Annotated in this window: 35 protein-coding genes and 1 pseudogene (1 of these 36 cut by a window edge); 9 read left to right on the top strand and 27 right to left on the bottom strand. The window is 35.3% G+C overall.

The features are described 5' to 3' along the window. Window positions 1-435 precede the first annotated feature (435 nt). The 7 genes from ODZ84_RS22995 to ODZ84_RS22965 all read right to left on the bottom strand — a co-directional run bounded on the left by ODZ84_RS22995 (window position 436) and on the right by ODZ84_RS22965 (window position 8,491). Window positions 436-762, bottom strand: coding sequence for a helix-turn-helix domain-containing protein (locus tag ODZ84_RS22995; protein ID WP_266174885.1), 327 nt, complete (start codon window positions 760-762; stop codon window positions 436-438). Window positions 763-1,079: 317 nt separating this feature from the next. Continuing rightward, window positions 1,080-2,252, bottom strand: coding sequence for an NUMOD4 domain-containing protein (locus ODZ84_RS22990; RefSeq protein WP_266174883.1), 1,173 nt, complete (start codon window positions 2,250-2,252; stop codon window positions 1,080-1,082). 720 nt (window positions 2,253-2,972) lie between these two features. Then, window positions 2,973-3,518 (bottom strand): peptidoglycan-binding protein LysM, encoded by a 546-nt coding sequence (locus ODZ84_RS22985; RefSeq protein ID WP_266174882.1) that lies wholly within the window; start codon window positions 3,516-3,518, stop codon window positions 2,973-2,975. A 507-nt stretch (window positions 3,519-4,025) separates the two neighbouring features. Beyond that, window positions 4,026-4,565 carry a hypothetical protein gene (locus ODZ84_RS22980; protein ID WP_266174880.1) on the bottom strand — a complete coding sequence of 180 codons (540 nt, stop codon included), beginning with the start codon at window positions 4,563-4,565 and terminating at the stop codon, window positions 4,026-4,028. A gap of 2 nt (window positions 4,566-4,567) precedes the next feature. Then, window positions 4,568-6,382, bottom strand: coding sequence for an Ig-like domain-containing protein (locus ODZ84_RS22975; RefSeq protein ID WP_266174879.1), 1,815 nt, complete (start codon window positions 6,380-6,382; stop codon window positions 4,568-4,570). Window positions 6,383-6,676: 294 nt separating this feature from the next. Continuing rightward, the gene (locus ODZ84_RS22970; protein WP_266174878.1) at window positions 6,677-6,898 is read right to left on the bottom strand and encodes a hypothetical protein; all 222 of its coding nucleotides are present in this window, start codon (window positions 6,896-6,898) and stop codon (window positions 6,677-6,679) included. Between the two features lie 406 nt (window positions 6,899-7,304). Beyond that, window positions 7,305-8,491, bottom strand: a protein-coding gene (locus ODZ84_RS22965; RefSeq protein ID WP_408612365.1) for an IS3 family transposase whose coding sequence is annotated in 2 segments (ribosomal slippage) — window positions 7,305-8,239 and window positions 8,239-8,491 — 1,188 coding nt in all. Because the reading frame shifts where the segments join, the coding sequence is not laid out codon by codon here. A 538-nt stretch (window positions 8,492-9,029) separates the two neighbouring features. On the opposite strand from ODZ84_RS22965, the gene ODZ84_RS22960 reads away from it, so the two are divergent. From ODZ84_RS22960 to ODZ84_RS22950, 3 genes are read left to right on the top strand one after another with little or no spacing between them, the layout of a single operon-like run. Further along, a complete protein-coding gene (locus ODZ84_RS22960) occupies window positions 9,030-10,016 on the top strand; it encodes a cell wall anchor protein (protein ID WP_266174877.1) in 987 nt (328 codons plus the stop codon). 2 nt (window positions 10,017-10,018) lie between these two features. Further along, the gene (locus tag ODZ84_RS22955) at window positions 10,019-10,501 is read left to right on the top strand and encodes a hypothetical protein (RefSeq protein WP_266174875.1); all 483 of its coding nucleotides are present in this window, start codon (window positions 10,019-10,021) and stop codon (window positions 10,499-10,501) included. Between the two features lie 32 nt (window positions 10,502-10,533). Next, window positions 10,534-17,106: an RHS repeat-associated core domain-containing protein gene (locus ODZ84_RS22950; RefSeq protein ID WP_266174874.1), complete on the top strand. Its 6,573-nt coding sequence runs from the start codon at window positions 10,534-10,536 to the stop codon at window positions 17,104-17,106. Window positions 17,107-17,816: 710 nt separating this feature from the next. On the opposite strand, the gene ODZ84_RS22945 is transcribed toward ODZ84_RS22950, so the two are convergent. Next, window positions 17,817-18,938 (bottom strand): exodeoxyribonuclease VII large subunit, encoded by a 1,122-nt coding sequence (locus tag ODZ84_RS22945; RefSeq protein WP_266174872.1) that lies wholly within the window; start codon window positions 18,936-18,938, stop codon window positions 17,817-17,819. A 127-nt stretch (window positions 18,939-19,065) separates the two neighbouring features. Here ODZ84_RS22945 and ODZ84_RS22940 point away from each other — a divergent pair. Continuing rightward, window positions 19,066-20,177 (top strand): IS3 family transposase gene (locus ODZ84_RS22940; protein ID WP_266174871.1). Its coding sequence is split into 2 segments (ribosomal slippage): window positions 19,066-19,321 and window positions 19,321-20,177, totalling 1,113 coding nucleotides; the frame shifts between segments, so codons are not numbered across the junction. A gap of 421 nt (window positions 20,178-20,598) precedes the next feature. On the opposite strand, the gene ODZ84_RS22935 is transcribed toward ODZ84_RS22940, so the two are convergent. Further along, window positions 20,599-20,925 carry a helix-turn-helix domain-containing protein gene (locus tag ODZ84_RS22935; protein ID WP_266174870.1) on the bottom strand — a complete coding sequence of 109 codons (327 nt, stop codon included), beginning with the start codon at window positions 20,923-20,925 and terminating at the stop codon, window positions 20,599-20,601. A 476-nt stretch (window positions 20,926-21,401) separates the two neighbouring features. Here ODZ84_RS22935 and ODZ84_RS22930 point away from each other — a divergent pair, with 476 nt between their 5' ends. Next, window positions 21,402-21,893, top strand: a complete 492-nt coding sequence (locus ODZ84_RS22930; RefSeq protein ID WP_266174869.1) for a T9SS type A sorting domain-containing protein — start codon at window positions 21,402-21,404, stop codon at window positions 21,891-21,893. Then, on the top strand, window positions 21,890-24,139 hold the full coding sequence (locus tag ODZ84_RS22925; RefSeq protein ID WP_266174868.1) for a carbohydrate-binding domain-containing protein: 2,250 nt from the start codon (window positions 21,890-21,892) through the stop codon (window positions 24,137-24,139). The genes ODZ84_RS22930 and ODZ84_RS22925 overlap by 4 nt, the downstream gene beginning before the upstream one ends. Before the next feature lie 95 nt (window positions 24,140-24,234). Here ODZ84_RS22925 and ODZ84_RS22920 read toward each other — a convergent pair whose 3' ends face one another. The 9 genes from ODZ84_RS22920 to ODZ84_RS22880 form a co-directional block, all read right to left on the bottom strand. Further along, window positions 24,235-24,735: a hypothetical protein gene (locus tag ODZ84_RS22920; protein ID WP_266174865.1), complete on the bottom strand. Its 501-nt coding sequence runs from the start codon at window positions 24,733-24,735 to the stop codon at window positions 24,235-24,237. Between the two features lie 111 nt (window positions 24,736-24,846). Then, entirely contained in the window at window positions 24,847-25,110 is a 264-nt protein-coding gene (locus ODZ84_RS22915) for a hypothetical protein (protein ID WP_266174864.1), read from the bottom strand. Between the two features lie 13 nt (window positions 25,111-25,123). Then, window positions 25,124-25,768, bottom strand: a complete 645-nt coding sequence (locus ODZ84_RS22910) for a pirin family protein (protein WP_266174863.1) — start codon at window positions 25,766-25,768, stop codon at window positions 25,124-25,126. Window positions 25,769-25,862: 94 nt separating this feature from the next. Continuing rightward, entirely contained in the window at window positions 25,863-26,591 is a 729-nt protein-coding gene (locus ODZ84_RS22905; protein WP_266174862.1) for a dioxygenase family protein, read from the bottom strand. Window positions 26,592-26,996: 405 nt separating this feature from the next. Further along, on the bottom strand, window positions 26,997-27,674 hold the full coding sequence (locus tag ODZ84_RS22900) for a LytR/AlgR family response regulator transcription factor (RefSeq protein WP_266174861.1): 678 nt from the start codon (window positions 27,672-27,674) through the stop codon (window positions 26,997-26,999). Then, window positions 27,675-28,778: a sensor histidine kinase gene (locus ODZ84_RS22895; protein WP_266174860.1), complete on the bottom strand. Its 1,104-nt coding sequence runs from the start codon at window positions 28,776-28,778 to the stop codon at window positions 27,675-27,677. It lies immediately after the preceding gene. An 828-nt stretch (window positions 28,779-29,606) separates the two neighbouring features. Next, window positions 29,607-30,152: a peptidoglycan-binding protein LysM gene (locus tag ODZ84_RS22890; protein ID WP_266174858.1), complete on the bottom strand. Its 546-nt coding sequence runs from the start codon at window positions 30,150-30,152 to the stop codon at window positions 29,607-29,609. Window positions 30,153-31,075: 923 nt separating this feature from the next. After that, entirely contained in the window at window positions 31,076-31,462 is a 387-nt protein-coding gene (locus ODZ84_RS22885; RefSeq protein ID WP_266174857.1) for a response regulator, read from the bottom strand. A 337-nt stretch (window positions 31,463-31,799) separates the two neighbouring features. Continuing rightward, a complete protein-coding gene (locus tag ODZ84_RS22880; protein ID WP_266174855.1) occupies window positions 31,800-32,144 on the bottom strand; it encodes an ATP-binding protein in 345 nt (114 codons plus the stop codon). A gap of 161 nt (window positions 32,145-32,305) precedes the next feature. Between ODZ84_RS22880 and ODZ84_RS22875 the strand changes: the two genes are divergently transcribed. Further along, window positions 32,306-32,716 carry a hypothetical protein gene (locus ODZ84_RS22875; RefSeq protein WP_266174854.1) on the top strand — a complete coding sequence of 137 codons (411 nt, stop codon included), beginning with the start codon at window positions 32,306-32,308 and terminating at the stop codon, window positions 32,714-32,716. A gap of 1,035 nt (window positions 32,717-33,751) precedes the next feature. Here ODZ84_RS22875 and ODZ84_RS22870 read toward each other — a convergent pair. Further along, window positions 33,752-34,375 carry a hypothetical protein gene (locus tag ODZ84_RS22870; protein WP_266174853.1) on the bottom strand — a complete coding sequence of 208 codons (624 nt, stop codon included), beginning with the start codon at window positions 34,373-34,375 and terminating at the stop codon, window positions 33,752-33,754. Window positions 34,376-34,731: 356 nt separating this feature from the next. Continuing rightward, entirely contained in the window at window positions 34,732-35,031 is a 300-nt protein-coding gene (locus ODZ84_RS22865) for a lipocalin family protein (protein WP_266177431.1), read from the bottom strand. Window positions 35,032-35,374: 343 nt separating this feature from the next. On the opposite strand from ODZ84_RS22865, the gene ODZ84_RS22860 reads away from it, so the two are divergent. Continuing rightward, entirely contained in the window at window positions 35,375-35,857 is a 483-nt protein-coding gene (locus tag ODZ84_RS22860) for a hypothetical protein (RefSeq protein WP_266174852.1), read from the top strand. Between the two features lie 456 nt (window positions 35,858-36,313). Here ODZ84_RS22860 and ODZ84_RS23340 read toward each other — a convergent pair whose 3' ends face one another. Further along, window positions 36,314-37,894, bottom strand: coding sequence for an ATP-binding protein (locus tag ODZ84_RS23340; RefSeq protein ID WP_323136822.1), 1,581 nt, complete (start codon window positions 37,892-37,894; stop codon window positions 36,314-36,316). Window positions 37,895-38,635: 741 nt separating this feature from the next. Between ODZ84_RS23340 and ODZ84_RS22845 the strand changes: the two genes are divergently transcribed. Beyond that, window positions 38,636-38,857, top strand: a complete 222-nt coding sequence (locus ODZ84_RS22845; RefSeq protein ID WP_266174850.1) for a hypothetical protein — start codon at window positions 38,636-38,638, stop codon at window positions 38,855-38,857. Window positions 38,858-38,946: 89 nt separating this feature from the next. Here the strand turns inward: ODZ84_RS22845 and ODZ84_RS22840 are convergent. The 6 genes and pseudogenes from ODZ84_RS22840 to ODZ84_RS22815 all read right to left on the bottom strand — a co-directional run. After that, window positions 38,947-40,120: pseudogene (locus ODZ84_RS22840) on the bottom strand (IS3 family transposase). Between the two features lie 310 nt (window positions 40,121-40,430). Beyond that, window positions 40,431-40,793 carry a hypothetical protein gene (locus ODZ84_RS22835; RefSeq protein ID WP_266174849.1) on the bottom strand — a complete coding sequence of 121 codons (363 nt, stop codon included), beginning with the start codon at window positions 40,791-40,793 and terminating at the stop codon, window positions 40,431-40,433. Window positions 40,794-40,858: 65 nt separating this feature from the next. Next, complete coding sequence (locus ODZ84_RS22830; protein WP_266174847.1) at window positions 40,859-41,440, bottom strand: hypothetical protein; 582 nt, start codon at window positions 41,438-41,440, stop codon at window positions 40,859-40,861. A 937-nt stretch (window positions 41,441-42,377) separates the two neighbouring features. After that, window positions 42,378-43,223, bottom strand: a complete 846-nt coding sequence (locus ODZ84_RS22825) for a CheR family methyltransferase (RefSeq protein WP_266174845.1) — start codon at window positions 43,221-43,223, stop codon at window positions 42,378-42,380. Then, window positions 43,224-43,637 (bottom strand): response regulator, encoded by a 414-nt coding sequence (locus ODZ84_RS22820; protein ID WP_266174843.1) that lies wholly within the window; start codon window positions 43,635-43,637, stop codon window positions 43,224-43,226. A 57-nt stretch (window positions 43,638-43,694) separates the two neighbouring features. Further along, a protein-coding gene (locus ODZ84_RS22815; RefSeq protein ID WP_266174841.1) for a response regulator crosses the window boundary here: on the bottom strand, window positions 43,695-44,592 show its 3' portion. 2,726 nt of this gene lie beyond the right edge of the window; only the last 898 of its 3,624 coding nucleotides appear in the window; its start codon lies beyond the right edge, outside the window — the gene reads right to left on this strand; it ends in the stop codon at window positions 43,695-43,697.

The raw sequence follows: 44,592 nt of genomic DNA, 5'->3' as shown, positions 1-44,592 counted from the left end.
GTAATATAATAGAATTATGCATCATTCTATTGTAAGGTTGGAAATAAAAATGAAAATATAATTTCTTTGCATTATGGAATTCCTCATCAAATATGGTATAAGGAAAAAGCCAAATAAAGAAATTGATAACACTGCCTAACTGATGAAGTTATTTTCTGTGTATGCTACTATATAAAAATGATATTTTTAAAGCATCTTTTCTAATTAGAATAAAGAATGTAAATTTCTAATTCTATTGGATCTTTGCTTAATGCTTTTGTATAAGGGAGGGTATTTTCTAGTTTAGTAACACTAATTTCCTAATGTTTTTTTGCAGCAAATAATTAATATTTTTTTTAAGCATATTTAAAAGTTAATAATTATTTTAATGATAAATAAATATATAAATTTCATCTCATTAAAGGAATACTGCTCCGAGAACTTTACAACTAATGTTTATTCAACTTCATATCCAAAATCTTTATGCCATTTTTGAATTGTGGTGCGACTTAATCCATATATCTTTGCCGTAAATCTTTTAGATAAATTGTGTTTCTTTTGGTATTGCAGTATTTTGATAATTGTTTCTTTATTGTAACTTCTAAGCTTATGATTATTAATGCTGTCTTCACCCTGGGGACCAAATATCAATTCATTAAATTTTAGTACCTTTTCAGCTGTAGTCAAATCAGAAATCAGGGATTTAATTTTTTTATCTTTTAATTTTTCAGGCTGCTTTTCTAGAAGCAAATCATAATATATCTTAGTATAATTTGGCCGCATAATTATCTTTGTAAAATTAATTTGTAGTAATCATAAATCTTGAAAAATCTAGATTATAAATCATTCAGCTTGTATTACGAATATTTTTAATCGAAACTTCTTAAATTTCATCTTTTTCATAATGTTTTACAAACTAAATGAAATAAATTTAATTCGCCTGAAAAAAAAGAGAAGTTTACCATTCCCTTTTATTATATTTACCACAGATTAATTACTATATATTCAATATTTAGTAATATTTTTTTTCATCATTTGTGTTTTTAATCTCCAGCTACAAGCTGGAGATTTTCCTTTTCTAAACAATCATTAAAAGCCACTTATTCATCCGGTAATTCTGGATGAGTTAAAGAATAAATTGTAATAAGCGAGAGCTTTAAAGGGTCTATATCCCATTTTGGCTCGTTTAAATTCTTGATGACAAGACTTCTGTCATTAAGATCAAATTCCTGCACAAAACAATAATACATTAAACGGGAGATTGACATATTAACATTACGGCCGTTTTTTCTGAGATTTACACTTAGATGCGGATTTTTACTTATAGAATTTACCATTCTGAGAGGCATCATTTTTTCTCTTGCAAAGATTTTACTCCTGGTGACATGCACCCATCCACTTCTGCGTTTAACCCTTCCTTTATTAGAGATGATATACTGCCCTTCGAAATCCGGTATTTCTTTCCATAGCTCTTCCGGAAGGTTTAAAAGGGATAAATTGACGCAGGCAGGCGGATGGTTTTGGTCAATATCAGGTTTGCCTAATTTTTCCCATAAGGAAACATTAAGAGTTTCTTTACTGCCTAAAGCTTTATTTTTTTTGGTTGTCAAAAAATCATTTTCCTGAGGTATATAATCATCGGGAAACCACCGAAAACCTCCTGCCGTAAAACTAATCTTCTTCAACACAGAGAATATACCACCCGGACTGGTTCCTGAAGCTTTACTGGCAGCAACAATACTTTTAAAATTAGAAATATGTTCACCATACACGGTATATTGGCTAACCGCCTGCTTAGCTTGACTGGCCCTTTTTTTACGAAATTTTTTAAGGTGTATTTCACTAATGGAAAGCAGTTCCAAATTATTATAGTTCAGATGAAGAGAATTAGTATCACGATAAGAAATGGCTATATGCTGATCATCCATGCTAAATTTCTCAATAAAATAATAATAAACAAGGCGAGCAACCGATCGTCGAAACTTCTTTCCTTCAAGGGAAAATCCACAAAACACATGATAAAAAGTGCGCTGGAGATAACGGTTAAAATATTTTACAAAACTCAATTTGATAATTCTCTCCCCATCCTTACGATATCCCCCATTGGCCATTGGAGTTAGCCGCTCCAGACTTTTCACCCTTCCCATATTAGAGATGGCATAGTTTTCAAGATCCTCGATTATTTTCCATTCTTCACCCGGAAGATCATCCAGATTAGTATTATATAAGACATTTTTCACGTACTGGTCTTCCAATTCTAGAGGTAGTTGCATCACTTGAGAAATTTTGTTGTGAAATATCGTTTTTTGCGATTTAATTCTATTTCCAGTTAATTAATCTTTTCGTTACCTAAATTTTAACTTAACTCCTTATCATAGGTAGTAAAAAAGCTGGACAAATTTATAAGTTTTCGAAGAATGCGTGACAGCAAATAAAGAAAAATAACTTATGGATACGACAGGTTACTATAACTGCATTAAAGTAATCTCAAACCTCTTTTAAAAATTGACACATAAGAGGAAAGGTCCAGAAAAGCAAAAAAAGACCTGAAATAATTTTTCCTGCTATTATTTGAATGTACTGAGTGTATGTTAATTTGTTTTATTATATTTATGATGAATTAATTACTATGTATTTATTCTTAGTAATAAATTATTTTTCATCATTTGTATTAAGCTCCAGTTTTCAGCTGGAGCTTTTATTTTCTAAATAACCAGATATATTTAAAAGAATAATTAGGAAGACAATGGTTTTTTGAGATTTAATAACTTTAAAAAATATATAAGACAGCTTAATAAATTTACGGAATGTTTGGGGTGCTGTATTAATTAGATTTAAATGTCCAAAACATAGATTCTACCTTACAGCTGATAGATACTTATTCCCGGATTTGAATTTTATTTATATCGGTATCAATACATACAAAATCAAAGGCCTCCTGTAGGAAGCCTTCGATACACCAAATCACAAAATATTAATATGAAAAAATTCACTTATAAAGCTGTTGCCGTATAAGTTACTGTTTGAGTATACGTTCCGGCCGGTTTTCCTAAAATATCAGAAGATGATGATTTCGCCGCTGGAATGGTATAGTCCAGATTCAGGGTCAAGGCGCTTCCAAGAGGAGCATTGGCTACTAAAGTCTGATCTGTTGCCGATAAAACTACAGCACTTTTTGTTCCACCCATAGTTCCTGCAGCTGCTGAAGCTTTGATGGTTAAAACATCTACCGGGATCAGGTTGGTTCCGTTCACGAAGCTCGCACCGCCTGCTTTTACCTTTACATTAAAATTCTTTGTTGAGGTTACTTTCAGGGCGTTGGCCTGGGCCACTGTTTTCTCCGAATTATAATCCGCAGCAGTAGCATAGTTAAAGGCAACAGCACCGGCAATGGCAGTACTTCCCGCATCAATAGAGATGACATCATTCAGCGTGATGCTTACCGTAGTGGTTGCGGTAGTATTCTGAGCCTGAACATTATTAGTTCCCAGTATGAATGCTCCGATACTTAAGGCTGCGATGGCGATTTGTTTTATCATGACAGTAGTATTTAATTTTTATTTTTGTTTAATTGTTCTCTCTTGAACATGACAAATCTACGGCGGCGATAAAATTTTCTCTGTAGTGGAAAATGGAAGTTCATGTAGTAAAATAACTACACGGAGTCATAATAGAAAGCCTTCATGACTTTCTAAGTGTTGAAGGCTTGTTTATTGTATAAACTTGTTTCAATATTAAGTTCTATAATTAAAGTAAAATCAGTTTTTAAGATTTAAATAGTGTCAGTTCTTAGACTACTTGATTTAAAGTCTAAATTTTTGATTGATCACAGGATTATAGAATAAAACATTCGCATTTTCTGTCTGTATTTTATTTTCATTTTCGAATTTCATTTCGGGTCCTATTAAAATGAATTGGCTCCTATCCTACAAATATTGAAGTCAGGTAATTCACGCGAAGAAGGACTCGTGGATACGCTGAATTGTAAGTGCACTCGAAAGAGCGTCAACCAAATAGTCTTTATATATTAATTAATGCCTGTAATATTACTTCCAATAATTCCAGTTGACACCATCATAAACAGCGATTGAATTGCTTACAGTATCGTAGCATATCATTCCCGGATAAGGTTTTTGTACAGACAAATGAGGATTTTTAATATGAGGCAGTACAAGCGCTTTATCTGGTGATTCAAAAATCAAAACACCTTTCGCAGAGCTTGATCCCGACCCAATGATTACACCGTCACCTACTTCACTTCCTGTCATAGGCACCATACCACTGCTGCTTCCTTCATCCGACATATCTTTCCACAAGTTATTTTCATAAAATTTGTTTTTCCCGCTCTGTCTGTCAAAAACAAATGTTCCGTTTTGTGAATTTGCTGCAGACGGCATGGAATTTACTGCAGGTAAAATAAGACCTTTGGTATTTATGGTTTCAATATCAGTAAGCTGATTGCTGGCGGTATTACCGGAAAATTCCAGTAATGAGCCGCTTCCTGAAAGACTGGTTTTGCCAATTGCAACCTGTGCATGAGCTATTGCTAAAAGTAGAATAAATGGTAAAGTAATTGCTTTTTTCATTATTAGTTAGATTCGTTACAGGTTCTCTTAATGCAATTCCAGACTGAACCATTATATAATTTTATACATTGAGAAGCTATATCATAGACAATCATACCTTTTTTAGGATCAGGCACAACTGATGAATTTAAAACTCGGCTGATAACCATCCCTTTATCGGTAGAATTCAAAGCAATAAAACCATTGGGTATACCGCCTTGAGAGATATCTGGTCCTTCAGGCCAGTTTCTATAACGTTCAGACAATGTCGATATGCCCAGTTTCGTGTATGAAGCAGGATTACCGCCAGCCCCAGGTTTGTAACAGTAGTTAACATCAATATTAATATTTGCGGTATTGCTGATCAGTCCTGCGTTATCTTTAATGGTATACTGGATCGTTGTGGCTGTATTGTAGAAATTTGTCGCTGGAGTAAAAGTCAGAATTCCAAAATCATCAACTTTCCAGTTGCCTTGACTGCTAATATCAAAACCTTTTACGTTTCCACCGCTGCTGATTCTGTTAATAGAATTAGTGGGAGCAATAAGATTTATACTTGCAGGAATTAAAACGCCTCCATCAAAATCATTGTCATTTGCTATTAAGTTAAATGTCTTCAGATTATTTTTAGGTGCTGAAAAAGTATCATTTGCCGCAACGGGTGGTCGGTTTATTCCAAAATTATTACCTTGCGAAGATCCTGTAGAAAGTACAGCAGATATTATATTAGAAGTTGTTCCAACGCGATTTCCAACAACAGAAAAACCTGCTGGAACAGTCATTTCGATAGTATATGGTCCTGGAAAAGTATTGGTATTGATATTATCAAAGAAATAAAATCCATTGCTGTTGGTAACAGTATTTTTTACAAATGTTCCGTTACTGCGCAAAGTCATTGATATACCATTATATCCAATACCGTCGGGAGTACCGGCGTTATTATCATTAAAAACAGAACCGTTGAAACTTGCCGCAAATGTAATAGACTGTTCATTATAGGCTCCGATAAATGCTAAATCTGATGAACCGGAAAATGTCTGAATTAGCTGAACTGCCTGAGAATAGTTTGTAGAATTAATGCCAAATTCGGACCAGTCAGCCGCCAGTACACGGATAACTCTAGTACAGGAACTTGAAGTACTCGCACTGTATGTAGGAGGATTTGTATTTGCATGATAAAATTTCCAACACGCACTTCCAATAACAGGAACTGTACTGAAAGAAACTACGTACTGCGTCCCTACAGTCTGACCCGATTGATTCACAAACCTAAAAGTATCAGGTAATGTAGTATCATTGATTGTACCTACCTGCGTAAAAATTAAATCAGGAACATTATCACCGATCGATGAAGGTACAATTCCTAAAGTATTCAAGCTTATGCTGGATCCTGAGGTTATATTAAATAACGCTGTTCCTAAGTCGAGCCCCTGAATTCCATCTGAAAGATATTGCACCAGATTATTATTCACAGGAAGAGGCGAGACATTACCCGCTCCGCCATATAATTGGCCAACCCCAATATAAGTCTCACTATTAGGGGTAGGTATTGTATATACAGGCAATGCTATATAACTTCCTGCAGTATAAGACACTCCTTTGTTGGTTAGTAATGCATTATTAACACCAGTACTAAATGTTTTTTCGGGTAATGGGCCTGTTCCGTCAGGATCCCAGGTAAAGGCAAGTAGGTTATGACTGTTGTCGGGCTTTATAGTCGCGCTCATACTACTGTTCCAGTATCCTGCATAATCAGAATAGATTCGTGACACTGGTTTTTGAGCAAATGAGAATGAGGAAATGATCAATCCGATCAAAACTAAGAGGTACTTCTTCATGAAAATTAGTTTCGCCGGCAAATTTAGTGTAATAGTTTAATGAATTGATAATAAACAATGGTAATTTCCCCAAATATGAATGATATCATAAACAGAAATATTTAACAAAAAAAAAAATTTTTTGTTAAATATTATTCAGCTAAAAACTGGTACTACAATTAAAATACTGTAATAATAAACCCTTTTATCTTTATTCCAAAGAAACAAAATAGCGAAAGCCAAAATTTTCAGACTGCTTTCTGAAAGCAATCATAATATACCTCAATAAGTAGTTTGTCTGCTCATTATTGTCCATCACATAGCCTCTCCATTTTTAAAAGAACAAGATTCATTAATTTTTCCGTTTGCAAAATAATCTACATAGGCCGGCATCCTTTCCAGAAAAGGTATATCCACCACCGTTGCCATCACAGGACTTCTCCACGAAACGACTGCTGATGCTCTTACCTGTAAGAAAAACAAGTCTATCTCCGGAAACATCAATAGTATCATCATCATTAAACGATCTTCCGTCAAAATTTACCCTTGAAAAAGGATTATTGGCTACACAAGTATAAGGACTGGTCGGATAAACTGCTTCGATAACTGATAGCCGATTTAAACCGAACGCACATGGTCACTTTGACTTAAAATGGTGGTCAATATGACTTGTAATCTACATTTATACATCTGGATAATAATAATAATAATAATAATCAAATCTAAAAAACAGTTGAATTAAATTTTCAAATTGTATCATTTATATTCATCCACTTAACCATTAATGAGCTATTTTATACTTTATATAAATTTTAAATAGTGGAATAAGAATGATTTATTAAAGAATTTTTTTTTAATATTATCAATTGAGTTATTTCTATTTTAATAAAATAAATATCTAATTAGCAACATTTTATATAAGCATGGTGTAATCTCACCCATCTTAAGTACACTTAAAAGTAGAGCTTTTAGTTAATAATTTATTGTTGTCGTTGTTAAAATTTTGTTGGAATGTGGGAAACTCGTTGGCCTTAGTTTGGGTTAGTTTTCCATATTTCAATAAAAAATCCCTCGGCGTGAGGTATTGCAATGATTTGTGAGGCCGCTCATTATTATACATCCACATCCAAATTTCCGAATAATGTCTCATCTGACTGATGTTCTCAAATAAATAAACATCTAAGAATTCTGTCCGAAAAGTTCTGTTGAATCTTTCTACCAAAGAGTTTTGCGTTGGTTTTCCAGGCTGAATATAATGAAGCGCGACTTCATTTTTATTGCACCAGTCTTTTAGTTTTTCAGCAATAAACTCTGGACCATTGTCAACTCTTATCGTTTCAGGTTTCCCACGCCAGTCGATTAGTTGTTCCAGCTCAGAAACAACTCTTGCTGATGGTAAACTGGTGTCGATGGTAATATTCAAAATTTCTCTGTTAAAATCATCAATGATATTAAGGCTTCTAACGCTTTTACCATTCTCCAGAGTATCGTGCATAAAATCCATACTCCACGTTACGTTAGGATAAACAGGACGAAGCAAAGGCTCTTTCACCCTTGCCGGAAGCCGTTTCTTTCGTTTACTTCTTAGATTCAGTTTCATCGATTTGTAAATCCTGTAAACCCGTTTGTGATTCCACCCGAAACCCAAATTTCTCAAACGGTGGTGCATTGTCCAAAATCCCCAGGTCTGATGCTGTTCTGCGAGCAAAATCAACTCCTCCCGAATCTTATCATCCTCATTATTTTTCTTTCTTTTATAATAAAATACCGAACTGTTTATGATAAAAAGTCTACACGCATTCCGAATGCTTATTCCGTGTTCCGATCCGGAATAAACGACCAGTTCCCGCTTCTCGGAAGGTGTTAAAGCTTTTTTGCAATCACATCTTTCATTACCACGTTTTCCAGCGTAAGTTCAGCCACGATCTTTTTATATTGTGAGAGTTCCTTTTCCAATTCCTTCATTTTAGAGAGTTGCTGCACATCCAAACCACCATATTTACTCTTCCATTTGTAAAATGTCGGCTGGCTGATCCCGTGTTCACGGCAAATCTCATTCACGGTTCTTCCTTGATTTTGTTCAGCTAAAATCTTAATAATCTGAACTTCTGAAAATTTACTGTTTTTCATAGTATTCCAAATTTAAAAACTATATTTTTAAATGATACTGTTTTTGGGGAAGATTACAATGGCTTTTAAGTTAAATGTCGTAATTTATAAATAGGGACAATAACTATTTTAGCATTTCGAAGTTAAGTGATAAGTTTGAACCCAATATTCAACATTAACATTTATCATTAAATACTGCCATGTGCATAATCGGAAATGATAGAAGGTAATCATTCAATCTAATCAGAAATTAACTTATGCTTTTACATTTTAGATAAATGCATTGAGAAAGTTATATATAATTTTTATCAAGTAGAACATTAACGAATAAAGTACATATATTGTAATAATTACCTCTTATTGTGATATTTATCCATCATCCATCCTCTAAACAAATCGACAATACTTGTTGCCTTTGAAGTTAACCTTCTCCAATCAGATCTAATACTATTAAAGTAATAGTAACAAATTCAAAATAATATTTGATGTACATAGAATTATTTTTATTCGTACGATCCTTTTTTAAATATAAATAATATAATAATTAAATAATAAAGAAATGAAAAGAACTCTATTATTGGCAGGATTTATCTTAAGCCCAATGGTATTCTCACAAGTGTTAAGTACTCAAACAAGAAACGATGCCGGAGCTCCAACTACAGCAAGCGGTTTTTATGAAGCTAATGTACCGGTTAATTATCCGGCAGGAGCATCTGATTGGTGGCATTTATTAGATGTTAGGCATTCTAATGCAAATAATAATTTCGGGATGCAATTTGCGGGAAGTTTTTTTAACCAGGACCTGTATTTTAGAAAAACTAATAATAATGCATCTCAACCATGGATGAGAGCGGTTTTGGAAGATCCTTCTGGGAATGTGAAAATCGGAAAAAATGATGCCTCCAATTCTGAAGCCAGTTTGAGAGTATTTAAATCTGACGGAACCTATGTTGAAATTGCTAATTCATTGGGAACGTTTCAAATAGCAAGATCTGTATGTAATGATTGCTGGGCAACCGGTGCACGTACAGGAGATACAATATTCAGGACTTTAGCTACCGGATCAGGAGGCTCCCAAAATTTATTATTTTCAATTCCTAATAATGGGAATGACGGGGGTTCTTATGTTGGTTTCGAAGATAATCATAATGGAGTGTGGGCCAAATTTTTCAACAATGCAACTGCAAGATTTAATGGGAAAATATTTGTTAAAGAAGTGGAAGTTAAAGCTAATGTTTGGGCTGATTACGTTTTTAATAAAGATTACAAATTAGACTCATTAGAAGAAGTTGAAAAGCACATTGCAGAGAAGGGGCATCTGCCAAATATGCCATCAGCATCTGAAGTAATTGTAAAAGGAATAAATGTCGCAGAAATGGATGCAAAACTTATGGAAAAGATCGAAGAATTAACTCTATACTCTATTCAACAGAATAAAAGAATTAAAAAACTGGAAGCTGAAAATGAATCTTTAAAAATCAAATCAGCAGAGTTTGAAGAATTAAAAATCAAAGTCAGTCAATTCATTTCTGAGCAAAATAAATAACCATGAAAAGAAAAATACTATCGCTTTCTTCTTTATTGATCGGTTTCTTAGGCTTTTCCCAGACAGAAGTCTATTTTAAATATGACGAAGCCGGAAACCAGAGATACCGAGGAACGAATTCAGCCGGCAGACAGGCTCCTGAAGAAATTAAAGAAGTAAAAAAAACAGAAGAAATAAAAGCTATAGCTTCTGTACAGCAAAGCCCTGTCATGGATGAAAAGGCTTTTTTCAAACAAATCAGATTATATCCTGTTCCTGTTAATGATTACCTGACCATCGACTGGACAGAGGAAGTAGATGGGCTTATCGAATCCGTTTCATTATACCAGCACAGCACGTTGCACTGGAAGTTCCAACAGCAGAACATCCCTGGGCTTAACAAAAAAGTAAAAATTAACATGACCGGTTATGATTGGGGTGTTTATGTGGTTCGCTTTACTTTAAAAGACGGCAGAGTGTTGAGTAAAAACATAACTAAGAGATAAAACTTTAACTAATAATGATTAACAAAATGAAAATGAGATTATTTTCATCATTTATACTGTCCTTGTGTGCAGTCATGGGCTTTTCGCAGACCATCCTTTACCAAGCAGAAAACAGCTCTCGCACAGTTCAGGATCCGCAGGCAGTGGTATTAGCGCAGGGATTCAAGGCATCAGGGAGTGTTTCAAATCCTTTTGTAGGTAAGATTGGTCCTGCTACGGAAAACCCGGGAGGAGGGCCGACAGATTCTAATGCAGGAGTGAATAATCCATCAGGGACAAATGCTCCTTCAGGACAAAGCTTTTATGATACCAAAGGGAGTCTTGGGGTTACCGGATCAGGGCAGTTACAATATACTTTATCAGTTGCCCTCCCTCCTGGCGTGAAGAGCGTCGCTCCTCAAATTGATCTTGCTTATACCAGTGGTTCAGGAAATGGAATTGCTGGGTACGGTTGGAATCTTTCAGGAATTACAGCGATTACAAGAATGGGGAAATCTGTAGAGGTCGATGGAGAAGCTAAAGGGCTGCAGCTGGATTATTCTGATTATTATAGTTTCAACGGACAAAGATTGATTTTAAAGTCGGGAGAATATGGAAAGGACGCTGAATATATTACGGCAAGATATTCCAATATGAAAATTAAATCAATTGGAACAGCGCAAGGGTCTACCTCCCAGCCAATGTATTTTCAGGTAACCTTTGAAGACGGTTCACAGGCTTGGTATGGGGATATTCAGTCTGATAATCCGCAATTAAATACGTTTAATGGTAGGACTTCGCTTGAATATAATCTCGTAAAATGGAAAGATGCCCAAGGAAACTACATCAGTTATTCTTATGAATATACTACTGGACAGATGCAGGAATCTGTGAGTAGAATATCTTCTGTACAATGGGGAGGAAATGAAGCGTTAAATAAACCTCATTTCAACAGAATAGATTTCAACTATACAGATAGAAATCTGGTTGAAGAATCTTACGTTGCCGGATATAAATTCGTTCAGAATAAACTTTTAACTGATATAACTGTAAAATCTAATGGTAATCCTTATAGAAAGTATATTATTGACTATGTGCAAAATGGCACGAATTATAAATTTGTAAATAAAATTACCGAATATAATTCTCAGGGAGAGGCTGCTAATCCCGTAGTATTTACCTATCCGAATTTAGTTCCGGCGAGTGTAGATTATTATGGTGTTTTGCCATATAATAGTGACTCTTTTGAAAATGTCAGGCTTACCGGCGACTTTAACGGGGATTCTTATCTAGACTTTGTCATGAGTAACGGTGTCGTAAAGCTTGGTGCTTTCAATGATGCTTATCAGGATGTCTCTACAGGTAAAGTTTTTAATGCTGAAGCCAAAATAGTGAATGTCCTGCTGGATGAAGACGGGCAGGTGTATAACGGAAACGGGATTGTTCAGTATGAAAGCGGTAAAGTAGTAGGTTATATTTTTAGAAACAATGGTTTTGTTAAGGTTTTTGAAAAAGCTCTCTCTCAGACACCCTGTACTTCATGTAATGTAAGCCTTAATGAAGGTGACATCAACGGAGATGGGATATCTGATGTTTTTATCACTTTGTCACCCCAATCCGGATTTGGTATTGTGGATAAATATATTGTAGATCTGAAAAATTCAAGTATTCCTGTTTCCACATACAGTGTACTTCGTGGATTTAACGAAAGTGATTATCCTAACCAAAGATATCTTGATGTTGATGGTGACGGAAAAATAGATATCATAGATGTTTCTAATACAGCTTATACCGTGTTTGAGTTTGTCAAGACATCTCCTACGCAATATGTGAAAAAAATCAAGTATTCCGGTAATCTGGCAGAGACAAAAGATTCGGATTACCCTGTGCTTTTCGGAGATTTTAATGGTGATGGGAATTTAGATTTCACCATTCCTGTGACAGCGAATCAGGGTGCTGATAACTGGAGGTTTTACATGGGAATGGAAAACGGTTTCCAGAACGTTTTAAAACAAAATTTTCTTAAATATAGAAAGCCTACGCAGCCATCAAATCTATCTCTGATTGATCATCACTTCTACTCCATTTCAGATATCAACAAAGACGGGAAGTCGGATATTGTTTTTATTCATTCTAAAAATAAGGTTGGTGCTGTAAATAACAGCGGAAATGCACTTTGGAGGAGCTTGCAATATGACGTAAATACATTACAGGCTAATGGAGGAACAGATTTTATTCCAGGCTTGAGTTCTGCAAGCCCGTCATACTCTGTGGGAGGTGGAGAATATGGATTATTTCAGCCTATGACAAATCCGATTAAATCTAATAATAATTACTATGATATCTTTGTTTTTAAAAATACCAGGGTACATAAGTATAAAGCACAGACTTCTTTAGCTGAATTATCAAGAGTTAAATCAATTACTCAGGCTGGGATTACAACAATAATTGATTACAAAGAATTGAATCCGGATATAAATCCGTCTTTTTATGCTAAAGTTAAAAAGGAATATTATCCGTATTTTTCATTAATCCGTGCAGATAATTCCTATGCTGTATCTCAGTTGCTACAAGGAAATAGAAAGCAAGATTTCAGATATAGAGGAATGACAACCCATATGCAGGGAAGAGGAGTCATAGGGTATCATCAAACTGCTCGTTCTTCCTGGTATGCAGAGGGATATGAAAATACGAAAATATGGTCTGGGATAGAGATCAATCCTTTTTTGGATGCGGCTCCTGAGAAAGAATGGTCAATAAAAACAAATGATGAAAGCAAAATTTTTCCGGCAGATATCTCAGTAAATAATACACAGCTACTTTCTTTTAAATCTACTGTTCATCAAAAAGATCAATTGATAAACGGAAGTTTAGTTACTACTGTAACTGATGCGGACAAGCCAAAAGTAGTAACAGTAATTATTCCTAAGAGTACTGTTGAAAAGAACTTTCTGACAGGAACAGTGACAACGGGTACTATAACCTATGGGGATTATTATCTTCCGATTCAAAGTACTTCTAATGTAAATAATGGATATGGAACCGCTAATTCTACATTTGAATATGTTCATAATCCATCAGGTACCGGTGCAGATTATTACATAGGTCGTCCAAAGTCTAAAACAGATATAGTACAGGCTTACGGAGATACAAAATCAGCGAAAAAAGAATACACCTATGAAAATAATCTTTTAAAGACCTTAAAAAATTGGAATAGGATTAATTCAGAATATCTACAGGAAACATATTTTTATGACGATTTTGGAAATGTTATTCAGGAAGTCACTTCAAATAATGTAGATAGTCAAATCCATACAGCTTTTTCGGAATATGATACAAAAGGGAGGTTTGTTTTAAAATCAATAGATAATTTAGGTTTAGAAACCAATATTGAATATAATGATTTTGGGCAAATAAAGAAGACAACGGATCCATCCGGTAATTCTAAAATCAATACATATGATATTTGGGGTAAACTGATCTCTGTTAAAAGTAATTTATCAGGCACTACCAAATATCAGTATGAAAAAGATAATTCTTCAAATATTATCTCCACACAATATCATCCTGACGGTAATATTACCAAAATATATACCAATAGATTAGGACAAGAATTTAAAGTATCCACAAAATCTTTTGGCCAGGGACAATTTGTTTCAAAAGAAATTCAGTACGATTTATTGGGAAGAAAGATTAATGAAAGTGAATCGTATTTTGAAGGCCAGGCAGCAACTCAATGGAATACTATAAATTATGATGATTCTATTTATCCTGCAAAAGTAACCGCAACTTCATCTAGTGGTAAGCAGATAGAAACAATTGTTTCCGGACTTACAACAACTGTTAAAGAACTTAACGGGTACAATAGGATAACATCAAAAACCTCGGATGCTTTAGGAAATATGATTTCCTCTGCTGATAAGGGGGGTACAATCCTGTTCTCATACAATGCCGCAGGCGAGCAAATTAGAGCTCAGTATGCTGAAAATATTGTGACGACCAAGTACGATGCCTGGGGAAGAAAATCGGAATTGAACGATCCGTCTAATGGTCTGTATAAATATGAATATGATATATTTGGGCAGCCTAAAAAAATTATAAGCCCGAAAGGAACCAAAGAATATATCTATAATAATTTAGGAAAACTTATTACGCAAAAAGAAATATCTACTTCGGATGCAGGTCTGGCAACCAATAAGATAATTTCCTATACGTACGATAACAAAGGAAGGATAATATCTAAAGGTGGGACATCCAAAGGAAAAGCATATAGCTCAAATATTTCTTACGATTCTCAAGGAAGATTATTATCTGCTTCTGAAAGTAGTAATGGTAAATTTTTTATTCAAAAGGGAATTACTTATGATGATAAGGGAAGAGTTATTTCTTATGAAAAACAGCTCTTCTCCTCAGGAATGTTAACGAAAATACAGATTGAAAACATCTATGATGCATGGAATGGCGAATTATATCAGGTAAAAGACAAAGTAACAGGGAGAATCCTTTGGGAACTTCAGGAAACTAATGCAAAAGGTAAAATCGTAAGATCTAAGTTAGGATCAGCAAATGTTACTAATACCTATGATAACAACGGTTTCTTAACGAATGTCAATCATTCATCAGCAGTAAAGCCTGGCATTTTACAACTTTCCTACTCTTTTGATGCTATAAAGAATGAACTAAAAAGTAGAACAACAGGCGGGGATTTCAATATTGTAGAATCATTTGATTACGATGATAATAACCGTTTGGTAAACTGGACAAATCCGGTAACAGGGGTTAAGCCTTCGTTAAACAGAAACGTTTATGATATAAAAGGTAGGATCATTGAAAACGATCAGGTAGGAACTATGAAGTACGAAAATTCTGCCAAGATTTATCAGCCTACAGGCATGACTCTGAATGCAACAGGAACTCAGAATTATAACAATGATTTAATACAGAACATTACTTATAATGAAAACAATGATCCTGTATTCATCGATGGAATGAAAGGGGATGTCGCATTCCAGTACGGGCTTACCGCCATGAGACAGAGAGTGACCTATGGTGGAAACTTTACAGATGATACTGATGGTAAATTTACCAAATATTATAACGAAGACGGAAGTTTTGAAGTACAGGTAAACAATACTACAGGAAAAGAAAAACATATTCTTTATATTGGAGGAAGCCCATATGAAAGTAATATCGTATTTTTAAGAAACTTTGACGAGGCCAACGGATCTTATAAATTCTTACATAAAGATTATATCGGAAGCATATTAGCTATCAGTGATGAATCAGGAAACAAACTTGAGCAAAGGCACTTTGATGCGTGGGGTAATTTTACCCATTTGCAGATAGGGAACGGAGCGATAATTACAGATAAGAATACTATTGATAATACTGCATTATTATTAGACAGAGGATATACCAGTCACGAACATTTTACAGAAGTAGGAATTATCCACATGAACGGAAGATTGTACGATCCACTTTTGAGAAGATTCTTAAATGCAGATGAAAACATTCAGGAGCCATTTAATACCCAAAACTATAATAAGTATGGTTATGTGCTAAATAATCCATTGATATTTAGTGATCCTACAGGAGAATTTTTCTTTTTAGCACCGGTAATTGCTTGGGTGGTGGTAAATGCTGCTGCAATTGGTACAGGAGCATTAATAGGAGCGGCATTAAGTGTAGCGATGTATACGATCCAGGCCACGATAAATAACAATTGGACCTTAGGTGGATTTGCCAAAGCTATTGTAACAGGAGCTGTGACCGGAGCTGTCTCCGCTGGAGCAGGGCAGATATTCAGTGCCGGAACTTTTATAGCCACAGTCGGAAACGGAGCTGTTTCAGGTGCTGCAAGTGGTGGTGTGATGGCTTTGATCAACGGAGATAACTTTTTAAAAGGATTAGTAAAAGGGGCGGTAATTGGCGGAGCTGTAGCTGCGGTAAGTTATACAGTTAACTTTTTATGTAGCGCTAAAACAGAGAAAATTAAAGAGTCTGATCTCGATCTATCAGACAGTCAAAGTTCAACTGAAATAGCAAATACAACAACGTCAACCGATCCAGATGTTTTAAATGACAGAATTAAAACTTTTAGAAAAAATAATTATTCAGATGAACAAATTAAAAGGTATGGTGTAGCTGCAGATAAACTTGATGAATCAAGCATAAATAATACCGGGCAGTATATGGATGGCGGTTTTATTGCAGAAACGAGATTGAATTTTAATTTCATAAAAAATACTTCTGATATTACGTATTCTGCTCGTGCAGCAAATAATTCGTATCTTCTAGGAAAGACTATGGCCCATGAAACTGCACATGCCTATGTAAATAAAATAACCAGATTAATACCTGGTTCAGGAAACCGAATTGGTTCAGGGTTGAAAGAAGGGCGATTAGATACAGTAGAACATATAGCCATTAAGAAACTGGAAAATACATACTATAATCTTAATCTTCCGGGGATGGATATGGGTAAGCTCAATATTATTCCATTAAAAGAAATAGATAAAGTCATAAAAGGACTATCGCCTACAATGCAGGCACAGGTGCAGTCTTGGACTGAAAAGTTATTTGAAGTTTTTAACAGAAAAGTTACATATCAGGGACTCACATGGTAAATCGAAAATCTTATAAAATAATAATTAGTATTGCGGGGATGTTTTTTCTCACATCATGTAGTAAAGAAAAACAATTAGAGTCAAACTCTTCATTCAGATTTGAAAATCTTACGGATAGTTATGACTCAAATACGGCTACATTTTCCAGAAGATATGCTGATGATACCATTAGGATTAAAGTATTACTTAACCAGGAGGAAAAAAAGCAGATCTTATTGCTGTTTTCGCAAAATAATTTCCAAAATTTTCCTAGTGAAATAGATTGTTCAAGTTGGGGAAGAAATCCGAAAATTTATGATGAACTTATTTTGAATAATCATGCTGTGAAATATATTCATAACGTTGATCAGGGTTTATTTTGTCTAAAGGGTAAGAAATTTAATCACATTAGTACATTGATATATGAGATATTGATGCATAAACCCGAAGTTAAAAAACTAGAAATGTCTGATATTTCTTACGAATAGATAATAAATTATTCTTTAAGTAATGTTAAAGCAAACCACTGTAATACTGCAGTGGTTTGTCACTTACAAATAAAACCGTTTAAACTTACTCTCGTGTCTGATTACTTCAAAGCATAAGTGGCATTATTTCTATAACTCTGCGCTTTATTATATAATTTTTTATCATTTTAAGAGATTTTTTATTTACATTGGTAAATTTAAGTAATCACAACAAATCATATCACAAGGAAGATTCATCTTCAGTTATCTAAAGTATTTAGCTAAAATAAAGCCGATTATCAAAGCAATAATAAAGGCAATAAGAACAGTAGTATAATTAAATTTCCCCTTTTGTACTTCATCTTTTAAAAGAATATTATCCTGTTTTGCAGTTTCTAGATTGGCTTGCAAAGATGCTGTCTTTTCATTAACTGCTGATCGGATGTTGTTCTCATGCAGTGCGGCAATTTCCTTTTTGTAATTCTCCAATTCGTTTGGTTGTTGCCTCTGCTGCTGCTGAAAGTTTTTCTGCAGGTCCTCCAGTAGCTTAATCGAATTGGCTTGCGATTTCTGAAATTCCTCATTGCGCATTTTCAACTGATGAGCAAAAGTTTTGGAATGTGTCTCTATTTGCTCTTTGTAGGTTTTTTGAGCCTCCGTAAATTCTTCATTCTTTGTTTTCAGCTGTTTCTCCAGTGTTTCAACCTGTTCTGAAAATTGCCTTTTGACATCTTTCTTCACTTCATCAATGAGAAGTGCCCGTGAATTTAATCTTTCTTGTGAAAGCTTTTCGGCAATACTGTGAAGTCCAGCTCCGTAGTCATATGGCAGATGAAAGCGCTTATCCGCCAATCGGTCCAGCAGTGTTTCGTCTACGGTGTGCCCAATGGCAGTCACCATAATAGTTTCCAGGCCGATGAAATATTCTGAAAGGACTAGATTATTAAAGGTCTCCATACTTTGGCGATCTCCACCACCTCTAACCAAGCCGATAATTTCGTAGTTTTTTAAAGAAAGCTGCTTAAGTATTGATAAGATTGCTGTGGAAGAAGTGATATTGCAATTATAATTGCTGATCTCAAAATACGAAGAAGACACATGTAAACCTTCTGTAAAATCGTTTTGAACAATAGCATTATTTCCGTAGATATTGGCAATTCTGACTTTTTCATCCTTGAGCATCTTCTCTCTGATGAAGGCTTCCAGATCCTTTGCGCCTTTTTCCAACTTCTTCTTTACCAGTTCATACTTATGAAGTTCTTCTTCTGAAATGGATTTTTCTTCCTGCTGAATAATCTCATCGACAACAAAGCGCAATTCAATAGAAGAATTTTTAATACTTTTTTCAATAAAGCCTCTTAAGGTATAGATCTCATTATTGATCATTTTGCTTCGCAATAATGAAGAGATCCGAAGACCAATGGAAGTATGATTGACCTATTCCCAAAAAACAGGATCACTTAAAAGTGGAGATTTTTCGAGAAATAATTAATTTTAAATAAAGAAAAATCTAATGAAAAAAAGCAGATTTACAGAAAGTCAGATCATTTTTGCATTGAAACAGTCTGAAACGGGAGTAAAAGTTGAAGAAGTTTGTCGTAAAATGGGCATAAGTGAGGCAACTTTTTACAATTGGAAAAAGAAATTCGGAGGTTTAGGTGTTACAGAACTTCGCCGATTACGCCAATTAGAGGAAGAAAATAGTCAACTCAAGAAGTTGGTAGCAGATTTAAGTTTGGATAAGCAGATTCTTCAGGATGTTCTGAAAAAAAAGTTCTAAAGCCGGTTCAGAAGCGTGAACTGGCGAGAGTTATACAAAATGATTACAGAATTTCTCAGAGACGAAGCTGTCGCTTAATATTTTTACACTCCAGCGTTTATTATTATCACCCACACCGAAGGGATGATACAGCGCTTCGAATGCGACTGATAGAATTATCAAACATTCGTGTTCGCTATGGTATTGAGCGTCTACATGTTTTACTCAGACGTGAGGGCTGGAAAGATAATCAAAAACGTGTTTACAGAATTTATTGTGAAGAAGGGTTAAATCTGAGGCGAAAACTAAACAAAAGAATAAAATCATCAAGATCCCGAGTGCCTACCGATGGTAAAGCCTCTACTTTACATGAATGCTGGAGCATGGACTTTATGAGTGATGCCCTTTTTGACGGGAAGAAGTTCAGGGTTTTAACTTTAGTGGATAATTATAGTCGAAGATCTTTAGAAATCCGCTGTGGAATTTCCATCAAGGGTGAAAATGTTGCAGAGATATTAAAAAATGTTACCTTTGAACAAGAGGCTTCTCCTAAGCGGATTAAGATTGACAATGGGCCTGAGTTTATTAGTAAAGCATTAGACCGATGGGCTTATGAAAAGAAAATAGAGCTGGAGTTCTCCAGACCGGGAAAACCTACTGACAATGCATTTATTGAGAGTTTTAACGGATCACTACGGGATGAATGTCTTAATGTTAATTGGTTTCTCTCCTTAGAAGATGCACAGCAAAAATTGGATGCCTGGAGAGAGGATTACAACTGCTACAGACCTCATAGTTCGCTAGGGTATTTAACGCCAAATGAATTCATCAATAACAGTCAGAAAAAACAACTTTCTCTACTTTAGACTGTTCCATATATTGGGGGTAGGTCACCAAATTTAAAAACTATATTTTTAAATGATACTGTTTTTGGGGAAGATTACAATTTAGAATAGAATCATCTTTTGAATATTATAAATTTGGAAATACAGGCCAGAAATCAACTCAGTTCTGGGATATGAAAGTAAATTATAACTATAAGAAGTATAATACTAATATTTATCTGCAAGGCAACAATCTGTTGAATTCAGATAGTATCACCAGATATTCGATTGATAACATCAGTGAAAGTCTGTATACTCAAAAATTAATTCCCCTTCATATTGTTTTAGGTATCAATAAGAATTTTTAATAATTTAAAAGTTAATAATTATTCTAGTGATAAATGAATATATAAAATTTCATCTCATTAAAGGAATACTGCTCCGAGAACTTTACAACTAATGTTTATTCAATTTCATGTCCAAAATCTTTGTGCCATTTTTGAATTGTGGTACGGCTAATTCCATATTTCATTGCTGTAAATCTTTTAGATAAATTGTGTTTCTTTTGGTATTGCAATATTTTGATAATGGTCTGTTTATCGTAACTTCTAAGCTTATGATTATTAACGGTGTCTTCACCTTGTAGACCAAATATCAATTCATTAAATTTAAGAACCTTCTCAGCTGTAGTCAAATCAGAAATCAAGGATTTTATTTTTTCATCCTTTAATTTTTCAGGCTGTTTCTCTAAAAGTAAATCAGTATATATCTTTTTATAATTTGGACGCATAACGATCTTTTAAGATTAAACTAATTTAATAATTTTACAAATAAAACTGTAATTATATTTCTTAGATATTTCAAAAAGGGGAATATCTACACCTGCCCAAATTCTTCGTACTCTTTGCGCTATTTGTAGACTAGTGTAACTGCGATTCCTAGTTTTCGTGCGAGTTGCGAGATATTAGTTCGCTCATTGCTTAGTTGAACGGCTTTGGTCCTAAAAGCTGGATCGTATATATTTCGCTGTCGTTTCATACTTTCAAAATAAGGTTTCAAGCTTAATTTTTGCTGGACGCTAAGATAGTATTTCCAATTATATCCGGACGATCTATTATTTTTTATTACAGACAATATATTTAATGCCAAAAACTAAACATAATAATTTTCCTAAATTATTTTTACCGACACATTTCATCCGTTTACCTCAAAATATTTTTTCATTATTAAGCAGGATTTACTTTTGTTCTGTAAAATAGCATAACAATGAAGAATTTTAACATTCTAAACAAACTTTTCTTGGTTGGTATGGTGTCCCTGGGTATTTCAACTTTCGGCCAGACCACTATTAAAGTTACCTACTACACCGGAGCAACACAGGATTACACGGTTGATAACAGCGGGAAATTATATTTCTCAGGAACCAATCTTCTCGTGAGTACGACCTACGCGGCAGCCAATGTTTCCATTCCAACAAACATTATCAGGAAAATCACCTTTACCAGTTTAAATCTGGCAACACAGGAAATCGGACAGAATAAATCCAAACTTCGGCTTTACCCAAATCCTTGCACAGATTTTATAAAAATTTCTTCTGACAAGAAGGAAAGAATGAATGTAAAGATCTATTCTTCATCGGGAATTTTGGTTTTAAAAGGAATTTTTCAACCGGACGAAGAGATCAATATCAGCAGCCTGAGCGCAGGCTTTTATTTATTACAGGCAGGTCAGACAACACTTAAAATGATCAAGAAATGAAAAAACAGTTTTACCTTATCATCGCTATCCTTCTTGGATTAATCGTGAAGGCACAGCAGACTATCGTTGTACATAATTCGGGTAACAATATGTTTGCCAGCTCCACTTCGGTTGTGGATAGCATTAAACTTGATGCCAGTTATTCCAAGTTTAAATTATCAGGAAACACAACCGTTTTAGACATCCCGAAAACCGCGATTGACAGTCTGACATTCACTTCCAATCCTGTAAATCTTACCAAAATATACATTATTTATAAGGGAACAGAGAATGCAACCATCATCAATCCTTATGCCAGCCAGGGTGTTAATATTACGGCAACTGCTGGAACTGTTAATGTGGTTTCAACTGCCACCATCAGCAATCTGGAATACAATTTACTGGGAACCAGCACCATGGGAAGTCTGACAATGAGTTCTACACTGCCTTCCCATTTTGTCTTAAATAATGTCAATATTACCAATTCTGCGGGGCCGGCAATCAATATAACGGGAGGACAGGTTCATACCTTTTCATCACAGTCAGGAACCAATAATTCCCTTATCGATGGTTCAGGAAGCACCAAAAATGGAGCACTTCAAACAGACGGAAAAATTATTTTCTCGGGCTCAGGGATTCTGGATATCACCGGAATTAAAAAACACGGCGTATCCACCCCGGCAGGGATAGAGGTACAAAGCGGGACAGTAAAGGTTATTGCAGCAGCATCAGACGGATTTCATTCCGAGGGATTTACCATGGACAACGGAACAGTAAGTATCACCGCCACTGCCGATGCAATTGATGCAGGCGACAATGCAGTTTCCGTAACAGGAGGAAGCATCACGGCAACTTTGACTTCACCAGACGTGAAAGCCATAAAAACAGGGACTTCCACAATTACGATTTCAGGAGGCAACATTAATCTCAGTTTAACCGGAGCCCAGTCTAAAGCCATCAGTGCAAAAGGAAACATTACTTTTGGAGGTGGAACCGTGACAGCCACCCTTTCCGGCGCAGCTGTTCTTACTGCTTCAGGAAATGGTTTTGATCCATCCTACTCTACTGCAATCAAAACAGACACGAACGTTATCATCAACAGCGGAACTTTAAATTTAAATCTGGCATCTACAGCCAATGGCGGAAAGGGAATTTCGGCAGGTCAGAACATTACCGTCAACGGCGGTTCCATAACTGTTACTACTGCCGGAAACGGAGCTACCTACATGAATACCACAGGTGTTTTAGATTCCTATTCTTCTTCTGCTGTTTCTGCCGACGGAAATCTGTTGATTAGCGCAGGTACCGTCACTACAACAAGTTCAGGAACAGGGGGAAAAGGCTTAAAAGCAGACGGAACAGTAACCATTGGAAGTGCTGTGGGGATTCCTGAGTTGAATATCACGACAACAGGAACCAGATTTTTGGTCTCAGGAACCGATTACAGTCATCCTAAAACTTTGGTAGCAGCAGGTGCGATTATCATCAATAATGGATTAAATAAATTCACGTCAACTGATGACGGCATCCATTCTGATGCATCAATCACCGTAAACGGTGGCACCAATACCGTCTCAGCAATCTCAGCAACCTCTGGTGTGGGTGAAGGTGTAGAAGCCCCAATCATTACATTTACAGGTGGTGTGAACAATATCACTGCCTCTAATGACGGCATTAACGCGACCTACGGAACCGTTTCCGGGGGAACCGAAGCCAACGACAACAGCCATCTGTATATCAGCGGAGGAATTGTGGTGGTTACCGGAAGCGATGCCATCGACAGCAACGGAAACATTACCATCACAGGCGGAACTACCATTGTCAATGGCCCGACAAGCCAGCCGGAAGAAGGAATCGATTTCAACGGAACTTTTCTTATGAATGGTGGACTGCTGATCTCAGGAGGTTCCAATGCAAACATGACCAAAGCCATGAGCACCCTTTCCACACAGGTTGGCATGTATCTGAAATCAAGTGCCCAGCTGGCAGCAACTTCTGTTTTTCATATAGAAAATGCTGCAGGAACTGAAATGGTTACTTTTAAACCTAAAAACGGGGTTTATTATTTCCATTTTTCAAGCCCGAATCTTACTCAGGGAACGGGCTACAAAGTTTATTTCGGAGGAACTTACACCGGCGGAAGCTACATCGGAGGAACTTTAGGATGGGGCTTGTACACCGGAGGAACGTATTCTACGACAGGAGGTACTTTAAAAAGTACTTTTACCACCTCAACCACAGCAAAAGTAAATACAGTTTCATTTTAAAAAAGTATTTTAAAACCTGTTTAAAAACCTCGCAGTTCATAAGCTGCGAGGTTTTGTTTTAATTAAACTCTGAGCTATACCTTTATGATTACGAATCAGAGCACTGTATAATGAGAAATGCCAACCGCTGGATGAAAAGCAAACATAAAAGTTTCAAAACTATTTTCGCTTTCAACGTCCTTGCTCAGAAGATATTTATTGTCGATGATATCGATGAGCAGAAACTCGGGTGTGAAAAATGTCAGTCCGATTTTATGTTTTGATGGATCTTCTGTGTTTGAACTGACTAAATCCAGTTTGAAATTCTCAATCGGGAAAAAGGTATTTCCCAGAACGTCCGGAAGGCTTTTGATCTCGCCGTTTAATTGCAGAACATAGTTGCTGACAGCAGAACTCAGCAGAAAAGAAATTTGAGCTGCATTGGGGTTTTTAGCCATAAGTTCCCAGTAGTTTTTTACAGGATTTTCTTGGCTGTCGAAAACCTGATGCTGAATTTTATATTCAAAATAGGTGTCTCTGAAAATATATTTATCCCAGATCATTTCTGATTTTTGATCGATAACGATACGAAATGCCAATCTTATTTTTCTTTTCATCGTTGATATTTGTTAACTGTTGATTGAGTTTAGCGAAAAAAAAAGGTAGCTTTTACACCACCCTGATCCTAAACACCACTTAAATGACAAAATAATCTATTTCGAGTATTATTAATTAACTATAACTTCCATAATTTCTATAAATTCTCCTTTAGAGTTTTCAATTTTAATTTTTGCGGTGTATTTCCCTGAATGCAATTGGTTCCCGGAGATTTTGACCTTCTGTTCTCCTGTTGAAAGATACTGATGCTTGATAACGGAGAAGATTTTGCGGCCGTCATTTTCAAAAAGATCAATACTCACCGCCGATTTCTCATCCAGATTAATTGGGAAAATGGTTTCTTTGCGGAAAGCATTGAGTTGACTGTTTTTCACAATGTCTTTTTTTTCAGATTTCGAGAAGTAAAATCAAGGCATTTTCACTCAAAGCTTCAAATTCAAGAGTTTCGATTTCACTCAGCAAAATAGCATCTCTGGTTTCCAACATTCTGTTCTGAAATTCAAACGCACCATTGATGACCATTCCGAAGACTGATTTTTGTGACTTATAAAAAATATAAGTATCTTCTTTTCTGCCATCATACAATCCTATAAAATTGGGATAATCAAAATCTTCAGCAATCTGGATCAATGAATTTCTCAAATCAATATTCAGATCTTTGATCAGAAAAGAATTGTCATTGTTTTTAGATTCCAGCTCAACAATTAAAACATCGGCCTTTTCCTCTTCAAGATTATTTTTTAAGCTTAAAAAATCGGTTTCTGTAGATTTTAAAGTGAAAACCTCGTGCGCCGAAATCTGCTTGTTGAAATCATTAATTAATATTTCACCATATAAAACCAAAATCATCAGATTGCAATTTGCCTTATATTCAAAACGGTATTTTCCTCCTTGATCAAAAACAATCTCAGTTACTTTTCTGAGATTTAAATCTTTCTCTTCAGTCAATATTTTCCTGATCCGGCAGGAATTTTCATCTTTCCAAACAGCAAAATCTGATTTGAATATTTTTGATGGTGTCTGAACTAACATAATTTTAAAAATTAAAAGCGATCAATGAATTTCATCTTCATTAGAAAGTGCTTTCATGCTCATTTACCGCTTGTAAAATGAATTAAGACCAAACCTAAACCGATACTTTTATCGTATGAGTCAGTGCAAAACCTCCGCTTAAACTTCCCGTAATTGCAGACATCTCACTGGAAGTTCCGTCACTGAAAACATTGTCATTCGAATTGTAGGTATATCCGCTCATTCCTTTGTATCCGGAACTCGCGGCTACCTGAACGACAGCGCTGCTGCTTCCCTCCGGAAATGCAATCTGCGTTACCAAAAGCGACTGTCCTGCCGCACTGTAAACATGAACATGAATGTGAGTCGCCCTACCGTTGTACCAGCCCGGAAATATGGATGTGAAATTCACCTCTCCATTGGCGTCAGTGGTTTGTCTGCCTCTTAAAAAATGAACAGAAGTGTAATTGGCCGACTGCATTCCCGTTCCGCCATATTCAGAGTAGTTTCCGTCTTTATCACAGTGCCAGATGTCTACAATGACGCCCTGCAGCCTGACACAGTTAGCCTTTACGTTCTGAATCGTCAGCGCAATGGTCAACGGAACTCCCGTTCTGTCATTTACAATGTTGGTCTGCACCAAACTTGAAGGCGTCTTAGTGGGAAATGGACCTTCAGTTTCGGAGTTTGTTGCGGCACAGGCATTAGAAATTGTATTGTCAATTACCCCTGTTTCAGAATCTTCATCATCCTTTCCGCAATGCATCAAAACCGGTGCGGCAACTGCCGCGACACCTGCAATTCCTAAGGTTCTTAAAAAACCTTTTCTGTCGATTGTTTTCATCTCTCTCATTTTTCTTACGCCAAAGGTATTTCCCAATTGACTTACATTAAAATTAATGAGGTAAACAAAAAAAATGTGTCGGAGAACGCATGTTTTTTATGAAACTTTAAGAATATTTTTAAAAGTTCGATGCGCAAGTGTTTTGGAGGATCATTGAAAGTCGAGCGATAATTTGTTTAAAAAAAACTAACATAAAAATTCCCATCTTTTTAAAATCGAGTAACAAGATTAGCTGAATCAATGAGAAAGAAGCAAGACTGGAGCTCTGGTGTCAAAAGATATTGGATATTTGAAGGGTTAGTTTCAAAATCCTGATTGTGGAAACCCTTTTTGAAAAAAAGATTAACTTTATTGAACGCTTCGTTAAGTTTATAAATGAAAGCAAGGAGAAAGCTTCCTAAAAAATTATCCATTCACAATCCGCATAACCACATCCTTATACGTTTCTCCAATCGGTATAATAAAATCTGAAACATGAATGTTTTTATTGACAATGGTCTTGATGTCATTTACAGGAACAATAAAGGAACGGTGTACGCGCATGAAATCTTTCTCAGAAAGTTTTTCCAGAATACTTTTCATTGACGAGCGGGCTGTAATTTTTGTAGAATCTTTGAGATGAATCTGAATATAATCATCCAGACCTTCGATCAGTTGAATGTCCTGAAAATTGATTTTGTGAAGTTTATAATCTGCACGGATTGATAGATATTTTGCATCAGTAGCATCAATATTGATTTTGATTTTTTCAACCGCAGCCCTGAATCTTTCAAACGAAAAAGGTTTCAGAAGATAATCTACAGCATTCACACTGAAAGCATCGACAGCATATTCTGAAAAGGCCGTCGTGAAAATCACTTTGGTATTCTGGGAAATATTTGTATAGAAGTCTAACCCGTTTTTCGCAGGCATTTCTATATCGAGAAATATCAGATCCACCGGGAATTTATTCAGATATTTTTGGGCATCACTTTGTTTATTGAATATCTTTTCCAGAGATAGATTGTCAATTTTTTCTGCGTAATTCTCTATAATTTTCAACGCAAGAATCTCATCGTCCAAAGCAATGGCTCTAATTATCATTTAATTTAAGTTTATTGTTAAATCCACTTGGTAAGTTGTTGCAGTTTTATGGATGTTGATGGTATGTTTATTTGGATAAACATGATTCAGTTGCTCAAAAGTATTTTTCAAACCTATTTTCAGACTTTCTTCATTGGTAATATCTGCGGTAACAATCTTATTAAAAACAATTAGATTCAGGACAGTTTCCTGTACAAGTAATTTGACTTCTATTTTAGAGTTTTCTTCGGCATTGAAACCATATTTGAAAGCATTTTCAATAAAATTAATTAAAATAAAAGGCGCTATTTTCAGATTTTTCAAATCACCGATCTCAATATAAGAAAAATCCAGACTTAAGTCTGTCCTTATGAGTTGAAGTGCAATATAATCTTTTATATAATCAGTTTCTTTTGTCAGTTCAACAAAATCTTTGCTGCTTTCCTGAACTACATAACGCATCACGTTTGAAAGTTTCAGAATTCCGTCAGGTGTGTCATCAGATTTCAATAATGCCAGTGAATAGATCGAATTGAGAATATTAAACAGAAAATGTGGCTGCAACTGGTATTTCAGATTGAGAAGATCCGATTTGGCTTTTGACCTTTCCAGTTCGCGTTGTTCATTCGATTTGTAAATAAAAAGCGAACTTAAAAACGAAAACAGAAATGGCAGAATCGAAGTGAAAATTTTCTTCGGCAAAGTATTGTCTTTTTTCGCTCCCATTTCTTCGGGATGCAATCTGTTCTCAGAAAATCGTGGAGAATTATTTTCTCTGAACCTATCATTGTCTGTAGGTCTACTCATTCCCATGTCATTTTTCGGATTACTCATATTGGCTCCCTGACGATTCGGAAGTAGTGAAAATGGGAGAAATATCACCACTGCATAACTCAAAATAACTATGGCAGAAAAAACAACAATCTTTTTCCTGCTGAATAAATTCGGAAGCAAAACCAGAGAATTCAGGTAAAAGAATCCGATAGTTAAAACAAATCTCAGAAAATCTCTTTGAAAAGGTTCAGAATTAAATACCGAAAGCATACCGTCAAAATCCGGTGATGAAATCACGGGAATCATTAACAATAAGACAATCAGGATAAAATTATTAAATATCTTTTTCACTTTGGAAGTAAAGTTAATCAGAAATAGTCTTTATCAGATAAATTTCTTGCGAAAAGTATACGTGAATCTACCATAAAATTTATAATCTCTTCAAATAGCTGTTATATCCAACTTAAAAGCCATCAACAGTTATAAACTTATTGTACATATAAGCTGGGTTCGAAACAATATCATTGTTTACATCATTTTTAAAAACTATGATAGCTTTTAAAACTTCAATTAAATCATTATATTCGATTGATGCAGCCGTATTACTATATTTTCCTTCTTTTCCAATTTGATAAAAATAATCAGTTGATCAACCGTTTGAAATTTTTCTAATTCTTTTTTCTGGAGATACAAAAGAAGCTTTCAGACTTGGAAGTTGAGTGTCAACAAATTTAGTAATGCTTCCTGTTTTTGAAGCAAAAACATCCATTTGGTTTTTGTTGCCTCACTTTCTCTTTTCACATCTTGTCCATATGAATTCAGAGAAAGCAAGAAAATATTATTTCTGTAAAAGTATTCAATTAAAGATTCACATAAATATGGAAAACCATAGTTGACAGTGATTTTTTAAAAAATTTGGATTTATTATATGTTCATCTGTAGGAATTTGCAACAATATTGTATAGTTAGCATCCACAATGAAAAATGATACAATGCTACGATACAAACCGATAGAATTATCTAATACCCGTATTCATTATGGTAGTGATTGTTTTTAAGATTTTTTTAGACATGTAAAGTCAGGTTACAAACAGGTATCATTCAAAGTTAATCACATCAAAATAGCCCTCAACACTTTCTACATATTAAGGGATTCTATAAAATTGCTGGTTATTTTTATTATAAGGCAGTCGCAGTATACGTTACCGTTTGTGTATATGTTCCGGCCGGTTTTCCTAAAATATCAGAAGAAGATGATTTCGCAGCCGGGATGGTATAATCCAGATTCAGGGTTAAGGCGCTTCCAAGGGGAGCATTGGCCACTAAAGTCTTATCTGTTGCTGATAAAACAACAACGTTTTTTGTTCCGCCCATAGTTCCGGCAGCTGCTGAAGCTTTGATGGTCAAAACATCTACCGGGATTGAGTTGGTTCCGTTTACGAAGTTTGCCCCGCCTGCTTTTACTTTTACATTAAAATTCTTTGTTGAAGTAACTTTCAAAGCATTGGCTTGGGCCACTGTTTTTTCCGAGTTATAATCCGCAGCAGTAGCATAGTTAAAGGCAACTGCACCACCACTTGCAGTACTGCCAGCGTCGATAGAGATTACATCATTCAGGGTAATGCTTACGGTGGTGGTTGCGGTCGTATTCTGAGCCTGAATATTATTAGTCCCTAATATGATTGCTACAATAGTTAAGGCTGCGATGGCGATTTGATTTCTCATGACATTAATATTTGATTTTTATTCTTATCTAATTATCCTCTTTTTGAACACTACAAAGCTACAGCGGTGATAAAATTTTCTTTGTAGTAGAAAATGGAAGTTCATGTAGTAAAATAACTACACGGATTAATAATGGAAAAGTCCTCAACACTTTCTAAGTATTAAGGACTTATTTAAAAATTAGTGTTTACGTACGATGCTGTGGCAGTATAAGGTATTTTTGAGTATAATCCTTTTCAGACAAAATAGAATAGGCGATATTTAAGATTGTTTTTCTCCTGAACTTGCATTACTACCAGTAATGGATCAGCGTTAGATAAATCAACCTCATTCAGGGTTCTCGTTAGAGTTCCACCCACAGTTACAGTGTTTATAATCTAAATTATTACGTTAAACTTATTTCTCTTCAAACTCTAAGGTTCTGTCCCGCACCTTGTTCATAAAATGAACAGACGATAAGATTTCAATTTTCCGGATAACTTCTAATTTTAGATCCTTTCTTTCTTTTTATATAATCCACTTCAACTGATAATTAAAAAACAGGGATCGTAAAATAAACTACGATCTGTTATCTATTAATAAAACAGTGAATTATCTAAAATTTGTTGAGGGGCATACGCTTACGGATCCTTTGCCTGATGCACTATAATTGCAATTGAAAAGAATTCATGAGTATCTCTTATATAATTATTACTTTCTACCTTTACACCTGCAGCAGATAATTTACTAGCTAATATTTTATTATCTTCATTCCAAGGATCAATGTGATTGAAAACTAATTCAATTTTAACATTATACGTCGTTTTTTGAGACCGTTCTTAACCGACGCTTTCAAATTTAGCATTATCTTAATGTAAGGTAGTATCACCTACTGAACATTCAGCAAGTATCAGTATGATGAAATGAAATTATTTTATTTAATCCTAAATTGATTCAGATCTGTTTATTCTTATCAATGATCGAATCACAGAAGCAAGATTATCAGCATCAAAGGGTTTTTCTATAAAACCATCTGCTCCGGACTTAAAAGCAATTTTATGTGCATCTATTTCAGCAGGAAACAGCACAATTGGTATATGTGCCAGTTGAGGCATTTGTTTCATTTGTTTAGCAATTACATTTCCCGGCAAGGGCATCCTGATATCCACAAGCATTACATCCGGCTGCTCCTTAAGAGCCTGATCAATTAGTTTGTTACTATCAATTTGAGTAATCACTTTAAAGCCTTCATACTCTAAAAGCATGCTGGTTATATCCAATATATCGTAATCATCATCACAAACTAAAACTTTATAAAGGCCACTATTCATAAGAATTTTGAAGCAATAAGTATGCCTTCAGATCAATTTTCAACAGGATCTCCAATTAGAAATTACTTCCTTCTCCCAACATACTTTCTAATTTCTCCCCGATTTTCCCACCATGAAGCTTTGATCATCCCGGCATAAGTATAAGCCTGTACCAAAGCCTTTTGTGTTTATCATATGTGCCTTTAGCGCATACAACCGGTAGAATACATACGGAAGATCTTTGGCCGGACAACCATGCCTTCAAGCAGGCGTGTATCTGTTTATTAAAGGTCATTACGGAAACATGAATATTGCTTATTTGCTGAATATTTCACAGCATTATCAATGAAATCAATTATTAGCTGATCAATTTTATCTTTATCCACGTGAACAGGGGTATGGTTCTAACCTGATGATAAATTATGGTATATGTGCCTATTGTAGATAGTGATTCCGATTCTGCGGCATTGACCAAATCCGCCATATCAAACAGCTTGTAATCAATCTCTATTTTTACTTTACCAAAGTTCGCCAAATCTATCTGCCTGGCGTCTGGCTTTTTATACAATATTATACATGAAATCATTATTTTCTTCTTAACTTTTCTTTCCAGTAACTGCAGGTAACCGTTCATTAAATTTAGCGGCGAACGCACCTCGTGGCTGACAATGCCAATACAGTCAATCCAGCGCTGCTTTTCCATCTTTTGCTCAGTAATATCAATATGGAGCCGATAATACGAACAGGCATTCCTTCAGAGCTAAACAAGCTCTTTCCGATAGCCCTTATCAACCCTACAGAGAATGTGAATATAAATATTAAGGTGAACTAAGGATATAACAAAATTTTCCTAATTTTATTTATATGAAAACAAATCGTATATATTTTTATTTTTTGTATGTTGGAATGATTTTCTTAGTATCATCCTGCCAGCCAACTGATAAAAAAACACCTGCAATCTCACAGAAAAAAGAAAAATCGTCTAAAAACAACGAAGATATCGCAATTGACCAGGTAATGTCACTCCCTGAAATAAAACAGGAAAATGCTGAGGTGGAAAAAGACAGTGAAGATAAAAGGCACCTATCAGGCTATGTGGATACCTTACCAACCCCTAAAGATCCATATTACCGGGTGAATATTGTAGAAGATAATGGCGATAGCTATGTTACCTATTATACATTCGCTGTAGATAATAGGGATCTTCATATTGAATATTATGATCCGTTACAGGATTCCCTAATCTCTGTCGAACAATGGAGAAAACTATTTTGATGAATGAGAATTAAGATCAAATCTTTTTTCTTTAATCATAAACCTGTTTAAACTTTTTTAAGGAAAGAATTCCTGAAAAATTAGCAATTTAGAGTTGCAAAAAAAAACAATTAAAATTCTGGAACTCATTAGCAAAGATAAATTGGAAAAATGCACTTTATCTTATTTAAGCACAGACAAACGAGGATTTTCTACGAGATTTGATTTAGGAAAAATCTTAAGCTCATTATCAAACGATTGAAGACAGGCTGCCAATGGCGCGAATTGAGTGTCAAAGAATATTTTTCCAAAAGAAGATATGCTGGCAATTGGTTTATTAATACTTTAATAAATGAAGCAAGGATGGTTCTTTCAGGCGAATCTTTGTTTCTCTGCTTTATCACAATAAAAGGAAACTTGACCTTTCGAGTGTTCAACTCAATAGAAGTCAAACCCGAAGCAAACAGGGAGGAGAATCAGTAGGCTATTAGGGAAGAAAATCATCCAGGACCAGTAACTGTATTTTCCTTTGTGATAACCAAGGGCAGATGATTTCAATGGGAGATCCAATAAGCGGGGAGCATCATGATTTATATAATATTAAAGAAAATTTAGATGAGATTCTGGGTCTTCTAAATGATGCTGATATTAGAGTGTAAAGGATTATTTCTTAATGCAGACTCCGGTTTTGACGGTAAAAACTCAGAGACATTCTGGGATAAAAAAGAAGATTCAAAATAGAAAAAGCAAATGCCTAACTTAATCGTTTCAAAGCCCTGTCAGTGAGGCTTTAAACTTTAAATGTGACTTAGAAAAATCTACATTATCTGGCTTTCTCTATTTTGTTTCTTAAGAAAATAAAAGTTTAAACAGGTTGATAATTTATTAGAATTAATTTTGACCGATTCATTTTTTAAACCTTCTTTTTTATTGCAAGCTAGCGTAATGCTAATTATAGAAATAAAAATGCAGATGAGAACGTTTTACATCGGCTGTGAAATTTAATACGGATAAAAAAAACAATAATGCGGGTACTCCCATCTGTTTTAAATAACGTTATTTTGTCGTTTTGGTGTATTCAGACCACTTTCCCTGTATATCATCTTTTACTAAAATTTTGCCGGTGTTCGGATTCACTTTCAGTTTCCAGAGCAGGGTATCCCGTTTATGATTTGTCGTGCGGTTGGCAAAATAATCTACCAGGAAGTAATCGTTTTCTGTATCGGGCACCCATTTTATTCTGGGATAATTGTCTTTACCCAACAGGGGCGCTTGGTCTTTACTGAATTTTTTCAGGCTTTCTTCAATACTTTTTGACCGTGCAGCAAAAGTCTGTATTTCCAGAATTATGCTTTCAGGAGTAACTTTATGGTACTTTTTAGCCAACACAGTAAACAGACTGTCGTTATGTCTGGCTACAGATTTTTGCAGTCCCTCTGTTATTTCGCAGCCTGCCACTGCATGTACTCTAACCCCATACTTAGCATAAATATGGGTTTCTGCTTCTGAATAATAAATTTCCAGTGGCAACCCATAGGTCTGAAAAGTGAGTGTATCGGTCTCTGTATAATTCACTGTAAGTAAAGCAGGCTTTTTTTCTTGTTTGCCTTGGCAGGTTGTAATTACAAAGGATACTATGAGGATAAATATCAGTATTTTATATAGTTTTTGATTTTTCATAAAACAAAATGTTGACAGAATTAGTTGTCATTCGAAAACCTTATCTCCTACTTGCAATTTTATTATCGAGAAGGTATATCAGTGTTCTTCTAGGTATTTTTTCCATCTCGTATATTCACCCTTTTTAAATTTTAATATCATTTATTTTCTGAGTTTCTTTTTGATTTAAAAATGGCTAGCCACGATTATATCAAACATTTCAGATTATTTTAGTATTCAAAATACAACATAGGTATTTAACAAAGATAAAATATAAATTCCACTTATCAGTTGGGAAGTATTATATAGGGTGTTGATGATAGTTATTTACGCAAATAGTATACTGTTTTATCTTCAACACCATCAACATTTTGATCTTAATTATCATATAAAGACATGACCAATTCGTTATTATTCAATCTTTCGACCTTATAAATCTCGGTATGCGATGAATTGGATCTTTTGGTTACTACCGTCTGCGCTGTCTGGTCGTAATTATAAAGGCCGGCATCTTCATAATCAAACAGGCATTGATTATTTTGCTCCAGAAAGTATCTAATTGCATACTTTCCGTCATTATTGAATTCAAAAGTTATGTTGGCATCACAGCCTACTAGTGTTTCAGAATATAGAATAGTATTAATTTTGCTCCCTGAAACCACTTCGACTTTAGATATTTTCCAATTTGATACTATAGGTTATATTATTTTCCTTATCATCATTTTTGCATGAGACTAATAACAGACCTAAGGTAGCTAATAAATATATTTGTTTCATTTTATTATAAATTGATTTATATGTTTGTCATAACAACTTAAATACCAAATTTATATTACCTTAGTGATTTTAGGTTTTTCAACTAAATTGAGATCTTAACATATTCTAAATGCTTATAAATTATTATTTCTATACTAGGTCAAGCTCATAGGGAAAATCAATAAAATTTGCGCAAAATATGCTATTTTTAAGTTTTGAAATTCCTTAGTGACCGTAAACTGTTCGCTTGCAAATCCTAATCTTATGAGATATAAGTATTTAACAATTATCGTTTTCTTTCTACTGACACCACAAAATTTATACTCTCAAAAAATTAAAGTTAACTGGTCTCAAAAAATTAGAGGCAGTTTTCGCTTTGCATCAAAAGACAAAACCTTAAGAGGTGAAGCTTCAGCATATGAATACTTTAAATGCGAAAAAATTATTGTTACACGTAAAGGCAATATTATCCACTTTGAAACCGTTCCAAATGCGTCAACACATTCTGTCCTTATATTTACTCTTAAAGGTGACTATATCATTGATCCTAAAATAGAGGTTAACAGTATTGTACTTGGTAATAAAAAAACATTTTTAGTTAAAAAGGGTTTTTTCGAGATAGATGAAAGGGCTTTTAAAAAAAACATCATAAAAGCAAACTTTAATTTTGATTTTGGTACTTTCGAAAAAAATAATAAAAAAATGTTTTGGAAAGGGCAGATTTATACTAAAATAAAACTGTATTAATCAAGCTAAAAATTACTGACAAATTATATTATTTTTTGAGATTTAACGGTCGAATCGGTTTTCGTTTTGAAGTTCTTTAAGTAAAACTGTAGCTCTGAGAAACTATAATCAAAGTTTTGATTATTGTCTATATCAAATATTTTTACTCCTTTTTTTACAGATTTCACGTTTTTGATTATCTAAAATTGTGTTTTGCTAAGCCTTCTTTTCCTCCAAAAAGATTTATCGGTTCCAAATGTTGAATCCTATTATACTCTATTTCAACATTTAATTCTATTATATATATCTCGAATCTTTGACCATATAGCAATTTAGAAGAATGCTGGCCTACGATTCTGTTAATCGGAAATTCGGAAGTTTGCAGATTTAGTAAATACTTTCCACAACAGAACTTTCAAGTTCATCAAACCCCTTTTCTTGACGAATATGATCAAGTCGTAGTTTTAGAAATAAGGATTATTCCGTGAAAATAGGTAGAGTAAACCAGAATGTGCTTCCTTGGCCTTCAATACTTTCTACTCCGATCTGTCCATTGTGTCTTTCAATAATTTCCTTACAGATATATAAGCCTATCCCTAACCCCTTTTTATTTTTCATGGCCTCACTTTCTACCCTGTAAAAACGGTCAAAGATAAAAGGTTGGTCTTTTAGAGGAATGCCCATTCCCTGGTCTTTAACATACACATACGCCATACTATCCTTCGTTATACAGGCCACATTGATCATAGAACCATTTGGAGAATATTTTACGGCATTATTAATAAAATTAAGAAGGACCTGTTCGATCTTGTCCTGATCGGCTTCCACCGGAGTGAATTCTACCGGAGCAAATACCACTTGGTGAGAAGTAATGGTAGCCAGCGATTCTTCTTTAGCGATACGGACCAGATATGCCATATCGAACCGGGTTTTGTTGAGACGTATTTTACCTTCACCCAAGCGTGCTACATCCAAAAAGCCGTTAATTAAAGCCTCCATTCGTTTTATCTGATTGTCAATTTTAACCACATTGTCAGCCAGCATTTCATCATTGTTCTTGTTAGCAGCTCTTTTCAGTATATAAGCGTACGCCTTGATGGCTGTCAATGGATTCCGTAATTCATGGCTAACCATACCGATAAAATCACTCCGGCGCTGCTCATCCAGCTTCCTTTCGGTGATATCAGTAGTCGTTCCGGAAAAATGGGAAAGATCCGGATTTTCGGGATTTGTATAAAGATGGCCGGTAGCATTTACCCAGCGAAGTATCTTATCGTGGTAACCTATGATCGGGTATTCCATTTCATAGGGATCCCCATTTGTAATAGATTTCTCCACTGCATTAGTGGCTTGCTGACGATGGGAGTCTGCAATCTGGCTTACCGCCGCATCATATGTCATTTCTTCATCAGGATAAAACCCGAACAACTCCTTTAGCCTTGGAGATGGTAAAAACTCTCTTGTCCGCGCATTAATATACCAGATTCCCAGATTAGCAGCAGAAATCGCTGTCTGAAGGTTAAGGTTGGTCTGTATAATTTGCTGATTAGCCTTTAGTAAGTCCGCATTGTTTTTCCTGAGGCATAACTTATTCATCACCTGACGTGTGAGCGTGCGAAGTGCTTTCTGCTGAATATCATTTAAAAGCCTGGGCCTGTGATCAATTACACATAAAGAACCAAGGGCATAACCTTTTTCATCCAAAAGCGGCATACCGGCATAAAACCTGATGTCGGGGCTGCCAGTAACCAGCGGGTTATCCTGAAACCGCGGATCATGCCGGGCATCCTCAACCTGCATCAGGTTTTCAGGATTCTGTATGGCATAGGAACAAAAGGAATGGCATCGTTCAGTCTGATTTGCTTCAAGACCATAATGAGACTTGAACCACTGCCGATCTTTATCTACAAAACTGATCAGGGCAATAGGAGTGTCGCAGATAGCAGATGCCAGTTCAGTTAGGTCATCATAATCCTTTTCCTCAGCTGTATCTAAGATGTGGTAGGAACGGAGAGCAGCCAATCTTTTCTGTTCTTCTACAGAATTTGCATCAGCCATAATTATGCTTGGGATAATACTATCTCTAGTTAAAATAGTGTAGCAAAGGTATAAAAATTTACCGTTCATTTGTCTAGTGATTTCAACTTCTGGTCAAATCAAGCAAATCTTTTGTACCTGTTATGCCGGCCACTGGGTAACATGGTTAATTGACGGGGCCGATAAGCGTAAAGACCATCAGGAAGATTTTCTCACTCCATGGAATATCAATGAGTGCTCATGGCCGATGCAAACCCCATGAGATATTCTTCAACAATGTGGATTTGAAGACTTGCAACCGTAAGGATAAAAAGAGGAAGAATAATTCTGGGTTCCACAGGATTTTTTAAATACGCTATCTAAAAAGAAATCCCGAAGCAGAAACACGATCATTTATCAAGAATGATAAATTGACGTTTTATGATGATCATGGAGTATCTGGCGGAAGCATTATTGCTAGATTGTTCCAAAAAATTACATCCCGGATATTATAAAATTTAAAGATAAACCAGTAATTCCCATTGGTGTAGTAGGACAAGTAACATGAACCCATCTGGACAAATGCAGGTCCTCTATAATCATTTAGAAAAACAGTGTACAATAATTTTCAATATACCTCATTCAACTTTTTTTTGGTTTAAATGATTAGCTATATTAATAAATGACGATGTATTTCCTAGAGATGAGAATATTTAAATGATGATTAATTACAATTTATGTACAATATTTGCTATATTTTCATCAACCAAATACATAATAAATATGCATTTTATTGATTTTAAAAAAGAACATTTTAATCACAATGAAAAAACAGAAAGTTATTTCATTCAAATTTCAAAAGAAGAAATAGGATCCTTTGATATTGAAGTTTTAGAAAAACAGAATGATGAAACTTACTCCAAAACAGATTGTGAAATTCTTGATGAAGTAAACAAAATTACTATTAAGATGAAAAATCCTCAAGATATCAGAGTTAAGTTCTAAATTAAAAGAGTCCGTCTCATGACTAGTTAAAACGGACTCTATTTATGATTTATCTAGATTGGATATGCAAATAAAAATTCCAGTATCAGTTAAGCTACATTTTGATAGGTTTTGTTTTGATTGTTAAATTCTTCTATTGTTTGGTAATTCAGGGTGCTGTGACGTCTTTTTTTATTGTACCAGACTTCGATGTATTCGAAGATTTCCAGTTTCATCTTTTCTTTTGTAATAAGCTTGTTTCCATAGATGAGTTCTGTTTTTAGCGATTTGAAAAAGCTCTCAGCTACCGCATTATCCCAGCAATTTCCTTTGCGACTCATACTTCTTGTTACTTCATAAAATTTCAAAGTATTTGTAAATTTCCTGCTCGCATATTGAATGCCCCGGTCAGAATGGAAAATTAATACATCTGCTATTTTCCTATTTCCAACAGCCATTTTCCAAGCTGCAAGGCTTGTTTCTTCGGTGCTCATCCCATTACTCAAACTCCATCCGATTATTTTTCGGTCATATAAATCAATGACTGTTGTGAGGTATAAAAATCCTTCCTTGGTCTGAATATAAGTAATGTCTGAAACCCAAGCCTGCACAGGTTTCTCTGCAATGAAATTCCGGTTCAACAGGTTTTCTACTACCAAATAATTGTGTTTTGAATTGGTTGTCACTTTAAATTTCTTACTTAGCTTACTTCTCAAACCCAGCTCCTTCATATATTTTGCAACAGTGATTCGGGATATTTTATATCCTAATGAATTTAATTCAAACCTAATTCTGGGGCTTCCATAGCGTTGTTTTGATGAAAAATAAATTGAAGTTATCTGCTCTTTTATTTTTTCTTTCAAAAGCAATTTCTTGCTAAAGGACCTGTTTTTCCATTTATAATAACCACTGGAACTCAATTTTAAAACATGACACATCTTTTCAATCGGGAATATGGATTCATTATTATTATAAATTCATATTTCATCGACCGCTCTTGGAGAAGATGCCGATTGCTTTTTTTAATATATCACGTTCCAGTTCTGCATCCTTAAGCTTTTTCTCTAATTCGTGGATTTTTTCCTGTTCGGGTGTTAGTTTTAAATTCCCATTTCCCGGAAAACTGCCTTCTCCAAACTCTTCATACTCTTTACGCCATTTATAGAGTAGTGTAACTGCAATTCCGAGTTCTCGTGCGAGTTATGAGATGTTAGTTCGCTCATTGCTCAGTTGAGCGGCTTTGGTTTTAAAAGCTGGATCGTATATTTTTCGCTCTTTTTTCATACGTTAAAATTAAGGTTTTATGCTTAACTTTTACTGGACGCTAAGTTAGTATATCCAGTGGTTCAGTAAATATTAAGGTTACACGCGAAAAGATATATGCAAGTTTACATATCCGTCTCGGATATGATTAAATCCACAATGCCAAGTGTTCAGTGCCAGATGCAATTATCATGACCGGAGCATGAAATAATATCAATGATTTCACCAAAGTAAAGGATTTAAGCCTATTTACTTAGCAGTTTTTAATAGATAACCAATGCTGGAATTAAAAATCTATATAGGCTGTACCCATCCTCAACCGAGTCTGCCGTTATATTTTATAGATGAACGCATTTGGTACTATGATATCATTGAAAGTAGTTCCATGTAAAGCGATGGGTCCTATACCTTCTGTAGATATTCTCTCGTTAATAATTTGGACGACCGGATGATTATCGCTGCTGACAAAAACCACATTATCCTTATCGAAACTGTAGTTGTCCTGCTGGAAAATGATTTCGAGAAGTTTTTCGTAAGATTCTAATAATGGCAAGGTCAAACTTTTAATACCAAATACAAGTTGTGGCTCATAATTACTGTCCATCCACAACACTGTGTCAAATAGATGATCTTCCTTCTCAAATTTTTCTAAAAGTAAAAAACCGTCCTTTTTCATTTCATCTGAAATATTCATACTTTCAATTTTATAATTAATGGTTAAATAATTAGCCGAGTGATGGGTTAGTGAATGAAGGTAAACTATTGGTGAACATCTGTAAGCCCCTTAATAAGAAAATACCATTGTAGTTTTGCCATTCCTGCCAAGCCACCTGAGGCAGTTAGGAAATTTCTTATTTTGCTCAAAAATGCAGCATTATAATTGATCGTCTCATTTCGTCCAAAAACCCCTACGCGTACCTGTCTTCCTTTTTTCTCAAGAATGAAATTTGATGTAGCCCTTTTACTGTAAAAATGGGCTATATGGGAATTGTTACTATTGGGAGCTCCACAAGGTCTGCACCTCATAAGAACTGATGATGTGTTCTCATACTCGTTTAGACTAAGTCTAGTAATCACAACCCAATCAAAATTGGGTATCAGCGGCAGTTTTATTCTGATTAGGTCTCCGTTTAAAGGTATTCGGTCGACACGATTCCCCAATGAATCCATATGAACAAATTCCGCAGTCATAAATCCAGAGAATTCCTTCCACCTGTTGATTGAAAATAATCGTTCTTTGACCAGTGAAAAAGCAATTTCTGATTTTTCTTCAGAATCAAAGACCTGTATATTCTCCGTATCATGGCAGCCACCAAACTGCTGTCGGGGAATTTCCAACATTATTGTTTTATTTGATGTCTGAACCATTGAGTAAAACTATATCATTTTTTAAAATCTCTTTATGACTGAGGTCATAAACAGGTTTGAACTATTTAAACCTTATTGCTTGATTTTTCTATGCAAACACAACTAACTTAGAAGTTTTTATTTTTGTTATAAATAAGCTTATGCAAAAACTTTTAGCGCTATGGGGAGCGGAACATTTTTGAAAGTTGTTCAGATGACTAATTCGTAGTATTATCATCTTTTTAATAGCTCTTATCCTGATCCGAATTGCAGGAAGGTGGTCATTTGTTATAGGTTCACCTATTGACAATATTATTGTGATTCTCCTCGATACGATCCCAAGTCGTTCTGTAGTTGGAGCCCCCATTTCTTGCAATTATGACTACATTTACTGCGATTGTCTTGCTGCGCTGCTTCCTAAGTTAGTATAAGATGAAAAGCAATTACCTCAACAGTCTTTTAAAGAGCAGAAGAATTATAATCTTTGAAAATGGCCGTTTTATACAAAAAAAATCTGGATAGAGCCTTGCTGCATAAGGAGGACATTATTCAGGAATTAAGAAAGAGTACCCAAACCGACAATCTGAGAGATTTAAAAAATATTTCATCGAACGTTCTGGTGAGATAAGTTTTGTAAAGAAAGAGATCTCCGAACTTATCTGACATTTTAATGAAATTCCACACTTACTGGATAAGTGATATATCGGGAAACATTAAGCAATATCGATTTATGACACTTTGTCATTTGGATAGATTGATAACCTATCAAAATCGAAGATGAGTTCAGTGACAAATTGATTCTATGTCGGAATTTCAGGATATAATCTAAAGTTTACCCTTCAGAAGTTAGTGTCTCGAATCTGAGCAGTTCGTTATAATCCCCCGAATTAGATGCGTTATAAAAGTAGAATTTTTATGGAGATGGTCAGAATTATTTCACCGGTCCCTTTTGACGGTCTACTTTTCTCCATATCTTCTGATCTCCGACCTGTTGGTAGAATTTACCCAATGTAGAAAAGCGCAAGGTTTCTTTTGAACCTAAGGCCAGGTATCCTAAATTCTCTAAACTTGCGTCGAAGAGCTGAAAAACATTTTCCTGCAGATCTTTTTCAAAATAGATCATTACATTTCTGCAGATGATCAGCTGAAAGCTGTTGAATGAGCTGTCTGATACCAGGTTGTGTGTCGATAAGATAAGTTTTTCCTGTAGATCTTTATCAAATCTTACGCCTTCATAATTGGCCGTATAATAGTTTGAAAAATCTTCTCTACCACCGGATAGAATATAGTTTTCAGAGTATAATTTCATCTTACTAAGCGGAAAAATTCCCATTCTGGCCGTCTGAAGCACCGACGGGTTGAGATCCGTACCATAGATAAGGCATTTAGGGTACAGCCCTGCTTCTTTCAGCAGGATCGCTAACGAATAAACTTCCTCGCCGGTAGAGCACCCTGCCACCCAGATTCTGATGAGGGGATATGTTTCCAACTGGGGTAGAATTTCATTCCTTAATACTTGGAAGAAGTCAGGGTCACGGAACATCTCCGTGACATTGACCGTAATCTCCTCGATAAAATGTTTGAGATAATTAGGATCGTTAAGAATGGTATACCGCAATTCTGCAAAACTTGCAAGATGGTCATATAGACAAATACGATTGACCCTTCTTTTAAAAGATGGCCTGCTGTACAACGAAAAATCATAGCCGTAGAGGTCATGTACATCTTTGATCAGAAATTCAATTTCCTCATCTTTTACGATATCGGGATGTAACATTTAAAACAAATTTTCTATGGCTCTTAAAAGCAGATCTACATCAATCGGCTTTTTGACATAATCCTGCGCACCTGCATCCAGACATTTCTGGCGGTCTTCCGGCATCGCCTGAGCTGTAACAGCAATGATCGGGATATGTCGGATAGATGGTGTTTGACGAATGATTTTCAATGCTGCATAACCATCCATATCGGGCATCATCATATCCAGTAATACTACGCCGACCTCCGGATCTTTTTTTAAGATTTCAATCGCTTCCCTGGCCATGGTGGAAGTTTCCATTTGAAATCCCCGGGCCTTCAATGTGAGTCTGAGTGCAAATATATTGCGAGGATCGTCATCCACGATCAAAATCTTCTTTTTCATTATTAGATTCTTATTATTTATTTTTTTATGCCAGATGACCTGGTCCATGTCAAAGCGGCGTGTTAGGAACACGCAGGGAGACGACTATATCGATGGATCGGTACCTTAACTTTGGTATAACCACACTCGCAGCAGCGATAGCAGCTGATCCATATCTACCGGTTTTGTGATATAATCTGAAGCACCTGCATCAATACATTTCTGGCGGTCTCCGATCATCGATTTCGCCGTAACGGAAATAATAGGAAGCCTTCTGAATTTCTCTATCTTTCTGATCTTCTCAATCGTTTCGTAACCGTCCATATTAGGCATCATCATATCCATTAGGATCACATCCACATCGGGATGTTCTTCAATCTTTTTCAATGCCTGAATACCGTCCATCGCCACAATCACCTCCACTTTATATTTCTCCAGGGCTTTGGTCAGGGAGAAAATATTTCGAACATCGTCATCCGTCACCAGAATTTTTTTGCCACTCAGGACTTCCGTCAGTGATCCCAAGGTTTTATCCCGTATGTCCTCTGACGAACTGCTCTTTTCTTCCACCAAGTGCAGGAACAGACCCACCTCATCTAAGATCCTCTGATATGAATGTGCGGTCTTGACGACAATGGAATCAGCATATTGCCTGATCTTTAATTCTTCGGAATTCGTTAAATTTTGCTCGGTGAAAATTATGATCGGAAGATTTTCCAAACCGTCATAGCTTTTTATAGATTCAATAATTTTATAGGCATTCCTCCTGTTATCCCCGATGTCGAAGATCACGCAGTCCACCCTATCCTCATTAAAAGCATTAACGCTGTCTTTGACCGTATCCTCGACCGATAACATGATATCAAAATTGCTCAGAAAATAAGACAGCGCACTGGCATGCTTCGCATTTTCTTCAACAATAAGGACCTTTCGTGGAGATTTTTTTAAAGCGTCTTCGATCTTTCTGAAAACATCGGTCATCTGTTCCATGGCCACAGGTTTGTTGATAAAATCAATGGCACCT

This window comes from Chryseobacterium fluminis, from assembly GCF_026314945.1.
Taxonomy (GTDB): Bacteria; Bacteroidota; Bacteroidia; order Flavobacteriales; family Weeksellaceae; genus Chryseobacterium; species Chryseobacterium fluminis.
Note: the sequence above shows the minus strand (reverse complement) of the source record. Positions and strands in the feature narration are given on the sequence as shown.

Bases quoted from the DNA above. Each gene is read 5' to 3' on its own strand.
- ODZ84_RS22845 (WP_266174850.1), top strand. From the start codon at position 38,636: ATGCATTTTATTGATTTTAAAAAAGAACATTTTAATCACAATGAAAAA.
- ODZ84_RS22835 (WP_266174849.1), bottom strand. From the start codon at position 40,793: ATGAATATTTCAGATGAAATGAAAAAGGACGGTTTTTTACTTTTAGAA.
- ODZ84_RS22890 (WP_266174858.1), bottom strand. From the start codon at position 30,152: ATGAGAAATCAAATCGCCATCGCAGCCTTAACTATTGTAGCAATCATA.
- ODZ84_RS22830 (WP_266174847.1), bottom strand. From the start codon at position 41,440: ATGTTGGAAATTCCCCGACAGCAGTTTGGTGGCTGCCATGATACGGAG.
- ODZ84_RS22930 (WP_266174869.1), top strand. From the start codon at position 21,402: ATGAAGAATTTTAACATTCTAAACAAACTTTTCTTGGTTGGTATGGTG.
- ODZ84_RS22960 (WP_266174877.1), top strand. From the start codon at position 9,030: ATGAAAAGAACTCTATTATTGGCAGGATTTATCTTAAGCCCAATGGTA.
- ODZ84_RS22825 (WP_266174845.1), bottom strand. From the start codon at position 43,223: ATGTTACATCCCGATATCGTAAAAGATGAGGAAATTGAATTTCTGATC.
- ODZ84_RS22995 (WP_266174885.1), bottom strand. From the start codon at position 762: ATGCGGCCAAATTATACTAAGATATATTATGATTTGCTTCTAGAAAAG.
- ODZ84_RS23340 (WP_323136822.1), bottom strand. From the start codon at position 37,894: ATGGCTGATGCAAATTCTGTAGAAGAACAGAAAAGATTGGCTGCTCTC.
- ODZ84_RS22980 (WP_266174880.1), bottom strand. From the start codon at position 4,565: ATGAAAAAAGCAATTACTTTACCATTTATTCTACTTTTAGCAATAGCT.
- ODZ84_RS22945 (WP_266174872.1), bottom strand. From the start codon at position 18,938: ATGATCAATAATGAGATCTATACCTTAAGAGGCTTTATTGAAAAAAGT.
- ODZ84_RS22870 (WP_266174853.1), bottom strand. From the start codon at position 34,375: ATGAAAAATCAAAAACTATATAAAATACTGATATTTATCCTCATAGTA.
- ODZ84_RS22905 (WP_266174862.1), bottom strand. From the start codon at position 26,591: ATGAAAACAATCGACAGAAAAGGTTTTTTAAGAACCTTAGGAATTGCA.
- ODZ84_RS22875 (WP_266174854.1), top strand. From the start codon at position 32,306: ATGAAAACAAATCGTATATATTTTTATTTTTTGTATGTTGGAATGATT.
- ODZ84_RS22925 (WP_266174868.1), top strand. From the start codon at position 21,890: ATGAAAAAACAGTTTTACCTTATCATCGCTATCCTTCTTGGATTAATC.
- ODZ84_RS22990 (WP_266174883.1), bottom strand. From the start codon at position 2,252: ATGCAACTACCTCTAGAATTGGAAGACCAGTACGTGAAAAATGTCTTA.
- ODZ84_RS22910 (WP_266174863.1), bottom strand. From the start codon at position 25,768: ATGTTAGTTCAGACACCATCAAAAATATTCAAATCAGATTTTGCTGTT.
- ODZ84_RS22935 (WP_266174870.1), bottom strand. From the start codon at position 20,925: ATGCGTCCAAATTATAAAAAGATATATACTGATTTACTTTTAGAGAAA.
- ODZ84_RS22920 (WP_266174865.1), bottom strand. From the start codon at position 24,735: ATGAAAAGAAAAATAAGATTGGCATTTCGTATCGTTATCGATCAAAAA.
- ODZ84_RS22975 (WP_266174879.1), bottom strand. From the start codon at position 6,382: ATGAAGAAGTACCTCTTAGTTTTGATCGGATTGATCATTTCCTCATTC.
- ODZ84_RS22950 (WP_266174874.1), top strand. From the start codon at position 10,534: ATGAGATTATTTTCATCATTTATACTGTCCTTGTGTGCAGTCATGGGC.
- ODZ84_RS22820 (WP_266174843.1), bottom strand. From the start codon at position 43,637: ATGGACCAGGTCATCTGGCATAAAAAAATAAATAATAAGAATCTAATA.
- ODZ84_RS22880 (WP_266174855.1), bottom strand. From the start codon at position 32,144: ATGGAAAAGCAGCGCTGGATTGACTGTATTGGCATTGTCAGCCACGAG.
- ODZ84_RS22985 (WP_266174882.1), bottom strand. From the start codon at position 3,518: ATGATAAAACAAATCGCCATCGCAGCCTTAAGTATCGGAGCATTCATA.
- ODZ84_RS22955 (WP_266174875.1), top strand. From the start codon at position 10,019: ATGAAAAGAAAAATACTATCGCTTTCTTCTTTATTGATCGGTTTCTTA.
- ODZ84_RS22860 (WP_266174852.1), top strand. From the start codon at position 35,375: ATGAGATATAAGTATTTAACAATTATCGTTTTCTTTCTACTGACACCA.
- ODZ84_RS22885 (WP_266174857.1), bottom strand. From the start codon at position 31,462: ATGAATAGTGGCCTTTATAAAGTTTTAGTTTGTGATGATGATTACGAT.
- ODZ84_RS22900 (WP_266174861.1), bottom strand. From the start codon at position 27,674: ATGATAATTAGAGCCATTGCTTTGGACGATGAGATTCTTGCGTTGAAA.